This is a genomic window from Lacinutrix sp. C3R15, from assembly GCF_018860825.1.
GTDB lineage: Bacteria > Bacteroidota > Bacteroidia > Flavobacteriales > Flavobacteriaceae > Oceanihabitans.
The window spans coordinates 57,672-115,342 of the sequence record NZ_JAHKPZ010000012.1 but is presented as its reverse complement, the minus strand read 5'-3'; the positions used below and the strand labels follow the sequence as shown (position 1 = coordinate 115,342).

The following is a 57,671-nucleotide window of genomic DNA, read 5'->3' as shown; positions in this document are numbered from 1 at the left end:
TGTAAGAGGCCAGTTTCTTTTAAAAAAACCATTAGAGCAAGGAAACAATACCTTAGATATATCTAGATTAAGTACAGGATTATATATTGCAGCAATAAAAACAGAGGATACTACAGTTACCAAAAAATTAATAATACAATAAAGCTACTCTTTAAGTAATACTTTTATTCTATTGTCTAATTTCGTACCAGAAATTTTGTCACTTGCAATTCTTCCTTGTTTATCTATCAATATTTTGTATGGTATAGATGCTACACCATACCTAAAAGCTATAGATTTATTTTTGTCTAAAATATGCGTATTCCAACTTAAATTATCTGTTTCAATTGCGCTTAACCATTCTGGTTCTGCTTTATCTTCGCTAATACTTAAAATAACAAATTCCTCATTTTTATATTGCTTATACAATTGTACTAAATTAGGATTTGTAGCTCTACAAGGTGCACACCAACTTGCCCAAAAGTCTATAAGTACAACTTTTCCTTTTAAGCTAGCTAATGTTATGGTTTGTCCGTTAGTATTTGGTCCGCTTAAAGCATAAGCCATAGGTCTGTATTCTATTGGTTTTATACTTTGCTGCGCTTCTTTTTCTTCTAGATTAGCAATATCTTTATCAAGTAATTTAACAGCAGGTATTTTTTTTACGTTAGCGGTTAATGTATCGTGGAGTTTTCTTAAGCTTTTAGTAGAAAAACTATGGTAGTTTTCTTTAAATACAAAAGGAATAAAGTTTGAGTTGTTATTAGATTCAATAAACTGTTTTACAAAAGCAATTTTTTCAATCTGTAAATTTTCCAAATCTGTATTTAAAAGAGACGCTCTTTTGCTTGCTGTTTGTGGAGATTTATATTTTAAAAATAATTCACGCTCTTTATAATCAAAAGCATCCATTTTAGATTTATAATCAATGTACACTTTTTGTGTTTCAGAGTTTGATGAAGTAGAAGAAAGAAATAAATTACTATGTAAAAACATATTAATTTCTGATGCATCTACAAGAAATTTATACATTACATCACTTTCATCTATTTTAATAGCATAAAATACGGGGTTTTTAGCAACCCCTTTGTATGTAAAGGTTTTTTCTTTAATGTAAATAGTATCCAGTAAAGTAAGTGTATCGCTCTCTACTTTATAGATATATGCTGTATTTAAATTAGTATTAAAGGTGGTTCCGCGTACAATAAATTCATTCTCTACTAATGCCTCAGAGACTTTAGTGTTTTCATTAACTTTAATACTTTTTTCCTTTGTGCAGCTTGTTAAGCCAATTAAAATAAAAGAAAGAACTAGAAAGTGAGGGAATTTATTTCGCATTTTATAGATTATTGAACTATTAAAATACTAAATATTTTTTAGATATTTTTTTTCTACATAAAAAGTAGCAAAAGGTAATATAGAAGCAACAAGTACAATAGCCATTGTTTTTGTGTTCCATTTCTTCTCCATACCAACTATAATTGCTAAAGCTACATAAGCAACAAATAGTAATCCATGAGGCATACCTAATAGCTTTACAAAATAATCACTACCATTTGGTGCACGTTTATAGATAGCAGCAGCCATCAATAATAAGTAAGAAACCCCTTCTAATAATGCTACTAAACGGAAAATATTTTTTAAAGAAAACATATATTTTAATATTAAGATGCAAATATAATTATAGTTTTTAACGTATCTTTAAAAAACAAGTTATTAATCAAACCAATTACAAATGAAAGTTCCTTCACTAATTATAGTGCTTTTTGCACTTACTTACAATTCTTGTAAAAAAAAAACAGAACCAATTGTACAAGAAACCACAGAATTTAAAATAGATTATGAGAAATTTGTTTTAGATAATGGTTTAGAAGTTATTTTACATGAAGACCATAGCGATCCTATTGTTGCAGTAGCAACCATGATGCATGTTGGTTCTAACAGAGAAAAACCAGGTAAAACTGGATTTGCCCATTTTTTTGAACATATGAGTTTTAATGATTCTGAAAACGTACCTGTTGGTGCAAACCGAAAAATGATTCCAGAATGGGGAGGAAGCAGAAACGGAGGAACCTGGAGTGATGGTACAGTGTATTATGAAGTAGTACCTAAAGATGCCTTTGAAAAAATACTATGGATAGATTCTGATCGCTTTGGCTACATGATAAATACCGTTACCAAAGAAGCCTTAGAACGTGAAAAACAAGTAGTAAAAAACGAAAAAAGACAACGAGTAGATAACGCTGCTTATGGTTATACCGATGAGATTATTAGAAAATATTTATATCCAGAAGGACATCCTTATAGCTGGACAGTTATAGGAGCGCTTCCAGATTTACAAGCAGCAACCATTGAAGATGTTAAAGAGTTTTATAACCAATATTATGGAGCTAGCAATGCCTCTTTAGTAATTGCTGGTGATATACATATTGAAGAAACCAAAGCCTTAGTTGAAAAATGGTTTGGAGAAATACCAAGCGGACCAGAAGTAGAAAAGTTACAGGTAGATCCTGTGGTGCTTGATGAAACAAAGTCTTTATATTTTGAAGATAATTTTGCAAAACTACCTGAAATGAGAATGGTATTTCCAACTGTTGAAGAGTATCATCAAGATGTGTATGCACTAGAAATTTTAGGGCAACTTTTAAGCGGAAGTAAAAATGCTCCTTTATACAATGTAATTGTTCAAGAACAAAAATTAGCGCCAAATGTAAGTACATATCAATCAAGTAATGAATTAGCAGGAGAGTTTGTTTTTAGAATTCGTGCCAATGCAGGAATAGATTTAGATAGTGTAAAAATAGCTATTGAAAAAGGACTTACTAAGTTTGAAACCAATGGCGTAAATGAAAATGATTTAAAACGTATTAAAGCAGAATTAGAAACAGATTTATATCAAGGCGTTAGTACTGTTTTAAACAAAGCTTTTCAGTTAGTACAGGATAATGAATTTAATGGTGATCCTGGTTTTATTGTAAAAAGAGCAAAACTAACAGAGGCAGTAACTGCAGCAGATGTTATGCGTGTGTATAACCAATATCTTAAAGATAAAAATTACGTAATGACTAGCGTAGTACCAAAAGGGCAATTAAATTTAGCTGTTACAAACGCTATTCCTGCAACGGTTTGGCAAGAAAAAGTACGTTATAATGTAGCAAATGAAGAAGTAGGTCAAGGAGCAGAAGCTGTTTATGAAAAAACACCTGCTAAACACGATAGAAGTGAGCCTGCATTTGGCGAATTGCCTTTATTTAAAGCACCAGTGATATGGAAAGGAGAACTAGAGAACGGTTTACGTTTGTATGGTATAGAAAACAACGAAGTACCCTTAGTGCAATTTGATATTAGTATTCCTGGCGGACAATTACTTGATCCAATAGGAAAAGAAGGCGTTTCTAACTTATTAAGTAATTTAATGTTAGAGGGTACAGCAACTAAAACACCAGCAGAGTTAGAAGAAGCCTTAGGTTTATTAGGAGCCACTGTACGTATGTATAGTGATAAAGAAGATTTTCATATTACAGGTTCTTGTTTAACCAAAAATTTTGAAGGTACAATGGCTTTGGTAAAAGAAATAATATTAGAGCCTCGTTGGGATTTTAAAGAGTTTGAACGTTTAAAATTAGCCTTAAAAACTACTTTAAAAGACAGAGAGTCAAACCCTAATGCTATAGGTGCTAATGCATTTAATAAATTAATATATGGCGAAAATCATCGTTTTGGTACACCTGGCTCAGGTACGCTAGAAAGCATTAAAAACATAGCTATAAAAGATTTAAAATCGTATTACAATAACCTTTCTCCAAAAGAAGCTGATTTTCATATTGTTGGTGCAATTACTAAAGAACAAACAGAACATATCGTTGGTGTATTAAATATGTGGAATGGCTATAAAATTGCTGTTCCTCATTATAACTTACCTATTACTAATAGTAAAGAAAACCTATATTTTATTGATGTTCCAGATGCTAAACAATCCGTAATTTATATTGGTAAATTAGCGGTTTCTGCTAAAGATGAAAATGCTAATAAATTAGAATTTGCTAATGAAATTTTAGGAGGTGGCTCTAGTGGTAGATTGTTTCAAACCTTACGTATTGAAAAAGGATATACCTATGGTGCATATTCTGGATTTTCAAAAACTAATGAAGTAGCACCTTTTACTGTAAGAACAAGCGTTAGAGCAAATGCAACTCTAAAATCATTAGAAATCATTAAGCAAATGCTGGAAAATTACCAGTCTAGCTTTACAAATGCCGAAGTAAAATTAACAAAAAATAAAATTTTAAAAAGCAATACTAGGGCTTTTGAGAGTTTAGGAGCACAATTAAACGTATTAAAAAATATAAGTAAATATAATATGCCAGACACTTATATTGTTGATACACAAGATGCATTAGTAAAAATGACTTTAAACGATTATAAAACCACTATTAATAATTATTTAAATGAAGAGGAAATGATTTATGTAGTTGTTGGTGATAAAAAATTACTATTACCTGAACTTGAAAAATTAGGAAAGCCTATTGTAGAGCTTGATATTTATGGCAATGTAATAGAAACACCTTCTTTATATTAAATTTAAAATTTATAAAAAAACGCAACCTAATTATAAACTAGGTTGCGTTTTTATTTGTTATAATTAAAAGTTTTTAATTATCTGCAGACATTAAAGCAAAGAACTTGTCAATATTTGGTAAAATAATAATTCTAGTTCTTCTGTTTCTAGCTCTATCTTCACTAGTTTCATTACCTACTAAAGGTTGATAGCTACTACGCCCTGAAGCAATTAGTTTTTCTGGTGCTACATGGTATTGGTGTTGTAACTTTCTAACAACAGAAGTTGCACGTAATACACTTAAATCCCAGTTGTCTTGTATTTTATCTGTATTAATACTTCTTGCATCTGTATGCCCTTCAACCATTACATCAATACTAGATTCAGAGTTTATTACATCTGCTAATTTTTGTAAAATATGATCTGCTTTATTGCTTACTCTATAGCTTCCTGTGTTAAATAACATTTTGTCTGAAATAGAAATCATTACAACTGTTTCATCAATACTAACAGCAATATCATCATCTTCGTTAAAAGTAGAAGTATCCATTTTTTTCTTTAAATTATATGAAACTGCTAAGTCCATAGAATCTTTTAAAGTTTTTGCTTCACTAACTAAAGCAGGATCTACTTTAGCTAAAGTTTCACGCATCTTAGTTTTTGTATTGTTAGAAATTACTGCAACACCAGCAACATTTTCCATTTTGGTGTTATTTTCTTCGTTTAAAGAAGTATTTAAAGATGCTAATGTGTTAATTTTAGTATTGTATTGGTCTACACGTTCTTGAATTGCAGCAAATTTTCCTTCAAGATCTTCTTTTTCTACTCTAGTCTTTGTTAATTCACTTTTAATTTCTCCGTTTTCATTCTCTAAAGCAAGGTATTTCTTTTTAGATACACATGAGGTTAAAACAATAATAACAAGTAATAGTCCTGAAAATTTTTTCATAATAAATTTATAGTTTTTGTTTTCCTTATCTACGCACAAAATGCAATAATGGTTTTTCTTAATTGCGTTTTTTTAAAGCAAAAAAAAACGCAGTCTAAGTAAAAGACTGCGTTTCAAATGTTTGAAATCATAATTTATTTTGATAAAATTTCTAAATTTTCAATGGTTAAAACTTCAATTTGGTCATCCATTTCATCCATAATAGTTTCTGTAGAGTAGGTGATTTTAAATGTTTTTCCATTAAATCTTTCATTAGTTAAATCAAATTTCTTTGCTGCTTCATCAGCAATTGCATCAAAAACATGTGTGGTATCTGCTTCATCACTAAAATAATAAACTTCGTTTTCCATTCCATCAAAGGTTGCATAAATAGTTTCGGTGTCTTGAATACTAATAAAAGTACTTAGCGCAAAAAAGGCAATTAATAGCGTTTTCATATCTTATGTTTTAAAATTATTAATTAATATACGTTTTTTCACAATCTTTAGACTTATATAAAAATGGTAATTTTAAATTAAAATCTATTTCTAATTACAAGCTAACACTAGCAGCATATTTCATACTTTTGCAAAAATATTTTTATGCATTTTACAAGAACTTTTTCTACTATAAATACTAGGCAACGTATTGCTGTTAAACTAAACGCAAAAGGAGAGAGGTCTGTAATACAAAAACACCCTTGGGTTTTTTCAGATAGCATTATAAAAACAAATAAAGATCCACAAACAGGAGATCTGGCTATTGTTTTTGGAAAGAATAAAAACAAAATAATTGGTTTTGGTTTGTTTGATTTAGCTTCGCCTATTAGAATTAAAATGATTCATCATGGTGAGGCTATTGCCATTGATGCTAGTTTTTTTAATCAGAAAATTAAAGAAGCTTTTAATAAAAGAAGTTCTTTATTAAAAACAAATACTAATAGTTACCGATTGCTTTTTGGGGAAAACGATGGGTTTCCAGGTTTAATCGCAGACGTGTATGATACGGTTTTGGTAGTGAAATTGTATTCAGAAATTTGGCTACCTAACTTACAGAGTATTCTGGAATCTTTAATAAAAGTTAGTAATTGTAAAACAGTTGTTATACGCTTAAGCAGAAGTTTAGCACAAAGCAAGGCGCATGATTTAAAAGATGGAGAAGTAGTTTATGGTATTTTAAAAAACGAAGTAGTACAGTTTGTAGAACATGGTGTACACTTTTCTGCCAATGTAATTCATGGACATAAAACAGGCTATTTTTTAGACCATAGATTAAACCGTAAACAAGTAGGAAAGTGGAGTTCTGGTAAAACGGTTTTAGATGTGTTTAGTTACGCTGGAGGCTTTTCAGTACATGCATTAGCAAACCAAGCTAAAGAAGTTACTAGTTTAGATATAAGCAAGCAAGCTTTAGAAATAGCTGTTGCTAACGGGAAATTAAATTCCTATTCTGGTGTGCATAAAACTATTGCAGGTGATGCTTTTGCTGCTATGAAACAATTAATAAAGGATAAGGTTACTTTTGATGTGGTAGTTATTGATCCTCCTAGTTTTGCTAAGCAACAAAGTGAAATAGACTTAGCCAAGAAAAAATATGCACAATTAGCTACTTTAGGCTTGCAATTAACAGCAAAAAAGGGCTTATTAGTTTTAGCTTCCTGTTCTAGTAGAGTGCTTGCACAAACTTTTTTTGACATAAATGCACAAGTTTTAAGAGCTTCTAATAGAAACTATAATATTATTTTAAAAACACAACATGATACAGACCATCCTGTTGGTTTTCCTGAAGGTGCTTATTTAAAATGTGCTTATTATAGGTTAGACCAATAAATGTAAACGTTCAGAAACCTGAAACAGAATGAAAATGTGTATGAAATATAAGTTTCAAGTCTTATCTTTAAGATAAAAAATGAAAATTGTTTATTTGCTTTTTGTTATACTTATGATACACCAAGATAATAACGCTATAATTTACCATTTTAAAACAGAACAGAACACCAATAATTGGTATGTTCTTAATGATGGTGTTATGGGAGGACTTTCAGAAAGTACTATAGAAATTAATGCAGAAGGTAAAGCCTTATTTAAAGGTTACGTTACTACAGAAAACAATGGAGGTTTTGCTTCGGTTCGTTATGCTTTTAATACTAAAGAGGTATCTAAATTTACTCACGTAGTTTTAAAAATTAAAGGAGATGGTAAAGACTATCAATTTAGAATTAAAGAAAGTCAAGAGCAACGTCACTCTTATATTACAAGGTTTGCAACTTCTGGAAAATGGGAAACCATTAAAATAGCACTATCTGAGTTTTACCCTAGTTTTAGAGGAAGAATCTTAGATATGCCAAATTATTCAGCAAAGAAAATGGAAGAAATTGCATTTTTAATAGGCAATAAAACAAAAGAAGCTTTTCAATTAGAAATAGAAAGCATAGTACTAGAATAAAAAACAAATCTATTAGGTTAATATATCTATGTATAAATTAACTAGATAATCTATTATAAACAAAAACAATATATGGCATCATTTTCAGCATTAGGTTTACATAAAAACTATGTAAAGTCTTTAAAAGAATTAGGAATTAAAGTACCTACAGAAATTCAACAACAAGCAATTCCTCTTTTATTACAATCTAAAAAAGATTTAATTGGTTTAGCACAAACAGGAACAGGAAAAACAGCCGCTTACGGTTTACCTGTTTTACACAGAATTAATACGAATAAAGCAGAAATTCAAGCCTTAATTTTATCACCAACTCGTGAGCTTGTACAACAAATTAAAAAGCAGCTCTTTAAATTCACTAAATATAATGATGCTAAAATATTTTGTGAAGCGGTTTATGGTGGTGAAAAAATAGATATTCAAATAAAAAATCTAAAACGTACTACACATATTATTGTAGCAACTCCAGGACGTTTAGTAGATTTAATTAGTAGAGATGTAATAGATTTAAAAAATGTAGAAACCTTAGTTTTAGATGAAGCAGATGAAATGCTAAGTATGGGTTTTAAAGAAGATTTAACAACTATTTTAAAAACTACAAAAGCATCTAAAAATACTTGGCTTTTTTCGGCAACCATGCCAGAAGCTTTAAAAGATATTGTAAAACGCTATATAAAACCAAATGCTATTAAACTTGAAATAAACAGAAATAGTCTGGTAAATGCTAATATTTCGCATGCATTTGTAGAAACAACAATACAAAATAAAGTAAATGTATTAGTTGCTCTTTTAGAAGAAAGAGATACAGAACGAGGTATTATTTTTTGTAAAACAAAAGCAGGAACACAAGCATTAACACACCAACTGCAGCAAGAAGGTTTTAATGTAGGCGCTTTAGAAGGAGACATGCAACAAAGAGATCGTGAAAAAGTAATGCGTGCTTTTAAAAATACAAGTTTACAAATACTAATTTCTACAGATGTATCTGCAAGAGGTATAGATGTAAATAATCTAGGCTTTGTAATCCATTATCAGTTACCAGAACATTTAGAATACTATACACACAGATCTGGTAGAACTGCTAGAGCTGGAAAAAAAGGAGAATCTATAGCTTTAATACTATCTAATGAGGTTTCTAGAGTACAACAAATTGAAAAAGCACTAGGAATTAAAATAAATCAGAAAACAGTTTAAGTTATTTTTTATACTTTACACATTTTAAAATAAGTTTTTGGAAGAGCAGGGTTTTATAAATGATTTAAAAGCAGGAAAGCAATTTGCCTATGCAAAGCTAATAGACCTTTTTCAACAAAAGGTTTTTGCTACTTGTATCTCCTTTGTGCCAAATAAAGAAGATGCTGAAGACATAGCACAAGATGTTTTTGTTGAAGTTTTTAATTCTATTCATAAATTTAAAGGAAACTCTAAATTATCTACATGGATTTATAGAATTACCACCAATAAGTGTCTAGAGTTTATAAGAAAAAAGAATACCAAAAAACGATTTGCTTTTTTACAATCGCTTACAGGAAATGATTTTGAAATAGATAAAACAAATTATTTCACAGAAATAAACCATCCAGGTATTGTTTTAGAACAAAAAGAAACAAGTAAAACTTTATTTTTAGCTATTAACCAGTTGCCAGAAGCACAAAGATTAGTATTTACATTAAATAAAATTGATGATAAAAGTTACAAGGAAATAAGTGAAATTACAGAAAAAAGTATTAGTTCTATAGAATCCCTTTTATTTAGAGCTAAAAAGAATTTACAAAAATCACTAGAACACTTTTATAAAAATGAAAATTAAACGCAAGTTTTTAAAACTTTATGCATCTAAATATACATGAAAGCAAATAATAATATTCAAGAAAAAATAGAAAATACGTTTAAAGCTGCAGAAGCAATTAAACAAGTGCCTGTTTCTCCTTTTTTTAAAGATAAAACCATGCAACGTATGTTTTCTAAAAAAGAAGAAGAAAAAGTTGCTTGGTCATGGTTTACACCAAAGTTACAACTTGCTACTTTGGCTTGCGTTATTGTTTTAAATGTAGTAGCGTTTAAGCAACTTAATAAAACGAGTTATGATGAAAATATTAATCAACTTGCAGAGTCTTATGGGTTTTCTGCCAGTGATACTAATACTTTATTAAACTAATGTAAATGAAAAAGAACACAATTTTATACGTTTTTTTAGCTTTTTTAATTGTAGTAAATGGCTATTACCTCGTGAATTCTTTTAATAATCAAAATAATAAAAGAAATGAAGGTAAAAAACCTGTTAGTTTTATAAAACAACAATTAAATTTTACCGAATCACAATCTCAAAGTTTTGAAAAATTAAATAATAAACATCATGCAAACATGATGCAAATTAATGATGCTTTAAAAGAGTTAAAAGATGCTCTTTTTAATAATTTATCTAGTGATTCTGTAAATGAAAAAACCGTAGATTCTTTAACATCGTTAATAGGTAATAAGCAAAAAGTTATTGAAACAGAAATATTTTACCATTTTAAAAGTATTCAAGACTTATGTAATGATAAGCAAAAAGAAAAATTAAAGAACATATTAAAAGATGCCTTAAGAAGAGGAGAAAATGAAGATAGACCTCCTCATCCAAACGGACAACAAGGTCCTCCAGAAGGTGAAAATGGACATAGACCTCCACCTCCTAATGATTTTTAATACAAACAGCAAAAGCACTTTTTAATAAGGTGCTTTTTTTTTGGCTTTTATTTAACAAATTACGCCACAAGTAAAATCATTTACTAGCATCTAAAAGTACATAACAATAAAATATTTTAATTATGAAAAGTAACACATTTAAAACAATAGTATTCGTTTTTACATTAACAGTATGTATGACTAATTCAAGTTTTGCACAATCACAAGACAGACAACAAAAAACACCTCCAACATTTAGTGAAATGTTAGAAGAAATGGATGCCGATGAAGACGGTAAACTTTCTGAAGATGAAGTAAAAGGGCCTTTAAAAGATGAGTTTTCTACAATTGATACAGATGAAGATGGTTTTATTTCAGAAGAAGAATTAGAGGAAGCTCCTAAACCAAAGGGAAGAGGAAAAAGATAAAATAGTGTATAGTTTTTAGATAGTTAATTAAAGGCTTCATACGTAAATATGAAGCCTTTTTTACACCTATAACATAATTTAATAAGAGTTGTAAATATGAAAATTTTTAGAAAAATTAGACGTACCCTCTTGATCTCTGGTAAAGCAAAAAGTTACATGGTTTATGCCTTAGGTGAAATTGTACTAATCGTTATTGGTATTTTAATCGCATGGAAAATCAATAACTTAAATGAAATAAGAAAAAATAAAATTGTAGAAATTAAAATTTATCAATCTTTAAATGAAGAGTTAAATTCTAATTTAATGCTATTAGATTCCTCCATTTCAAGATATACAGAAGACTTAGAAATAATAAATACAACAATTAAGAGTATTGGATTAGATGAGGAGGATTTAACAGACAAAATAAAAGAAGGAATCATCAAGCTAAACTATAAACCAACCCAATTGCATAACGGAGCAATAAACTCTGTAAATAGTACCAATAAATTTGAATTTATAGAAAGTGTTATATTAAAAGACCTTATTGCTTCTTATCCTAACGAGTTAGATAGTTTTGAAAGTCAGGAAAATAAAATTGAAAATATTATTGTTAACCGTCTACAGCCTGCAATAGAACTGCATGTTTCTTTAATAGATCTTATTTCTAAACGCGGAATAGATTTTAAAAAAGCAAAATCTTTTACACAGCAATCTAATTATTTATCACTTTTAAATAGCAGAGAGTATCAAAATGCTTTGGTAGATAGGCTTTTGCAAACAGAAAAACAATTATTGAATAGTAAAGTTTTAAAAATTAAAACCGAAACTATAGCCTTTAAATTAAATAAAGAATTAAGTAATTTTTAAAAAAAAACGAATGGCATGCGCAAGTTTTTTTTTTATAGTTCATCTAAATATAAACACTTAAAAACGGAAATTATGAGAAAGATATTTTTAAAAAATTCATTATTAGCAATTGCATTAATACTTATAACAAGTACTATATCTTGTAGTAGTGATGACAGTAATAGTGTATCAGATTTAGAAGATGATACAAATACAGATAATGTAGTAGTTTCTGTAAATTCATCTTATTTTACAACAGCAGATGGATCTGTAACTATAACTACAGTGCCTTGTACATTATCAGATGGTACAACAACAGATTGCTACCAAGTAGTAACAAGTAGTGCTCCTTCAGATCACGAAATGGGTCCATGGTGTCCTGATAATATTGCAGATGATGCTTCAGCAGGAGGTATTTGGCTAGATGGAGGTGAGGTTTATGATGTAGATGGTGCTTTTATAGAAAACCTGGCTACTTTTTATAATGATAATAATTGGATGATGTATGATAGTAATGGTGATATTTATATTACCGAAACAGAAGACGATTGTATTAATGCCGCTAATCCAAATGTAAGTGAAGAATATGAGAATTTTTGTGTAGAATGTTTACCTTCTTATATCGCAAATTTAACGCAAACATGGCTAATTCCTATAAATCCAGTACTTCAAGATACAAATACTTTTTTTGCAACAGGAGTTGGAGGACCAGGTAATACAGCTCCTTCCACTCGTGGTATAGCTTTAAATGGTATAGAGTTTTCTGCACCTGCTCCTGTAGATAATATTCTTGGTGCATATACTATTGCTCCTTTTGATGATGCAGGTGGACATATTAATGTAAATCAAGGGTATCATTATCATGCTGCAACTGGTTTTAGTACTAAAATAGAACAAACAGATGGGCATGCAGCTTTAATTGGTTACGCTTTAGATGGAAATGGTATTTATGAATTAGAAGATGAAGATGGGAATTCTCCAACAGATTTAGATGTGCTAAGAGGTCATACAGATGATACTCGTGGTTATCATTATCATGTTGACCAAGCTGGTAACAACAATTTTATTAATGGTTTAAAAGGGGCTTACGCCATAAACTAAAAACCATATTGTTTCATCTTTTTTAAAATCTTTAATTATGTTTAATAAAATAATAGTATTTGTTTTTTTATTTATAAATATTTCTGCTTTTGCACATCAGCCAGAAACATCTACAACCATGTTGGTTGAAAAAGAAAATAATACATGGATACTTCAAATTAGTGCATCATTAACAGCTTTTCAACAAGAAATTAAAACACTTTTTCCAGAGTATAATACACCAGAAGAGTTTAAGCAAATGGTTATAGAACACGTTAAAAATAATATAGAAATTATAATTAATAACAATCAAAATATAGAGTTAAGCTCTGGAATTGTAAAATTAGGTCATGAAACAAAAGTTGTTTTTGAAGTGTTAGGAGTGCCTTCAGAAATTAAAAACGTATCTGTTAAAAACAGTACTTTTAAAGATGTTTTTAACAATAAAAGTGCATTGGTATTATTAAAAAATGGTTTTAAAAAAGAACATTTTGTTCTAAATAATAAAAATAATCACACTTTAAAACTAGTAGCAAATCAAAATAATTTTGTTGTTAAAACAATAAAAGAGGCTAACTTCTTTTCAACTAAAAGGCTATTTGTTTTGTTGGGTATATTAAGTGTTGCTTTGTTATTTAAACTGTTAATTTTTAGAAAATTATAATTATGAGTTCAAAAAAAATAATATGGTGTGCTACTATGCTGTTATCTGTTTTTAGTTATACAGGTTGCACTAGTGAAGATGATGGTATAAATAGTTATGATGTAGACTTGTCAGATGATATTATACAAGAATCGTATTTTAATTCTACATCATTAGTCTCTTTTGAAAAAATAGACTGCACCTTAGAAGACGGGTCTGCAGGAGATTGTTACCAACTAGTCTTTACTAGTAACCCTGTAGATAACGGACCATATTGCCCAACAACCATTAATGATGTTGGTGGATTAGGTATTTATGATGGTGCTACAAATCCGGGTTTTCAAGTAATGAAAGCTAGTCTGTTCAATGCTATGGAAGCAGATGGATATGACATTGTAGATGATGCTGGTAACATTTATATTGATGATTTTAATTCAGGGCCTGTAAATCAAGATTATTCGTATTGCCTAGAAGCTGCTCCTGATAATAATTTACTGTTAGTATTTTTAATTCCAGCAACGCCAGTATTTGCTTCTAGTAATAATACTATAGATTCTGTAGAGTTAATTGGTGTTTCTGTAGATGGTGTACCAATTAATGGAGATCCTCCTTCTGTTGCTAATCCAGGTAATGAAGTTGCAGGAAATATTCCTTCTTTAGACCCTTGTGGTGGGCATCATGATCCAGCAGGATATTATCACTGGCATTTTGTTGCAGAAACAATGAATCAGGTTTTAGAAGCTAACGGCATAAATGATGTAACATGTACATTAGTAAATCAAGTTTCTGGAAGTAAACTAATAGGTTTTGCCAAAGATGGTTTTCCTATATATGCGTATCAAGAAGAACCTGCTAATGTAGATGAATGTGGTGGTATTACAGCAAGTACAACAGAGTTTCCTGATGGCATTTATCACTATGTTGCTAGTAATACAGAAGCACCAAATGTTCCAAAATGCTTAAAAGGTGTTGCAGCAACAAATAACTTTAGATTTCAATAAAAATGAAGAAATTAATAATTGTTCTTTTGGTTGTGTTTGCGTCTATGCAAACTATACTTGCACACAACCCTTTGTCTGCAATGTATTACTTAGAAGTTAAAGAAAATGTTAGTATTCTAAACATTAGTTTAGCTCAAAATGGATTAGACGAAGCTTTAAAAAAACATTATTCTAATATAGATTTTGAAACACTACCTACGGTAGAGTACAAGCAATTAGCTGTAAAATATTTAAAAGAAAACTTTAATTTACATATTAATAGTAAATCTGTAGCGCTTTTAGAAGGAGGAATAAAATTAGGAAATCACCAAACAGATGCAAAGTTTATACTTTCAGAACTCCCTAAAAATTTTAAAAGTCTAAACGTAGAGGTAAAAGCATTTATAGAAAATAATCACCATCAAACTATTTTTTCGTTATTATTCAATGAAAATACTAGTAAAGTAATTTTAAATGAAACCAATAACTATAAATCCGCATTGATTTTTAAAAATAATAAAATGATTAAAGCAACTAAGCCATTTAATAAAAACTATTTATGGTCTATTTTCATAATACCTATATTTCTATTTGGAAAAAAAATAACTAAAAAATTAAAAGATGAAAGCTAACAACTTAAAAATAACATTTACCCTTTTTACAGTACTACTTACCATAGGTGTTTTTGCTCAAGGTCCTCCAGGTGGTGGTCAAGGAGGAGGAAGAGGACAAGAAGAAAAAGGTAAACCAGATGCATCCGAAATTCTGTCTAAACTAGATACTAACAAAGATGATCTTATAGATATTGACGAAGCTGCAGCAGATAAACGTGGTAAAATAGCAGAACACTTTGATGAAATAGATACAAATAGTGACACATTTATTGATTTAGAAGAATTGAAAGATGCTTTAAACGATAGAAAAAAGCCTAAAAAAATAGATCCTGAAAAACTAATCCAACAGATTGATGATGATGGAAATGGCAAACTAAACGAATTGGAAGTTGCAGCAAAAGGAAAAAAAGAATTATCTAACAACTTTACTGAAATAGACACTAATGAAGATGCAGAATTAGATGTAGATGAATTAAAATTTTTCTTTGAAAATAATATGACCGAGGAAAAGGACAGAAAATCTAAGCGTAAAGAAAGAGATTAATTGAATTAGTATTTTAAAAATGAAAAACCTAAAAATAATAACAGGCATCATTTTAATGAGTGTTTTTATTGGTTGTAAAAATTATAATAATAATAATAGCTCGCATACTCATGACGGACTAGAATATCACACTCATGATAATAACAATCATAATCACGATTCTAAAACGATTAAGGTTTCAGATTATTTTGGGGATTATGAAATAGAAGACAGTGCATATGGTACAAAAACAAAAGTTACTATTATTGGCAATCAACGTGTAATGATAACCAATTCATTACCTAATCATAAAACCGGTCAGTTTCCAAATCCAGGTAATCCAAATACCATTTCAGAACAAAATAAAACGTATAGTTTTCCCGTAAATCCTAAATATACAGGTAAATCACAATGGATGCGTGAACCAGGAATTGCCTTAAACGGCGTGAAATTTGAACCTCAAACCGCAGAGGTTGTTGTATGTGAAACAGGAGAAAATTACAGAGTAGAAGCAATACAAAATGTAATAGACTTAGGTTTAGATCTTAATCATGCACATGTACAACCAACAGGTGAGTATCATTATCATGGTACACCAACTTCAATGATTGAAACATTTGATACAGGAAATGATTTAGTACATATTGGTTTTGCTCATGATGGTTTTCCTATGTATTATTCAAAAAGTGGAAAATACAAACCAAGTTTTAAACTTTTAGAAGGAGATAGAGAAGGTGAAGATTGTACTTATACAACACACATAACCATTGATATAGAAGTAAAAGGCCATCATGATGGTACTTATGGTTCTGATTATGAATATATAGAAGGCTATGGGGATTTAGACGAATGCAACGGAATAGAAATAGATGGTAATTATATGTATTTAGTAACTAACGAATTTCCATATGTTGGTCGCTGTGTAATGGGTGAAGTAGAGCAAGACCAACAAGGGCCTCCACCATCAAACGGTCAAGGAGGTCCAAGAGGAAATCAATCTGACGGAAAACCTAACGCTTCACAAGTGATGCAAAAAATGGACACCAATAAAGACGGAAAACTAACAGCTGCAGAAATAAAAGGACCGTTAAAACAGGATTTTGATAAAATAGATACAAACAACGATAATTATATATCTAAAGAAGAATTAGAAAACCTATCCAGAGAAAAAAAGCAAAGACCATAAGGAGAGAAACACAAAAAAGAAGGAATTAATAAAGTTTCGCAAGTTATTTTTAATTTATGCATCTAAAAATAAAACACTAAAATTTACAATATGAAAAACCTATTTAAAATTACACTTCTAGCGTCCTTTTTAACAACAGGATTTATTGCCTGTTCAAGTGATGATAATAACACTAGTGAAGAAGAGGCAACAGAAGAATTTACTTGGTATCAAGATTTAGATGGCGATGGTTTTGGTAATCCAGACGTTTCTGTTTCTTCTGCAACACAACCAGATGGTTATGTGAGTAATAATTCAGATTCTGATGATACTGATGCCAATTCAGAATCAGGAGTAACAGCAACTTTACACGCTGCATATGGTGCTTTTAATACAGAAGCAACAGATATTTACCTATCTAATGATGGTGCATCTGTTGTTATTGAAACTACAGGTTTACCAGATCATGAAACGGTATATTGGGGAGTTGGTCATGAATTATATAGAGAAGAACCAGATGTAGATTTAACACCTTCTGTTATGTCAAGTAACAACAATGCAGTAACAATTACTGTAGATGCAACTCCAGATTTAACAGGTAATACTGTTAGTACAAATTTTGATACCATTGGTATTGCTGTAAGTGGTGCTTCTATATTTAATGATCAAGAAGGTGGTGGTGCATTAGATGCTGCTGCTGCTAGTTTAGATTGGACAGGTGCTCATATTGGTCCTGGTGTATATCACTATCACTTAGAACCTGTTGCATTTTCAGATGACGATGATAACTTAGTTGGTGTATTGTTAGATGGCGTTTTTCTTTACGGAAGAAAATGTATTTCAACAGGAACATATCCTACAGATTTAGATGCTTCAGGAGGACATACAAGTGCTACGCAATACACCGATGGCGAAGAAGAATACCACTACCATATTATTAATGAATTATACTCTAATACAGGTTCGTATATAGCATTTGCAGGACCTTACCAAGGTTACTAGATGAAAATTATTAAACTATTTTTATGTATAAGTTTTCTGCTTTGTATTGGTTGTAATTCTAAAACGAAAACAAAAAAGGAGAGTGCTGTTTCTATAAATACCATAGAAATAGAGGCTAATATTGTACATAAAGATAGTTTGGTTTTAAATGGAAATAAGGGTATTTGGTATTATAATAAAAAACCGTTTAATGGTTATGCTGTTAAATATCATAACAACAATACCCTAAAAGAGAAAACAGGTTTTTATAACGGAAAAAAAGAAGGAGTATATCGTGTTTGGTATGAAACAGGTGTGCTTAAATTACAATCATTCTACAACCAAAATGTATTACAAGGAAGTTATAAAGCGTATTGGAATAATGGTAATTTAGCGTCAGAGTCTAATTATGTAAACGGAAAAAAACAAGGTGTAGAACGCAAGTGGTTTTATAGTGGAAAACTTTCTAAAAAAAGAAACTTGTTAAATGATAAAGAAGATGGCTTGCAACAAGCTTGGTTAGAAAACGGAAAACTTTACGTAAACTACGAAGCTAAAAATGGTCGTATCTTTGGTATGCGACGAGCAAACTCTTGCTACCAATTAAAAGATGAAGTGGTAATTAGAAAAAAGAAATAATATGATGAAATACCTATCTATTCTTTTAGTGCTGGTTTTTTTTAGCTGTAATAAAGAAGTTAAAAAAGAAAATATAAAAGTAGAAGAAAACAGTAGAGTAGCGTACCTACCATATTATAACGACGAATCTTTTACGCCAAAATGGATAACGCCTAATACAGCAGAAGAAAAAGCATTTCATAAAATTCCAGACTTTTCATTAACCAATCAATTAGGAGAAAAGGTTACGCAAAAAACCTTTGAAAATAAGATTTATATTACAGATTTCTTTTTTACTAGCTGCCCAGGAATATGCCCAAAAATGACAGGAAACATGGCTAAGGTACAAGAGGTATTTAAAGAAGATGATGACGTATTGTTACTATCGCATTCGGTAATGCCAACCACAGATTCTGTGTCGGTTTTAAAAACATATGCTAAAAACCATAAGGTTATAGACCACAAATGGCATTTGGTTACAGGTGATAAAAATGAAATTTATAGCTTAGGTAGAGAACAGTATTTTGTAGAAAATGATTTGGGAGAACCAAAAAATATAGATGATTTTCTGCATACCGAAAACTTTTTATTAATAGATAAGAATAAACATATTCGAGGTATCTATAATGGCTTAAACAGAGCTTCTGTGGCACAATTAATTACAGATATTAAATCGCTAAAAACCGAATAAAAGCTAATTAATCTGTAATTACATTTTTAAAAGCCGACTAATTTTTATCTTAGAGAATTAAATTTTATAGATAAATGGTTAAAAAATCCCCTTATATATTCCTCCTTTTTTTGTTTATTAGTTCTTGTGCTACTTTTAAACCTCAATATGATACTACAATAACAAAAACTACTTTTCCAGATAAAGAAATTGCGCATTCTTTTTATTTAATTGGTGATGGTGGTAACTCTCCCTTAGGAGAATCTTCTAAAACACTTCAAGTATTTAAAGACGAGTTATCTAAAGCTTCAAAGAATAGTACTGCCATTTTTCTTGGAGACAATATTTACCCAAAAGGGTTACCAGATAAAGGCCATAAAGACCGAGAGTTTGCAGAGCATCAATTAGATGTTCAAACAGAAACAACATCAAATTTTAAAGGGAATACGCTTTTTATTCCAGGTAATCACGATTGGTATAGTGATGGTCTTAAAGGATTAAAACGTCAAGAAAAGTTTATTGAAAAAGCTTTAGGTAAAAATACTTTTTTACCAGAAAACGGTTGTCCTATTGAAAAAGTACATATATCAGACGATGTAGAATTAATTGTAATAGACACGCAATGGTTTGTAACCAATTGGAATAAGCATCCTACCATAAATGATGATTGTGAGATAAAAACCAGAGAACTTTTTTTTAACGAATACAGTAGCTTGATAAAAAAAGCAAGAGGTAAAACTACTATTGTAGCATTACATCATCCTTTATATACTAATGGTTTGCATGGTGGACAATACGATTTTAAAAGCCATATGAAACCTATTCCTGTTTTAGGTACTCTTAAAAACCTTTTACGTATTACTACAGGTGTTTCTAATGCAGATATACAAAACAAAAGATATAACGAACTAAGAAAAAGACTTATAACTATTTCGCAAGAAAACAGAAAAGTTATTTTTGTTTCTGGTCATGAGCATAACTTGCAGTATCTAGAGCAGGATAATATGCGTCAAATTGTTAGTGGTTCTGGCTCTAAGGTAACACCAACCAGAAATGTTGGAGGCGGACAATTCTCTTACGGAACTCCTGGTTATGCAAGACTTGATGTGTTTAAAGATGGTTCTTCGTATGTGCGTTTTTATTCGGTTGCAGACAATAAAATAGTATTTAAAACCCAAGTACTAGAGTCTGATGTTAATACTATAGATACAACCTACCCAGAAACTTTTCCGAAAGAAAAAACAGCTTCTATTTATACCGCAGAAGAAACCACTAAATCTGGTATTACTAAGTTTCTTTGGGGAAAACGATATAGAGATACTTATAGTACCAATGTTGCTGCTCCAACAGTAAATTTAGATACGCTTTTTGGAGGTGTAACTGTTGGTAGGCGTGGAGGTGGAACACAGTCTAAATCCCTTCGTTTAATTACAAAAGATGGTAAAAAACAATACGTAATGCGTGCTGTACGAAAACAAGGTACACAGTATTTACAAGCCGCTTTTTTTAAAGACCAGTATTTAGATGGAAATTTTGATGATACTGCTGCCGAAGATTTAATTCTAGATGTATTTACAGGATCACATCCTTATGCACTTCTTACGGTTGGTGATTTGTCGGATGCTATTGGTGTGTATCATTTAAACCCCAAATTATATTATGTGCCAAAACAAAATGCTTTAGGAGATTTTAATACACATTTTGGTGATGAACTATATATGATTGAAGAGCATGCGTCTGATGGTCATGGAGATCAAGCTAGTTTTGGGTTTTCTAATACGGTTTTAAGTACTTCAGATGTTATGGATAAACTGCACAAAGATGAAGACTTAGTAATGGATGAAGCAGCTTATATTAAAGCGCGATTATTTGATATGCTAATTGGAGATTGGGATAGACACCAAGACCAATGGCGTTGGTTAGAGTTTAAAGAAAATGATAAAAAAGTGTACAGACCGTTGCCTAGAGATAGAGATCAGGTTTTTTCTATCATGTCAGACGGAGCAATGCTTACTTCTGCAGTTGCCATAATGCCAATGGCTAGATTATTAAGAAAATATGATGACGATTTGGTAGATGTAAAAGGGGTTAACGTTGAGCCTTATCCTTTAGATATGGAATTTATTATGCAGTCTGATAAAGAGGTATGGAATGCACAAGTAAAAACCATTCAAGAAGGAATTACAGATGAAGTGATTGATAAAGCATTTTTAAATTTTCCAGAAGAAGTTAGAGGCGAAGTAACCAATAAAATTAAAGAAACCTTAAAAGCACGTCGTGCTAACCTTCAAAAAATAGCAGATAGATATTACAATTTAGTAAATAAATATGCAGTTATAAAAGGAACCAATAAAGACGATTGGTTTGATGTAGAACGTTTACCTGATGGAAAAACAAAAGTTACAGCCTATAGAATTAAAGGAGGTGAAAAGGCAGACATTTTTCATGAGCGTACGTATAACAGCGAGACAACTAAAGAAATTTGGGTTTATGGTTTAGATGATGAGGATACGTTTCATGTATTTGGAAAAGATGCTAAAAACCAAATGCGAGTACGATTCATTGGTGGGCAAAACAATGATGTTTACCATATAGAACAAGGAAAGAAAGTTACTTTTTACGATTATAAGTCTAAAAAGAATACGATACTAACTAAAAATGGGCATCAAAAATTTACAGATGATTATGAAACCAATGTATATAATTACAAAAAATTAAAAAATAATGTAAATGAACTTTTGCCAACTATTGGTTCTAATCCAGATGATGGATTAAAATTAGGAGTTTCAAACACCTACACTGTTTATGGTTTTGAACGAAACCCGTTTACTTCACAGCATACCATTTCTGCAGCGTATTATTTTGCTACCAATGGTTTTGAATTAAATTACAAAGGAGAATTCGCTAACGTTTTTAAAGGATTAAACTTTGGTTTAGATGTACATTTTAATAGCCCAAATTATGCAATCAACTTTTTTGATTATGGTAATTCTACTCCTAATTTTGAAGCAGATGATCTAGTTAGTATGGATTATAATCGTGTTAAAATAAGATCCTTTGGTGTAAACCCTTCTTTAATATGGCGCGGACAATTAGGTGGTTATTTTAAAGCTGGTATTCTGTATGAATCTAATGAAGTAGAACGAACTAACGGAAGGTTTATAAATCAATTTATAGGTGAAGGAAACGAAGTTAGTGATGCGTTTTATGGAGCAGATGCTACATATTCTTTTCAAAATAAAGATAATGAAGCATTTCCTACTTTAGGTATGCAATTTGGATTACAAATAGGTTTTAAAAATAATGTAGACTCTGGTAAAGGCTTTGGTTATATTATACCAGAACTAGGTTTTGATTATAAATTAATACCAAGTGGTAAATTAGTTTTAGCCACTAATTTTTCTGGACATTTTAATTTAGGAGATAACTTTGAGTTTTATCAAGCAGCTACTTTAGGAGCAAATACAGGTTTACGTGGGTATAGAAATGAACGTTTCACTGGTAAAAGTGCATTGGTGCAAAGTACCGATTTACGACTTAAATTTTTAAATCTAAAAACAAATTTAATTCCTATAGGAATTGGAGTTTATGGAGGTGCAGATTATGGACGTATTTGGGTAGATGATGCTTTAGTTGCAAATTCTGCTTATAATAGTGATAGCTGGAACACCTCTTTTGGAGGTGGTGTTTTTGTAACTATGATAGATATGTTTACCGCAAATGTTTCTGCTTTTAATAGTGATGATGGTTTGCGATTGGCTTTTAAACTTGGCTTTGGGTTTTAATACTTAGGAAACAAAAGAATATAACTAGAAGTGTAGTGCTTTTAATTAACAGTACATTTGCAATAGCTACAAGTATTTCTTTTGTTTCCTAAGGATATAATTTTACACTATTAAAGGGGTCTAATAAAACCACATTGTTAGTTCTAAAAACGACACCAACTTTGGTTTTGTATCGTGTCCTAAATATGTAGTTTTCTGGTTTTAGAAATCTTCATTAGTCTATAGTCTTTTCTTTAGGTACCCAACATAAGGCAACAGGTGCTTTTATCATTACTTTATCTTTACCAGAATCTAGATGAAATATTCCTTGATAATAAAGATATTTTATTGCTCTATATCCATTGCTATCTACATTTCTAATAGAAACATCATGCGATCCATTTGGTTTATATAAAGGAGCGCAAGGAGAATAATTTTTAAAATATAATTCATCATTATCTTCTGTTTCTTGCGTAATTGGAAAAATTTGAACCGCTCGCGTATTACTACCAAATTGGTAATTTACTTTAAGAACCCAATTGCCATAATAGTTATCATAAACATACGGATAAGCTGGGTATTCTTCTGCAATTTCTTCTTCAGTAATATATAAACGATTATCATAATTAGAATTAGAAACCATCACGTAATCTCTATTTTCTATATGTTTAATAACCTTAAGATAGGTTTTTGCCAAATCATTACCTAAATCGGCAGCTTCTTGAAACAAGCGTTTAGCTTTATAGGTGTCTTGAGATAAACCACCTACACCAAAGTAATAAAACTCGCCTAAGTTTCGCATGGAAAAAGCACTACCTTGCGCTGCTGCTTTTTTATAGTAATAAACAGCTTTCTCCCAATTGGTTTCTGTTCCGTAACCTCCATCATAACACAATCCTAAATTAGACATACTTGTCACGTCATTTAGATCTGCACCAAGTTTATAATATTCATAAGCTTTTTGTCTATTAAAGTTATTAAAATAATAATTTCCAATATCGCCATATAAAGATGTTTTATAAGCTAATCCCATTTCATAATAGGAGAGTCCCAATGTTATATCTTGTTCTATTTCTTCTCCTTTAATATACATACTACCTAATTTCACCATGGCTTCTGGGCTTCCATTTTCTAGCGCTTTTTCATACCAATAAATACAAGTTTCTATATTTTTTGTAACTCCTTCGCCAGCTCTATATTTAGAGCCTAAATTAGTCATGGAGTTAACATGTCCCAGTTCTGCTGCTTTTCTATAGTATTTTACAGCTTCGATTATATCTTTTGATATTCCATTACCTTCTTCATATAATACTCCTAAATTACCAATAGCAGTAAGACTACCACTAACAGCTGCATGTTTATACCACATTACGGCAATTTCTTCATCTTTTTGTACACCTCCATATCCTTCAGAATACATATAACCAATAGCATAGGCATGAAAAGGTGTTTTGTATTTACTGTATTGATCTTTAAACCATTTTATTTGATATTCTTTTTGAAACAAGCGATTTGCTTCAGTTTTATTTTTAGTAACACCTGTTCCGTTTGCTAAATACTTACCTAGCTGATAGGTTGCAGGAATAGAACCTAAATCGTAGCCTTCTTTTGCATAGGTATATGCTTTTTTATAGTCTACTTTTACAGATAATCCTGTATAATAGATATGTGATAAATAATAATACGCATCTTTATAGCCTAATGATTTCGCTTTATCAAAAAACTGTAAGGCTTTACTAAAATCATGGTTTTCAAATGATTTTTCACCTTTTCTATACAAATCAAATGCAATGTCTTCGTTTTCTTCTTCTACCGTTTTTACATTGGTAATACCTTTTGCTTTGTTCCATCCGTTTTCTATAGCTATTAACCTATCTTTCTTAGCAGGATGCGTACTTGTAGCTTTTTCGTATTTTATCGTCATAATAGCACTTTGTGCTTCTTCTTTAGAGGCACCCATTTTAGCTAAAGCTAGTCCGCTAAAATAATCGGCTTCTAATTCAAACTTATGATTAGAACCTTCATTATTTAAAGAATGCCCATTTAAATGATGCCCAATTTCATGTGCTAAAACACTTATTGCTGCCCAACGATTGTTTGCTTTTTCTTCAATTCTGTCAAAAAAGTTTGCATCGTATAAGATATAACGTTCTTTCTGACCTGGAGATATTTCAATGTTTTTAGCTACTGCGTTATTAATATTAGGGCATTCTTGAATGGTGAAATTTCGAAATAAACCGATTTCATCTAAAATGCGATCTACAGCAATTTCTGCATCTTCATCACTATTAAAACCTAGTTGAGAACAAGCATCGTTTACTTCTTCAATAGTTTGGTAATTTTGTGAATAAGCAATGCTAGTACTAGATAGGATACTGATAAAAAGAAATAGTTTTAATTGATGCGTAACATTCATATTATTGTTGATTTTGCAAATTTATTATGCGTTTTATGTTTTTTTGATCTCCAATTGTTTTATACACGTTTAATGTGGTGTTTAATACTTCTATATTACTGCTATCAACAGCAATATAGCGCTCTAAATACACTGTTGCCTCTTTATATAGCGCTATGCGCTTTACTGTTAATTTGTCATAACGTTTGTTTTCGGCAGGAGTAGTACCTAGGTTATTCATTTCTTCAACAATTGGCAATTCTTGAGATAAAATAGCGGCAGAAATATTTAATAGGGAGTTTTTGTGTTCTGGGTTAATTTTTAGTGCCTTTTTATAATATGTAATGGCATCGTTTATGTTCTTTTTTTCCATAGACAGTACACCAAGATTATATATAACATTTATATTTTCAGGAGTGATACGTTCTATTTTTTTTAGCTCCTTTTCAAAGGTTACAAGGTCACCAGAATTATAATATACATTAGCTTTATTTTGAAGAATAATAACATCATTTGGATTTTTTCGCAATACAAAATCAAAGAATTTTAATGCTTCATCATTACGATTTTGAATACTATAAATTAAACCTATATTTTTATATACTAAATTTTGTTTTTCAGCATCTAATGTTTCTATTCCAGTTCTTAAAATAGTTAAATAGTACTTAAGTGCTTGATCGTAATTTTTTTCAGAAACATATGCCGAAGCTGCATAATATAAGTATATTGTTTCTTTACCATTACTATATTGAAATGCTTTTACAAAGTGTTCTGCAGCACTAATATATTGGCTTAAATTATATAAATCTAAACCTTTTTTGAGATTTTTTTCTTGTAAATCTTTGTTTAAATCAAAAACAATAATGTTATCGTTTTCTTTAGTATTAACTACAACCTTTTTTATATGGTTTGCTTTTTTCCAACCATTTTCAATGGCAATTAAACGATCTTTTTTAGCAGGATGTGTACGTGTTGCTTTTTCATATCTTAAGGTTGCAATGGCACTTTGCGCTTCTATTAAACTTGCACCCATTTTTGCTAGAGCAGAGCCACTAAAGTAATCTGCTTCTAATTCAAATTTATGATTAGAGCCTTCATTGTTTAAAGAGTGACCGTTTAAGTGATGCCCAATTTCGTGCGCTAAAATACTAATGGAAGCCCAATCTGTTTTGGCTGTATTATCAATTTTGTTGAAAAAGCCATTATCATATAAAATGTAGCGTTCTTTATATCCTTCAGATATTTCAATAACTTTCGCTACTGCATTATTAATATCGGGACATTCTTGAATGATAAAATTTCTAAACAATCCAACAGCATCTAATATTTTATCGACTGTTATTTCTGCTTCCTCATTACTGCTAAAGCCAAGTTGTGCACAAGCATCGTCTATTTCTTCGATGGTTTGGTAGTTTTGGGAAATAGTAATTTGTGTACAAAGAAGCAGAAAAAAAAATAATTTTAGTTTCATATTTCTAATTATTGAACTATAAATGCGATGGGTAAAGAAAAAGGAACACTAACGTTTTTACCTTTTAGTTTTCCTGGAATCATCTTTGGTAATAAATTAATAATTCGCTCTGCTTCATTTTGCAATTCTGTATGTGGAGCTCTTGCTCCAATAAATACAACGTCGCCATTTTTAGAAACCTTAAACATACTATGAATTTTTATGGGTTGATATTTAGTACATTTTTCGGTATATTCATTGGTGGTTTCATTGTATTTTTTTTCTTTTTTAATGCATCTAGATGTTAAACCAATTTCATTTGCTATACCTGCGTTGAAATTACTAACTAAATGATTTCTAAGGCTTAAATTAAAGCATTTTTTTAATTCAGAATTGGTTCCTGTACATCCTGGATATACAGGGAAATCTTCAATTATATTTTTAGAAACCACTTCTTCTTCTTCCTCTTGATTTTCAATATCATTTGCAAAGCTCCAACCTTTTTCTATTTGTAATAATCGGTCTTTTTTAGCAGGATGTGTTCGTGTAGCTTTTTCGTATTTTAAAGTGTTAATTGCACTTTGAGCCTGTTCTAAAGTAGCTCCCATTTTGGCAAGAGATAAACCGCTAAAATAATCTGCTTCTAACTCGTATTTATGGTTACTACCTTTATTGTTAAGTGAATGTCCGTTTAAGTGATGTCCAATTTCATGTGCTAAAATACTTATTGCTGCCCAATCGTTAGCTGCTTTGTCATTGATACGGTTAAAAAAATCATTATCATATAAAATGTAGCGCATAACATCACCCGTTGATGTTTTAATGTTTTTAGCTACTGCATTATTTATATCAGGACATTGTTGTAGAACGAAGTTTCTAAACAAACCAATTTGCTCTAAAATTCTATCAACAGCAATTTCAGCTTCTTCATCTGCCATAAATCCTAATTGTGCACAAGCATTGTCTATTTCTTCTGTGGTTTGGTAGTTTTGTGAAAACGCAATACTGGTAAAAAATAAGCCTATTAGTGTTAATTTTTTAATCATCTATTTTAAATTTTGAAGTATTTATTGTTGGGTTTATTTGTATCTCGCTAAATAGAGTAGTGGCCTTAGACTTAAAAGTTTGCTTATCTGTTTTTGTTTCCATTTCTAGTTCTTGTCTAAGCGAAAAAAGAATACCATCAACTTCTTTATAATCTTTGTATGTTGTTTTTGATATTGTTTCGGTTGTAAAAGATGCATTTTTCATTAACACAATCTGGTCTTCAAATAGCAATAAGCCGCTTTCTGTATTAAAATATTTGGTAGAAATCATTTCCATATTTGTTGCTAATTCTATTTTATCGAATTTTACGACATGACATTTAATATTGTTAATTTCTTTAATTCCCAGATATGTTGCTTTAGCATTATTTATTAGTTGCGAATATTCTATGACATAACTTGTACTATTTTTTGTAAAAGTAGATTGGCTATCCTTTTGATAAACCCAATCTTTATTTAAATTCATTTTAATGTAAGTTTTGCCATCAACAATTAAAATCTCAAATGCAGATTCATTTTCTTTTGTTTTGGTTGTCATTTCTTGGTACAATTGTGAAGGTTTTAAAAAGTGTAGTTTGCTCGTTAATTCAGATTTCATTTCTTCACCATTTATCTTCATATTTGAAATAATTTTGCGTTCTTGATAAAAGGTTTTTATTTGAGATACCTTTTCTTGACCTCCAATAGCTTCAATATAACGACCAAGTATTGCTTGTATTAATTCTTCTTCGGTGTTAGCAATGATTTCTTCTACTTCCTTTTCATCATTAATTTCTATATCATTTTCAACTTCTTTAATGTTTTCAATTTCTTTTTTAACATCTTCTATTTTTCTAGTAGGAATTGTTTTTCCGTTACCACGATACCAACCTTTTTTTATAGCATGTAATCTATCTGCTTTAGCTGGATGTGTCGCAGAACCTTCATCTGGTAACAATTTACTTACAGCACTTTGTGCATCTTCTAGTGAGCATTGCATTCTTGCTAATACAAAACCAGAAAATTCATCTGCTTGTAGCTCTATTTTATGATTACTACCACCACTTTTTAAGGTATGGCCATTTAAATGATGGCCAACTTCATGAGCAAGAATACTTGTGTTTCCCCAATCTGTTCCTGTAGAAGCAGAAACTTTACTAAAAAAGTCTTGATCATATAATATGTAACGCTCCAAGTCTCCGCCTTCAAGAGGCATTGTAACAGCTAAGGCATTATTAATATCATCACATTGTTCTATTAAAAAGTTTCTAAATAAGCCTACTTTGTCAAGAATGTTATCTACTACTAATGTGGCACTTTCTGTGCTTGTACTAGATGTAGTAGCTCCTTGTAATTCACAGGCAGACGCTACTTCTTCTACAGTTTGGTAGCCTTGATAGCCACACATTTTTATTTCTTGAGCTTGTAGGTAGAAGGAGCTTAATAAAAGTACAATAAAAAAACATTTAAAAAATTTTACCTTTACATTCATGTTTAAGATTTGTTATACAATAGAAAAAACGATAATAAAAAATATAGGTTAAATATACTATTTTCTATTACAATTGAAATACAGCAAATTATAAATAAGAAATTTATTTAATTGTTTTAAAATCAGTTATTAGTCATTAAAGGTTTCCTTTATAATAATGATGAAAAATTAGAAGCACAATGGTGAATTTTATTTCTTAATTTTATTTTTATAAAAAAAGCTAAATTACTTGTGTATAAATAAGTAATTCAATTTCTTGCACGATTAAATTTTTATTAAAATGGATAATCTAATTACCTTTTCAATCACAGTGTTTACAGCCTTTTTTGCTATAACAAACCCTATATCAAATATGACGGTTTTTGTGTCTTTAACAGAAGGAGCAGATGTAAAAACAAAAAGAGATATAAATAAACGATCTAATTTAATAGCTTTTGCTATTGTTACTATTTTTGTTCTCTTAGGAAAATATATTTTTGAATTATTTAACATCAGTATTCCGGCCTTTAAGATTACTGGAGGAATACTTATTTTTTATATTGGTTTTGAGATGCTACAATCTAAAAAATCGAACGTAAAAAACATTAAGAATGTTCATATTGATGAAAACATTGCTGTTTCCCCTTTAGCTATTCCAATCTTGGCAGGACCAGGAACAATTGTTACTGCTATGAACTTTGTGTCTAACGCAGAAGCTATACACATAATTTTAGTTATCCTTATATTTGGCTCCATGAGTTTGCTAACCTTTTTTACTTTTAGATTAAGTGACTTAATTGTTAATATAGTTGGGCATAACGTGATTTCTGTAATAGGAAAAATTATGGGTTTAATCATTGCTATAATTGGAACAGGTATGGTTATTCAAGGAATTAAACTATCTTTTAACTTAATAACAGCGTAGTGTATTTACAATTATTGAGTTTAGTATTTCTCAATAGTGTGTTTTTTAACTAATTAAACCAAACCATTTTAGAAAGGGTTATTAATAAAGTATGCTAAAATTAAAAGCAGAAGCTTTATAAAAAGAAATAACAGACCTTGAATGAATTAAAAACAACTAAAAAATTAGATACTTATAAGGTAATTTTTCTGAAACATTTTGTCATAAATATCTTTGCTAAACATATATAGCTGAGCAGGCTTTTTAGAGACACCTACTTGCTTTTCGTCTAATGCGATAATATATTTTTTGTTTATTAATTTTCTTCTAAAATTTCTATTATCTATTTCTATACCTAAAATAGATTGATATAAATCTTGTACATCATTAATAGTAAACTTGTCTGGAAGTAATTTAAATATAATAGGTTTAGATAGGCATTTTACTTTTAAATCTTCATAAGCTTCAAGTATTATTTGCTCATGATCAAATCCTACTTCTGGTAGATTATTAACAGGAAACCATTTTGCCTTATTTTTATTGTTTTTTAAATCTACATCTTCAGTTTTTAATAAAAAATAATAAGCTATAGTGGTAGTTCTTAAATTGAAAGCTTCGTTTTTTATCCAAATAATATCTTTAGGATTCATTAATCGATCTGGATTACCAAAAGCTTTAAACTGTTTTTTGTATTGATTTGTTAATCCTGTTAGTTCTTTTAAAACTCTAGTTGCAGTTTCATCTAAAGTTTCATTTTTGTATACGTGATATCCTGTTAAAACATAATCATTAACCAAAACTTCTTTTTTATCCTCAGATTCTAAAAAGCGATTTATTAATAAAACATTTAAAGATTTGGTATTTATATCGTATCCAAAAACTACACAATCAACAGATATATTTAATATTTTTTCCGGTTCCATAAGTTTAATTGATTACAAAAATAACTATTTGTTTTATTTGTTACTAATATATATAAAATTTAATAAACGTCATTAATACATTATAAAAATAGATGCTCTTAATTGTAAAATAAACAATTATATTGTCAATATAGTATATATAAAAGTTAAAATAACATATTTTTTTAAAGAAAAATTAGGATTTATGCATTTAATTGTAATACATTTGAAAAACAAACGTAAAAATGACGTTTGTAAATAAGTTAAAATAATAATAATATAGACCATGAAAAGATTTGTAAAAATTATTGTAAACAATAACTTGAATGGACAGTGTAATAGAGAAACAAAAAATATTTTAATATTGGCAAGTATTGTAATGTTTTTTACTTGCAGTATTGTATCAGCTCAAGAAAATGATGTTGTTGCTGAACAAGTTTTAGATACATACAAGCCCTTTAGTATTGGTGCTCATTTAAAAAACATGCATACATGGCACGGATTTGTTGTGCATCCTGGAGCTGTGATTGCTTCAAATATTGAGTATAACTCTAAAAATGAAAAATTTACTTTTGGATTTTGGGGAGGTGCTAGTTTTTCTTCTGTGGATGTAAAAAATATAAATACTGCAGAAAATGAAAGTGCGTATTATAAAGAAGTATCTATATATACTAAATATCGTTTTTCAGATAAATTCTTTATAGAAGCAGTTTCACATAATAATTATACAGGAGTAGAAGAAAGAGGAGATAAATTAGAATATTGGAGCTATGATAAAACACAGGGATACAATTTTGTAGATCTAAATTTTGGTTATAATGTAACACCTAATACCTTATTATATTTTGCTACTATTATTGGTGGTGGTTCTGGAGATTATGAAGTACAAGACAATGGTGATTTAAAGAACTCTTGGACCCATTATTTTGAAGTTTCAAGTAAAGTTTGGCAAAATAAAAATTCTAGTTTATCCCTATTTACAGGTGGTGCCTGGTCTTTTATTACAGATAAAACGTTTTATACAGAAGGAGCTGGAAATATTATTAATGTAGGAGCTACTTACAATAAACAATTTACAGTTTTAAAACACACAATACCTGTAGATGTAACACTTATGTGGAATCCAGAACAAGAAAAAACAGTAATACAATTAGACGTTGCTTTATTTTAATTTATAAACATAAACCCTTAACTTTAAATGTGTTAAGATTGTAAATGATACTAATTATGAAAACAAAAACTACTAAAGTAAATATGATAAGATTGGTGTTTCCTATGCTTGCGCTATTATTGTTTTTAACGGGTTGTGCAGAACAACTTAATAATTCGGAAAAAACAGATAATTCCGCAGAAAACATAGGTGATATTATTGATAGTAAAATAGATCTTACTGGTAAAAAAATAGGGTATTGTTCCCCTTCGCTAAATGCTCCTTATTATCAAGCATTGTGGCAAAGTATAAAATCTACAACAGAAAAAAATGGAATGCAGTTTTTATCTGCTGATGGTCAAGATGATATTACCAAACAAATTGCTGCTGTTGAAGATCTTATTACAAAAGGTGTAGATGCTTTACTTTTAAATCCTAAAGATCCAGATGCTTTAGTTGGTGTAACTAAAGTAGCTAAAGCTGCAGGAATACCTGTTTTTATAATTGATAGTTCTATAAATCCTTCAGCAGACTTTGTTACAACTATTCAATCTAACAACTTAGCTAATGGAGAGTTAGCAGGTGAGTGGTTAGCTAAAAAATTTGGAAGCAAACAAATGAATATTGCACTACTAAGTGGTAATGCAGGAAACCCTGTAGGTAGAACTCGTAAACAAGGTTTATTACAAGGTATTACAGAAGAACAATTACGTACGCTTGGTAAAATTAACTTAAATGTAAAAACACAAGCGTATACAGAATGGTCTTATGCTGGCGGACTTAAAGCTATGGAAGATATTTTAGTAGCACATCCAGATATTAATGTAGTGATTACAGAGTCTGATGTTTGTGTACTTGGCGCTATTAAAGCCATTGCACAAGCGGGTAAAACAGATGATATTTTAATTGTTGCTGGTGCTGACGGACAAAAAGAAGCTATTAAATATATCATGGAAACCGATTTTTATGGTTGTACTGCAATGAACAGCCCTGTGCAAATTGGTAAAAATGCTGTACAGTATGCTGTAGAATATATGAATGGTAGAAAAGATTTTGATAAAAAATCATACACTGCTCCTTTGTTGATTACCAAAGATAACGCTGCCAAATATTACAACCCAAATGCTATTTTTTAATATTTAAATATTTGGTATGAAAAATTCAGAAAATGAATATCGTCTAGAAATGACAGGAATATCAAAAAGTTTTGGTGTTGTTTCGGTACTTAAAAATGTAAACCTTAAAGTAAAACCAGCAGAAATTCATGCCTTGTTAGGCGAGAATGGAGCAGGGAAATCTACGTTAATTAAAATACTTAGTGGTGTACATCAAAAAGATGCAGGAACGGTTGTTTTAGATGGACAAGAAGTTAATCCTAAAAACACCCATGAAGGTCAAATTTTAGGCATAAACGTGGTATATCAGGAACTATCTTTAGTCAATGATTTATCGGTTGCAGAAAATATTTATTTGCACAAACTAGGTGCTAATAAAACCTGGATGAATTGGAAAGGCTTAATTCAAGATGCACAAGAATTATTAGACTCTTTAGGTTTTAAAATAGATGCTTCTGCCAAAGTTAAAAACTTAAGTATTGTACAAAAACAAGTGGTAGAAATTGCAAAAGCAATATCTGAAGATACCAAAGTATTAGTATTAGATGAGCCAACTACTGTTTTTGATCCTAAAGACGTAAAAAAACTTTTTAATATTCTTTTTAAGCTTAAAGAAAAAGGTATATCTATTATATACATATCCCATCATTTAGATGAGATTTTTAGTATTGCAGACTCGGTTACTGTACTTAGAGATGGTGTAGATACAGGTAGTATGGCTATTGCAGATACAGATAAAGATGGAGTAATCCATTTAATGATTGGTAGAGAGCTAAAAGACTTATATCCAGCCAGAAACATTAAAATTGGAGAGGTTCCTATTTTTGAAGTCAAAAATTTAACAGCTAAAGATACCATGGTTCATAATGTGTCTTTTCATGTAAAACCAGGTGAAGTTTTAGGTATTGCTGGTTTGGGTGGAAGCGGAAGAACAGAAACGGCAAAACTTATTTTTGGTGCAGATAAAAAGAAATCGGGTACCTTAATCTTAGAAGGCAAAGAAATTAAAACAAACTCTCCTGTTGATGCTGCTGGTTATCAAATTGGTTTTGTTTCTGAAGATAGAAAAGAAGAAGGTGTCTTTTTACCATTATCTATTAGACGTAATATTAGTGTGACAAGTTTTGATGCTATTTCTAGTAAACTAGGATTTATTAATGTTGAAAATGAATATAAAAAAGTATTAGGTCTCATTGAAAAATTAAACATTAAAACACCAAGTTCTGAGGTTAATGTAAAAAATCTTAGTGGTGGAAATCAGCAAAAAGTAGCTTTAGCTAAATGGTTAAGTATTGATAGTAAAGTTATTTTTATTGATGAACCAACACGTGGCGTAGATGTAGGTGCAAAAATTGAAATTTATAACCTTATTAATGAAGTCGCTAAAAAAGGGGTTGGAGTAGTTGTAATATCATCAGATATGCCAGAAATTATGGGTATTTCAGACCGTATTCTTGTAATGCACGAAGGTACTTTTTATGGCGAGTTACAAAAAGAACAATTTTCAGAAGAAAACATTTTGCGTTACTCTATAGGAGAACCATTAAAACAATATAATTAAACTAATTAAACATTCATATTATGGCTTTAACAATAAAAGAACAACTTAGTAGCCCTGGAGGTATACTTAAGTTTTTAGTAAAGTATAATACTATATTCATTTTTATATTATTAGTGATTTTTTCAGCACTAATATCCGATGTGTTTTTTACATCTGTTAATCTTTCAAACTTATTAAAACAAGTTTCAGGTATTGGTATTATTAGTATTGGTATGCTCATTGTAATTCTAACTGGTGGTATTGATTTATCTGTAGGTTCCATGGTAGCATTATTGGCTGTTACTTTTGCTATTTTAGTCAATATTTTTGCTTTACCATTGGCTATTTTAATGACTATTGTTATAGGTTTTGGATTAGGAAGTGTTTCTGGCTACCTCGTTGCTTATCAAAAAATGGCTCCCTTTGTAGCTACTTTGGCATTAATGACTATTGCTAGAGGACTTAGTTTTATCTATTCTAAAGGTTCTCCTGTTACCTTTACAACGGTTGGAGGACAGTACATGTCTAACTTTGCAAATAACGCTACTTTAGGTATTCCAAACATTGCTATTGTGTTTTTTATCATCGTAATCTGTACCATGGTAATGCTACGTTACAACGTTTTTGGACGATTAATTATCGCTATTGGTAGTAATGAAGAAGCGTCTCGTTTATCGGGAATAAAAGTCAATAAATACAAGTTTTTAGTATATGCTATTTCTGGTGCCTTAGCAGCAACTGCTGCAATTATTGTTGCTTCTAGAACCAATTTAGGGTCTCCAAATATGGGAATGGCTTGGGAGTTAGATGCTATTGCTGCAGTAGTAATTGGTGGCGCAAGTTTAAATGGAGGTAAAGGAACAGCAATAAATACATTAATGGGTGTTCTTATTTTAGGGCTAATAGGAAACATTTTAAACTTACTAAATGTTCCTTCTTATCCGCAACAAGTAGTTAAAGGTGCAATTATCATTTTTGCAGTTTTGTTACAAAGATTTGAAAGTAAATAAACATATATTCTGTAATGGAAAATTTAAAATTAAATAATAAAAATCTTTCTGCTATTTCAGAAAGAGTTGCAACACCTAAGTATGATAGAGCAACTATTAAAACAGGTATTGTACATGTAGGTATTGGTGGTTTTCATAGAGCACACGAAGCCTTGTATACCGATGAGTTGTTACAGGATGAGTCTGTAAAAGATTGGGGAATTTGTGGTGTAGCTTTATTAGATTTTGACACCAAAATATACAACACACTAAAGGAGCAAGATGGCTTGTATACTTTAATTGTTAAAGAGTTAGATGGTACTCATACCAAGCGTGTTATTGGTTCTATAACCGAATGTTTATTTGCTCCAGAAAACCCTACAAAGGTCATCGATAAAATGGCTAGCCCAGAAGTTAAAATCATCACTTTAACTATTACAGAAGGAGGTTATAATTATAACGAAGCAACTAAAAAATTCGATTTTACAAATCCGTTAATTATCCACGATTTAGAAAATCCTAACACACCAAAAACCATATTTGGTTATATAACACAAGCTTTAAAATTGCGACAAGAACGTGGTTTAAAAGGAATTACAATACAGTCCTGTGATAACATTCAAGGTAATGGTCACATGACACAAAATATGTTATTGACTTATGTGGCTAAAGCAGCACCAGGTTTAGTAGATTGGATTCATGAGAATGTCTCTTTTCCAAACGCTATGGTAGATAGAATTACACCTGTTACAGCCGCAGAAGATATAACACATTTAAAAACAACTTCTGGCATTGATGATGCATGGCCTGTAGTTTGCGAGCCTTTTAAACAATGGGTTATTGAAGATAATTTTATAGCAGGAAGACCAGCCTGGGAAACGGTTGGAGCACAATTTGTTGAAGATGTTGTGCCTTACGAAAAAATGAAACTAAGTTTACTAAATGCAGGACATTCTGTATTAGGATTACTTGGTGCTTTAATGGGATATAACACTATTGACCAAGCTGTAAATAATCCAAATATCAGAACCTTTTTAACCCACTATATGGATGTCGAAGTCACTCCAACCTTAGGCGAATTAGAAGGCATTAATCTAAACGATTATAAGCAGTCGTTATTAGAACGCTTCGGAAACATCAATATTAAAGATCAAATTGATCGTATTTGTTCAGAAACTTCAGCAAAATTTCCAATTTTTATTTTACCAACAGTGTATTCGCAATTAAAAAATAATGGTTCCATACAGTTAGCTGCGTTTGTAACTGCTGCTTGGGCTATTTACAGTTTAGGAACTAATGAAAATGGGGAAACTTTAAATATAAAAGATGCCTTAAAAGTTCAGTTAAACGAAAAAGCAATAGAAGCAAAACAGAATCCTACAGCCTTTTTAGAAATAGATACTGTTTTTGGAAAATTACAACAGAATAAACAGTTTTCTGAGGCATATGTAAACGCCTATAAAAACATTACAAATAATAACATAGAAGCAAATTTAATCGTCATAAATAATACATTAAAAAACACATACTAATGAAACTAGGAATTCACGCATACGCTTGGTGCTCAGAATGGAGCAACGACACATTAGACTTAATTGATAGAGTTAAAAACTTAGGTTTAGATTTTATTGAGTAGCCATTAATGGCTTTAGAATCTTTTGACACGAAAGCAGTTTCTAAAAGATTGCAGGAAGTAGGAATTGAAGCTTGTACTTCAACAGTATTGTTAAACGATACAGATATTACTAGCGACGATCCAGAAATTAGACGTAAAGGTATAGACTATTTAAAAGCTTGTGTAAAAGCAACTAGCGATATTGGAGCTACCAATTTCTCGGGTGTTATTTATTCAAAACACGTAAAAAGTTTACCGCACAGACCAACAGAAAAAGATTGGAACTATAGTGCAGAAGCATTAAGAGAAGTTGGTGAATATGCAGCTACACTTAATATAAATGTAGGTATTGAGCCTGTAAATAGATATGAAACCTATTTAATTAACACAGGAGCACAAGCCCTTAAATTGAAAGAAATGATAGGTTTAGATAACATCAAAGTGCATCTAGACACATATCACATGAATATTGAAGAGAAAGATTTTTACACTGCAACCGTAAATGCAGGAGACGATTTAATACACTTCCACCTTTGTGAAAATGATAGAGGAATTCCTGGTACAGGAACTGTAGATTGGGATGGTGTTTTTAAAGGCTTAAGTGAAATAAACTATAAAGGTTATGCCGCTTTAGAAAGTTTTGTAGATGCTACAGATAATATGAACACTTGGGTTTGGAGACAATTAGCTCCAGATGGAGATACGCTGGTTAGAGAAGGAATTACGTTTATTAAAGGTAAAATGAAAGCCTACGGTTTAGGAGAATAACATCAAATTAAAAGTTAAAAAAATGTATTTAGAAAAATATAATTTAGAAGGAAAAAATGCAGCTATAACTGGTGGAGGACAATCTATTGGGTACGCTTGCGCAGAAGCTTTAGCAGAAGCTGGAGCTGCTATTTATATATTAGATTATAATGTAAAAGTAGGAGAAGAAGCGGTTGTTAAATTGAAAGAAAAAGGATACGAAGCACATTTTGTAGAAGTAAACGTCACCGATTTTGATCGTGTAGATGCTGTGGCAAAAGAGTTAAACGAAAAAACGCACATTGATATTTTAGTTTGTTCTGCAGGTATTGATAGATCTGGAACTGCAGCTGAGGATGTTAGTGAAGAATTGTTTAAAAGTGTAATGGATGTAAACGTAAATGGGCTTTTTGCTTGTAACAAATCTTTTGCAAAATACATGATTGCGCGTGGTGAAGGTAATATTGTTAACATAGGTTCTATGTCTGGTTTTATTGTGAATAAACCACAATTTCAAAGTTATTACAACGCTTCTAAAGCAGCTGTGCATCACCTAACAAAATCGTTAGCAGCAGAATGGGCTAAAAAAGGAGTTCGTGTTAATGCTTTGGCTCCAACATATATTGAAACACCAATGATACAGTATATAAAAGAAGATACAGAAATGTACGACCAATGGATGGATGGCACACCAATGGGAAGAATGGGTTTTCCTGAAGAAGTTGCAAGTGCATCCTTGTTTTTAGCAAGTCCTGCTTCTAGTCTTATGACTGGTTCTGTTGTATTGATTGATGGTGGGTTTACTTGTTATTAAAGAGTAATTGTTATGAAAAATATAGTTTGTTTCGGAGAAGTACTATGGGATGTTTTTCCTTCGCATAAAAAAATAGGAGGAGCGCCTTTAAATGTTGCTTTACGTTTACAATTGTTAAACAATAATGTATCTATTATTAGTAGCATTGGAGACGATGAAGATGGTGAAAAAATTAAAGATTATATAGTAGAACAAGGTATACATGTAGAAAACCTGCAAGTAGATAAAAAACTTAAAACAGGTATAGTACAAGTAATATTAAATCAAAAAGGTTCTGCTTCGTATAATATAAAACTTCCTCGTGCTTGGGATAATATTAAATTAAGTGAAAGCAACAAAAAAGTAACAGAAAATGCCGATGCTTTTATTTACGGAAGTTTAGCTGCTAGAAATAGTATTACAAGAAATACACTATATACCCTTTTAAAAATAGCAAAATATAAAATTTTTGATGTAAACCTAAGAGAACCTTATTATACTATAGATGTTTTAAATAGTTTAATGCAAGAAGCAGATTTTATAAAATTTAATGATGATGAAATTTTTGAAATTTGCCAAAGTTTAAACTTTCATTCCAAGGTAATTGAAGAAAATATATCCTATATAGCAGAGCAAACAAATACAAAATCTATTTGTGTAACCAAAGGTAGTAAAGGTGCTGTTTTATATTATAATGGTACATTTTATAGTAATACTGGTTATACTATTAAAGTTATAGATACTGTTGGAGCTGGAGATTCTTTTTTAGCAACATTAATTAGTAAATTACTTAATAAAGATAATCCGCAAGAAGCTATTGATTATGCATGTGCAGTTGGTGCATTAGTTGCTGGTAGTGAAGGAGCAAACCCAATAATTAAAGAAGAAGACATTAACCATTTTATTTCCTAATTTAAATAGATTTTGATTAATAGCAGTTTAAAGCTTTATGAATTTTTCATAGAGCTTTTTACATTTTTAGTGGTTTTATTAAAGAATATTGTTATTTTAATAAACTTAATATGTTTTAACTTTATTCTTGTCTATATTTAAAGTCAAAAACAAACACCAAACAATTAATAAATAAAACACATGAGAGTTATAGATTCCCTTTTAACTGAATATGCAGAAAGTCACCAAACAAAACTTAATATTGCCATACACTATATTTGTGTACCTCTAATTTTCTTTAGCTTAATTGGTTTATTGGCTAGTATATCTATGCCAGAAATAATAACAAATACAGTACCAATGAGTGTATTACCTTATGCGCATTTAGGAACTTTAGTGATACTTTTGGGGTTAATTTATTATTTAAGACTTTCTTTAATACTTTTTATTGGTATGCTTTTATTTTCGGTAATAGTATTGTTTGGTATTCATCAAATAGCACAATTAAATGTAGCTCCACTTTGGCTAATCATGACTATTATTTTTGTTTTAGCTTGGATTGGGCAATTTATTGGTCATAATCATGAAGGTAAAAAACCTTCGTTTTTAAAAGACTTACAATTTTTAATGATAGGTCCTGCTTGGACCATGAGCCATTTGTTTGAAGCGTTAAGCATAAAATATTAAACCTTTAATAGTAATTTTAATTAACAAAAGAAACAGTACAGCAGTGCTGTTTCTTTGTTTTAAAACCAAGCTAATTAATTACCAATACCAGCAAAACTCTTTTATCTTTGCACAAAATAAAATTTATGTCACAAACCTTTTCTAGTTTAGGTATTCACGCAGATTTGCAACGTAGTTTAACAGACTTAAACATTACTGTACCTACAGATATTCAAAAAAAAGTAATACCTGTAATACTTAATAAAAAAGAAGATGTTGTTGCAATAGCAAAAACAGGAACTGGAAAAACAGCGGCTTTCGGGTTACCTTTACTACAACTTATAGATATTGAAAGCAATAAAATTCAGGTTGTAATACTGGCTCCAACTAGAGAACTAGGACAACAAATTTTTAATAATTTAGAATCCTTTAATACCAAAGCTTCGCAAGTTTCTATTGCTGGTGTTTTTGGAGGAATTCCTATAAAATCTCAAATTGAAAGGCTAAAAGAAACCACACATATTGTCGTTGCCACACCAGGACGTTTGGTTGATTTAATGGAAAGAAACGCTATTAACGTTAAGCACATCACTTATTTTGTTTTAGATGAAGCCGACGAGATGATAAGCGCTCACAAAGAAGGAGTAGATGCTGTAATTAAAATGTTGCCAAAAAATAGAAGAACGCTTTTGTTTACCGCAACAATGCCAGGCACAATAAAGCAGTTGGTACAAAATAGCTTGTCTAAAAAAGTAATAACTATAGAGGCTGATATGCAAACGGTGGGTCACCAAGCTATAGACCATCAATATGTGGTTGTTGCACCTATAGAAAAATTAAATGTATTAATGCATTTTTTAAATACTAAGGAAGGACAAAGAGGAATTATTTTCTGTAAAACCAAAGCAGCAGTAAACAAATTAGCAAAAAACCTAGCTATCAATAAATTTTCTTCTGGTGCCATTCATGGTAGTTTATCACAAGGAATTCGTGATCGTATCATGGGCCAATTTCGTGAAGGACATATAAATATTTTAGTAGCTACAGATTTAGCAGCTAGAGGTATAGATGTTAAAGATCTGGCTTTTGTAGTTAATTACCATTTACCAGATACTTATGATGCTTATGTACATAGGTCTGGTCGTACTGCTAGAGCAGGAGCAACAGGTTTAGCATTAAGCATAATACAGGAAGACGAAGTACAAGATATTCCTGAATTTGAAGATGAATTAGGTATTGTTTTTAAGGAACACCAAAAAGCAGATGCACAAAGTATAGAAGAAAATAACGGATTACTTTGGGCAAGAAAGATATTTAAAACAAAGGTCAATCGTGATATACCTGAAGATTTTAAAGCAAAAGTAAAAACTATCTTTCACCATTTAACAAAAGAAGAATTAGTAGATAAAATTTTATCTAATTATATAGCAGAAAATAAAACCATTGTTGAAAAACAAGAAGTTGTCAAAAAGAAAAAGAAAAAATAACAATGGGAAATTATTTAAAAGTACAACAAGATATTTTAGATAAGTTAAAAATAAAGGCGCTAAATGCTATGCAGGAAGAAGCCTTATTGTCTATTACAAGTACTGCAAATACAGTACTACTATCGCCAACAGGAACAGGTAAAACAGTTGCATTTTTATTGCCTACTATAGCAGATTTAAATACAAATTGCCAAAACGTACAGTTGCTAATTTTAGTGCCATCTAGAGAGTTGGCTATTCAAATTGAGCAAGTAATACGCACTATGGGATCTGGTTTTAAAGCCAATGCTATTTATGGAGGAAGACCATTTAGTAAAGATAAAATAGATTTAGCACACACACCTGCAATAATAGTTGGTACTCCTGGGCGTGTTGCAGATCACTTACGCAGGGAAACCTTTTTAGTAGAAGACATTAAAACATTGGTTTTAGATGAGTTTGATAAATCTTTAGAAGTAGGTTTTGAAAAAGAAATGAAAGAGATTATAAGTAGTCTTCCAAATATAAAAAACCGCATTTTAACCTCTGCTACCCAAGACATGCAAATTCCTCGTTTTGTAGGATTAAAAAACGAATTGGTTATCGATTATTTAGGTACTCAAGAATCTAATCTAGAAATAAAAAAAGTACTTTCTCCAGATAAAAATAAGCTGCAAACTTTAGTAGATTTGTTACATGATATTGGTAATAAACCAGGAATTATTTTCTGTAATTTTAAAGATACTATTCAATATGTAAGTACCTTTTTAAACGAAAATAATATTGCACATGGCTGTTTTCAAGGCGGAATGGAACAAATAGACAGAGAACGTGCTTTAATAAAATTTAGAAACGGAACCCATCAAATTATTATTGCTACAGATTTGGCTGCTCGTGGATTAGATATTCCAGAACTAAACTATATTATTCATTATCAATTACCACTAAAAGCAGAAGAATTTACACACAGAAATGGTAGAACCGCTCGTATGAATGCTGAAGGAACCGCGTACGTACTACAATGGGAAAAAGAAAAAACACCAGATTTTATTGATACCACAGAGGTAATTACACCAAACGGAAAAGTGGTGCAAATGCAAACCAAATGGAGCACTTTATTTATTTCAGGAGGAAGAAAAGATAAAATCTCAAAAGGAGATATTGCAGGTTTGCTTTTTAAACAATGTAATCTAGAAAAGTCTGAAATTGGCGTTATAGAACTTAAACAAGATTGTGCTTTTGTTGCTATACCTAAAGCAAAAGTCCAGCAAATAATAGACAAGACAAACAATATTAAAATTAAAAAGAGAAAAGTACGTACCTATACTATTTAAATTTTTTTAAAAGGAATATTGTATTACAATATAAAAGACTAAGTAGTGATGCTTGGTCTTTTTTGTTATAACTATAACAGAAATTTATTTCTTTTGTAAAAAAAGGAAAACCATAAGTTCTTAATTAAGGACTTATGTATATTTATATTCTAAAAAAATACACTTGCTATAAAACACCTTTAAAAAGCAGTAAAAATGTAGCATAAGTATATCATTTACTATTGCGTAAAAATGAAGTCAATGAAAAACGAAACACAAATAAAATGTCCAAACTGTGGTACCTCAATAGATGTACAAGACATTTTATCGCATCAATTAGAAGAAGAAATAAAACAAAAATACCAGTCGCAAATTGCAGATGAAAAAAGAAAATATGAAAGTCAGCAAGAACGATTAAAACAAGAAAAACTGGATTTTGAACAAAAGAAAAAGAAAGAAAATGAACTCTTTCAAATACGTTTAGAAAACCAGCTTAAAGCTGACAAAAAAGAGATTGAAGCCAAACTAAAGCTTAAATTAAAAGAAGAACAGTCTGATCAGTTTGAAGCATTACAAAAAGAGCTAAACGAAAAATCTGCACAAGTAAAAGAATTAAATCGCTCAAAAGCCGAAATAGAAAAGCTTAAAAGAGAAAAAAGTGAATTAAAAGAAGCAGCAGAGGCGGAAGCACAGAAAAAGCTAAATGAAATTTTAATTGCCGAAAAAGAAAAAATTAAAAAATTAGAGGAAGATAAAAACGAACTCCGTTTTAAAGAAATGCAAAAGCAGTTAGAAGATCAAAAAAAGCTTACCGAAGAAATGAAGCGTAAGCAGGAGCAAGGTTCTATGCAATTGCAAGGTGAAGTTCAGGAATTAGCAATAGAAGAGTGGCTAGCTACGCAGTTTCCGTTAGATACTATTCAAGAAATTAAAAAAGGAGCAAGAGGAGGAGATTGTATTCAAATTGTACATTCAAGAACAGAGCAAAATTGTGGTACCATTTATTACGAAAGTAAAAGAACTAAAGATTTTCAACCTACGTGGATTGAAAAATTTAAGGCAGATATAAGAGATAAAGGAGCAAATATTGGTGTTCTAGTAACAGAAGTCATGCCTTCTGATATGGATAGAATGGGCTTAAGAGATGGTATTTGGATTTGTAATTACGAAGAGTTTAAAGGACTTTGCGCTGTGTTAAGGGAAGGAATTTTACAAGTAAATAATGCAATAGTAAGCCAAGAAAATAAAGGTGATAAAATGGATTTATTGTATGATTACCTTACTAGTAATACCTTTAGAATGCAAATAGAAGCTATTGTTGAAGGATTTACACAAATGAAATCAGATTTAGAAAGCGAAAAACGTTCTATGCAAAGAATCTGGAAACAAAGAGAAAAACAAATTGAAAAAGTAGTTACTAATACCATTGATATGTATGGTTCTATAAAAGGAATAGCAGGAAATGCCATACAATCTGTAAAAGCACTAGAGTTACCAGGCTATGACGAGGATTTAGATTAAAGATAATGAGGTGTTTGTAAATTTATTTTCACTAAAATTAAAATAAAAACCAAAAAAAAAATTGAACTTCTAATTAATGGCACTATACTTGCATATTATTAAGTATAAATATAATAAATTACATTACAATGAGTAAAGGAACAGTAAAATTTTTCAACGACACAAAAGGATTTGGTTTTATAACTGAAGAAGGAGTAGACAAAGATCATTTTGTACACATTTCTGGACTAATCGATGAGATTAGAGAAGGTGATGATGTTGAATTTGATTTACAAGACGGAAAAAAAGGATTAAACGCAGTAAACGTAAAAGTTATCTAAGATATATATTCAAACATTTTCAAAAAGCCTATCTCTCGAGATGGGCTTTTTTATTTTATAATGCTATGTATTATTAAAAGCTAAAGGAGGTAGCTCTATTTTAAAAACATAAAGGTGAATTTTAAACCACCTTAATAAAGCAACATAAAAAATGTAATTGGTATTTTGTTCACTTAGTTTTATGCAATATATATTAAATGAACACTATAGAAATAAAAGACAGTCTCCAAATAAAGATTTTTCTTTCGATTTGAAAAATAAAGGAACCTTTTTAGCCTTCCTTTTATCAAAACTACAATAATTTAAAGAATTATTAAATAATGTAATAAAAGTTTAATTAATGGTTAAATGTTTGATTAAAAGCAATTATTTTTAATAAAATCTTTATATTTTAGTGAATATAATTTCACATTTACTAAAATTTAGAATTTGAAAAAAACCAACACACTACCACTGTTTTCAACTTACGATTTAGATTCTAGGTTTTATGATGAACTTTTTGATGACAATAAAGAAATAAGAAGTATTTATAAAACCTTGATTGAAATTTTTGGTTCTTATTCTATTAATGAATTTGAACGTTTAAATAAACAGGCAAAAGACTCCTTTTTTAATTTAGGAATCACCTTTCAGGTTTACGGAGAAAAAGAAGTAAAAGAGCAAATTTTTCCCTTTGATCTCTTTCCTAGAATTATCAATAATAAAGAATGGTGTACTATTGAAAAAGGTGTTTTACAACGTAGTAAGGCATTAAATCTTTTTCTTTGGGATTTGTATCATGATCAAAAGATAATAAAACAAGGTATTGTTCCTATAGATTTAATTAAGTCGTCGGTTAATTTTTTACCACAAATGATAGGTTTAGATCCTCCAGGTGGTATTTATAACCATATTTCAGGAACAGATTTAATCAAGCATTCCGATGGTAACTATTATGTTTTAGAAGATAATATTAGATGTCCTTCAGGAGTTAGTTATGTAGTTGGTAATAGAAATGCAGTAAAACACGCATTATTTGGCGTTTTTAATCAATATAATACACATACTGTTGTAGATTATGGCGCAAGACTATTAGAAACAATGGAGTCTGTTAAACCCACTGGAGTAGATGCTCCTGTTTGCGTTATAATTACACCAGGTGTTTACAACTCTGCTTATTATGAGCATTCTTTTCTAGCTAAACAAATGGGTGTTGTTTTAGTAGAAGGAAGAGATTTGTTTGTAGAAAATGGTTTTGTGTATATGAGAACCATTTACGGACCAGAAAAAGTAGATGTTATTTACAGACGAGTAGATGATTTATTTATAGATCCCTTAGTATTTAAAAAAGATTCATTGCTAGGTGTACCTGGCTTGTTTTCTGTATATTTAAAAGGAAATGTAACCTTAGTAAATGCTCCAGGAACTGGTGTAGCAGATGATAAAGCAGTATATACCTACATGCCAGAAATTATTAAGTATTATTTAGATGAAGAACCTATTTTAAGCAACGTACATACCTACCACTGTAGTAGAAAAGAGGAATTAAAATATGTTGTTGAAAACATAGACAAACTGGTGATTAAACCAGTAGATGAATCTGGTGGTTATGGAATTTCTATTGGAAATAAACTTACAAAAGATGAAATAGAAACCGTTAAGAAAACCATTCTTGCAGAACCACGAAAATACATAGCTCAACCTATAATGTCACTTTCTACACACCCAACATATATAGATGAAAATGAATCTTTTGAATCTAGACATGTAGATTTAAGAACCTTTACATTACTAGGAAAAGATGTAGATTTTGTATTAAAAGGAGGCTTAACAAGAGTAGCTCTTAAAAAAGGAAATTTAGTAGTAAACTCATCTCAAGGTGGTGGATCAAAAGACACTTGGGTTTTAAAAAAATAAAGAATATATGTTAGCAAGAGTAGCCAATAACCTTTTTTGGATGGGACGATATATTGAGCGTTCAGAACACTTAGCAAGGTTTTTAAGCGTAAATTATTTTTCTTCTTTAGATGCACCAGATGAATTATCACAATCTAGACAGTTTGTTTTAAGATCTATCATGTATATGTCTGCAAACGAAATTATTGATGCAGATATTACATTAGAAGAGGAAACGGTTTTATTTAACGTTGGTTTAAATAAGGAAGAACCGTATTCTATATTAAGTACATTTATAAATGCACATGAAAATGCCAGAAGTTCTCGTGATTTAATTTCAACAGAATTGTTTGAATGTATCAATAGAATTAACCATACTATTAAAGCATATCCTATAGAACAATTTGTAAAAAGTGGTTTGTATGATTTTACAACTATAGTTACCCAATCTACCTCAGAAGCAAGAAGCAAAATAAAAAGCACCCTTTTACATGACGAAGTATATGCTATAATTATGCTAGGTGTGCATTTAGAAAGAGCAATACAAGTTTCTAGAATTATCAATTCTAAAATGAGTGATGTTGCAGCTTCAAAAGAAAAAACTGGAGATGCAGCAGCAGGAAGTTATCAATGGTCTACACTTTTAAAATGTGTTTCTACCTATGATATGATGCGTCGTTATTATAAAAAAACACCATCTAGAGAAACTACTTTAGAGTTTATAATATTAAATGAAAAATGCCCAAGATCTATAAAAAATTGTTTGTCGCAAATATATAAGTACATCTGCATAATTTCTAAAAATAAGGTAATAGCCAATGATTCTGCAGCATTTTTAATAGGTAAAATGAAAGCTGAATTTGAATACAAACTCATTTCAGATATTAATGATAATTTAGAAGAATTTATAGCAGATTTAATTGAAAAATTAGTTTTGATTGCTATAAAATTAGAGGATAATTATTTTAATATTAAAGATGCAACAACAGTGCTTAATGCAGAGGAAAAAGTGAAAGCGGATAAAAAAAAAGCTTCCAAAAAAAAGACTCAAAGTCAAACACAATAAATAATAGCAGCTAACTTTGTGATTGTGATTGTGATTGTGATTGCGATATACTGTTAAATGTATTAGGTAATTCTTGTGAAGCAGAAGGTCTTAAATCTACAGCAACACTCATTTTGTTTTTACCCATACTATAAATTACACCTTTTAAAGGAGGTACATCAAAATAATCTCTTCCGTGTGCAACAACAATGTGTTGGTTTTTAGGAATTTGGTTGTTTGTAGGGTCAAAATCTACCCAACCATACGTTGGTATGTAAACTGAAAACCATGCATGAGAAGCATCTGTTCCTATTAATTTTTCTTTACCTTCTGGCGCAATAGTTTCAATATAACCACTAACATATCTTGCTGGTAATCCCATACTGCGAACACAAGCAATTGCTATTTGAGCAAAATCTTGACAAACACCTTTTTTTTCTTTCATAACTTCATGAAGTGGTGTCGCAATATTTGTAAAGCCAGGAACAAAATCAAAATCAGTAAAAATACGTTGCATTAATTCATAAGTAGCTTCATATAAAGAACGGTTAGGTGTAAAAGAAAGTGCAGCGTATGCTTTAATTGCTTCACTACTATTAGATATAAGAGGTGATGCTAATATAAATTGACGCACATCAATAATTTCTGCATTTGTCTTTTTAAGATGCTTTAAACTTTCTTCAATAGTAACTTTTTTTCCTTCAGAAAATGTAGCTTCATCTATTTGTAAATTGTAATCTCTAGCCACTTTACTGCGTGCAATTACAACAAGTTCTTTATGATGTTGCTGAATAGAAAAACGGGTTACCGAATTTCCAAAAAAATCTAGTCTTTCGGTAACATCTGTTGGAGTAGGACTTATCTCTAAACGATACTCTAAAAGGGTTTGCCCTGGAAAATTTTTAGGTTTTAAAGTTGTTAGATTATGACAAAAGGATGCGCCATTTTCGTATGTGTATTTTGTTTTATGCCAAAGATCAAAAACCATATTAATTAGAGATGTTTCTATTTACCAACTGTTTTTGTGGTTGTGAATGATTAAAATAAGTATCTGAAATAGACAAAGAAGTAATATGTAATAATTTGCTTAAATCAGAAAGTATGTGATCTAGATTTTTTCGCATATTAGATACAGGATCTATATGTAACATTTCTTGTAAATTTAAACGTTCCATTTTAGTAATAACAGCTTCAATGTTTTCTTGACAAATCGTCATTTCTTTATTCTTATTGTTATTAGGTAATTTATTAATATCCTTTTTTAAACGTTGCATTTTATACGTTAAAGACCTAGAATATTCGGGATCTAAAATTAATAGGTTTACCACGTTTTCAATACTTAAATAAGATTTATAGCTATATCTGTAAATATTTAAGCTTTCATGACTGTTTAATAAAGATTCTAAAACTTCATAGGTTAGTTCTTCATTGTGATTTACAATAAGTAAGGCTCTAAATTTTTCAATAGACATAGCACTAATTTCTAATTCTAAACCAATAAAATAGAGTAGAAGTCCTTGTCTTACTAAAATGCTCTCTTCAGTAAGTGCCATAAAAGCAATAAGCCTAGTAATGATTTTATCGAAAAAAGTAGTTAGCGAATAAATAGAATGGTTTTCTTCTTTTTTTAATTTTTTAACATGTTTCTGTATACCATCAAAAACACGCCACATATCTTTAGACCATAAATTGCGTAATGAAAAATACGAATTATTAAAACTTTGCATAGATTGCGCAAAACTACCAATTCTGGTTTCATCTAAAATAAGGCTTTCTATTTCTTTTAACGGGTTTTTTAAAGCTTCCTCTTCATTTTCGCCAGTAAAACCTGGAAATGTAGAAGTAATTTTAGTAATAGATTTATAGAGAATTTTTAAGTTTTCAGAGTCAGATTTTCTATAATTATATTGTACTTGCGCCATTTGGTTTAACACCATGCGCAAATATCTGGCAGTAACTAAAGTTCTTCCTAAATAACGACCAGACCAAAATAGATTTTCGGCAGTATTACTTGGTACATCGTTGATATCTATAGATGGAGTAGCATTTGTTTTATTCCATGAATAATTTTGTAGATTAGGTTGCGGATTGTCATTAATAACCCAAAAATCTTTACTCGTTCCACCACGTTGATTAGAAACAAATAATTTTTCTCTTTCTGCAGCAACTCGCACTAATCCTCCAGGCATGACGCTATAGCCTTCATTTTTTGCGATAGAAAACGTACGACATAATATTTTACGAGGTTCTAATTTATGATTTACAAAATTAGGAGCTGTAGAAAAAGTAATTTTTTCTTGAGCAACAAATTTATATGGGTTTTCAATGATTTCTTTTTTAAGTGCTTCTAGTGCTTTTTTATCTAAAAACTCACAGAAGTATATATGCTCTCTATTTGACCTATCTATTCTTTTAACAACAAAAGAAGGTAAATCTGCCAGCACGTGTTCTCTTTCTTTTTCTTGTCCGCACCACCAAGAAGCAATTTGCGGCAAGATTAATTTTTCGTCTAAAAAATACTTGCAAATGTTTTCCATAAATGGAACTAATGCAGGATTTTCTAATACTCCACTTCCTATTGGGTTAACAATGGCAACATTTTGTAAGCGCACTACTTCTAGTAATCCTGCTACACCTAAATACGAATCTTCTCGTAACTCTAAAGGGTCAACAAAACTATCATCAATTCTTCTTAAAATAACATCTACTTGCTTTAATCCTTTTAAAGATTTTAACCAAACTTTGCTATTTCGTACTACTAAATCGTTTCCTTTTACAAGAGGAAATCCTAAAAAAGACGATAAATAAGAATGTTCAAAATACGTTTCGTTATGTGGTCCTGGTGTTAAAATAACCACCATAGGATTTTCTGTATTTGTAGGTGCTGCATTTATTAATAACTGGTTAAAATCATTAAAAAATTGCGAGGGTTGCTCTACATTTATATTAGTGTATAATTCTGGAATAACTTTACTTGTAGAAAATCTGTTTTCTAAAGCATAACCCATTCCTGAAGGAGCTTGTGTTCTATCGTTTACAACCCACATTTGCCCATCAGGACCTCTAGCTAAATCAGCAGCGTAAATTAAAAGTTGTTTGGAGTTTTTGTATTGAATTTGATCACAAGAACGTAAAAAACCACTATGTGCATAAATAACTTCTGGAGGTAATATGCCATTTTTAAAAAGTTCTCTTTTTCCGTATAAATCTTTTAAAATAAGGTTTAAAATCTCAGATCGTTGCTGTATTCCTTTTTCTACAAGATCCCATTCTTTTTGGTGAATGATATATGGAACAATATTTAAATCCCAAGGCCTATTTAACCCTTTAGGATCATTATAAACATTATAAGTAACACCGTTTTCTGCTAATAACCAATTAATTTCTTCCTGTTTTATAGTGAGGTTTTTAGCTCCAATTTTTGTTAAATTTTGCGACAATATTTTCCAATTATCATTAATGCTCTTTTTTGAAGAGAGCAATTCATCATAAGTGGGCGTTTCTGAAAAATATTTTTCAAATAATGTCTTTGTTTTTGTAATCATATAATAAACAATGGTACTTTTTATTTTTTACGTAAATCTAACGTGTAAGGAAATTCAAAATTAATAGGTAATTCCTTATAAGAGAATTTTTTCGAACTCCCTTTTTCTTCTACATTTCTCGTTATATCTTCTGTGTCTGGATGGATATTTTCTATAGAGTCAATTTCGCCTTGTGTATGGCCAAATTCCCAAAAACGATTAATTCTTCTAGATTCTGCTTCATAGCTATTAACAGGATATTCTTCATAAGAACGGCCTCCTGGATGCGCTACAAAATACGTGCAACCTCCAATAGAACGCTTATTCCAGGTATCTACAATATCAAAAACTAAAGGCGTATCTACAGGAATAGTTGGGTGTAAAGCAGAATATGGATCCCAAGCTTTATAACGAATTCCTGCAACATATTCGCCTTTTACTCCGGTACTTTGCAATTGTACTTTTACACCATTACAGGTTAATACAAATCTTTCTTCGGTAAAGTTAGCAACTTTTACTTGTAGTCTTTCTAATGAAGAATCAACATATCTTGCAGTTCCTCCGCCTGTCATTTCTTCTCCTAAAACATTCCAAGGTTCTATTCCTGCACGTAATTCTAAATGAATATTGTTAATTTCTACCATTCCGTGTAACGGAAATCTAAATTCAAAAAACGGATTAAACCAATCTTCTTCAAATTTATAACCAGCTCTATTTAATTGCGAAACAATATCTTTTATATCTTCTCTTACATAATGTTCTATTAAAAATTTATCATGTAATTCAGTTCCCCAACGTACTAAATTATGTTCGTATGGTTTTTTCCAGAACCAAGAAACTAAGGTTCTAACCAATAACATTTGTACCAAACTCATTTTAGGATGTGGTGGCATATCAAAACCACGAAGTTCTAAAATACCTAATCTTCCTGTTGAAGAATCTGGGGAATATAATTTATCAATACAAAATTCTGCTCTGTGTGTATTTCCTGTTAAATCGGTTAATAAATGCCTAAACAAACGGTCTGTTAACCAAAAAGGAACTTCGCCATCTTTTGGAATTTGACTAAAGGCAATTTCTAATTCATATAAATTATCTAAACGTGCTTCGTCTATTCTTGGAGCTTGACTTGTTGGGCCAACAAAAGAACCAGAAAACAAATAGGTTAATCCTGGATGGTGTTGCCAGAATGTTAGTAAACTTCGTAACAGGCTTGGTTTACGTAATAACGGACTATCTGCAGGACTTGTTCCTCCTAAAGTAACATGATTTCCTCCACCTGTTCCTGTATGTTTACCATCTAGCATAAATTTTTCTGTACCTAATCTAGATAGTTTTGCTTGCTCATAATAAGTAAAAGTATTGTTACATAGGTCTTTCCAGTTATTAACTGGTTGTACATTTACTTCTATAACTCCAGGATCTGGAGTGATTTTTAGAGATTCTAGTCTGTTATCTTTTGGAGGATCATAACCTTCCATAATAACAGGTACGTTAAGTTCTTTAGCGGTAAACTCGATGGCTGCAATTAAATCTAGAAAGTTTTCAGCAGCTTCTAAAGGAGGTAAAAACAAATACAATTTACCTTCTCTTATTTCTGCACATAAAGCCGTTCTAACAAAATAATTAGGTAGGTTAGTGTCTAATCCATGATCTAAAAATTCTTTATGTCTTTTCTTTACAATATTTCTAAAACTAGGAAAACGTTTCTTTTTAGAAAATAAATCTGGTTCATATACAGGAAAAACTTCATGTTCGGGTTTTTCCATTAAAGAATTAAGAGGTAATCTTAATCCCATAGGAGAATTTCCAGGAGTTAAGAATAAATGTTGTCTTCTAAACGTCCAAGCACTTGTAAACCATTTTCCTTGCGTAAAATTTAAAGGAAGCAAATGACCAACAGGAGTAGAGGTGCCATTTTCTAGTATTTCTTTTAGTTTGTTTTTTACTAAAGCATTGTCTTTATCTTTAGTAGGGTCTATGTCTATTGGTAAATTCCCTTGTTCCCATAAAAAATAGAACGCATCTTCAAAACCAGGTATAATATGTTGCGACGAAACCCCTAAATAGGTAGTTAAGGTTTCTAAAAATAGTTTATCTGTGTTTGGTGGTATTACATAATCTGCCGCAAAAGTTGCTAAATACTTTTTATTAAACCAGATTGGCCTACCGTCTTTACGCCAACAAATTTCTATTTGCCATCTTGGTAAAGGTTCTCCAGGATACCATTTACCTTGTGCATGATGTAAAACAGCACCATTACCAAACTTGTCATACAATCTTTTGGATAGGTCTTTAGCAAGCTTTTGTTTGTGTGGCCCATCGGCAGCAGTATTCCATTCTGGAGATTCTAAATCGTCAATAGAAATAAAAGTAGGTTCGCCACCCATGGTTAAGCGAACATCATTTTTTTGAAGTTGTTTTTCTACTTTATTTCCTAGTTTATCAATAGCTTTCCATTGTTCATCTGTATATGGTTTTGTAACTCTTGGCGATTCAAATATTCGTTTTACAGAGTTTTCAAAAAAGAATTCTGTTTCACATTTATCTGTCATACCAGAAACTGGTGCAGCACTTTCAAAGGAAGGAGTACATGCTAAAGGTATATGTCCTTCACCAGCCAATAAACCAGAAGTGGCATCAAAACCAATCCAACCAGCACCAGGAAGATACACTTCTGCCCAAGCGTGTAAATCTGTAAAATCTTCTTCAGGACCAGAAGGACCATCTAGTGATTTTTCGTCAGATTTTAATTGTACCAAATAACCGGAAACAAAACGAGCTCCAAATCCTAAGTGACGTAAGGTTTGTACAAATAGCCAGGCATAATCTCTGCAAGAACCACTTTTCTTGTTTAATGTTTCTTCACAGGTCTGTACACCAGGATCCATGCGAATATTATAATTTAAATATTCATAAATTTTCTGATTGATATCTATTAAAAAATAAATGGTTTTTCTAGGAGTATAATCTATTGTTTTTATAAAATCTGTTAGTAATTTTCCTTTATCTGTAATTTCTAAATAAGGTTGTAACTCTTTTTTAATAATATCAGAATAGGTAAAAGGATATTCTTCAGCGTACTCTTCAATAAAAAAATCAAATGGATTTATGGTTTTTAAATCTGCAATAATTTCTACATCTATAGAAAGTTCATCTGTTTTTTCAGGAAAAACTAAACGAGCAATATAGTTACCAAAAGGATCTTGTTGCCAATTAAAAAATTGGTTTTCTGGTGTTATTTTGATAGAATAAGATTCTATAGGAGTTCTAGAATGCGGTGCAGGCCTTAGTCTAAAAATATGAGGAGATAAAGATACTTTTCGATCATACTTATAGGTTGTCTTGTGGGAAATTACAATTTTTAAAGCCATAGGTTAATTTTAATAAATCAGTAGTTGTGTGAAAAATAAATTTACTGAAAATAAATGCAAATTTAAGTAATTTTATCTGCTAAAAATATATTATGTTAAATAAGGAGAGAAGTATTAAAAATATATAATTTGGTTTAATTTCTAAGGAATTAAAAATTTATATGCCTTTATAGAATAGAATTACCATTTTTTGAAGGATAATAACTAGTAACATGATTTTTTTTAGAGAATTTCTTCCTTTTGAAAAGGGATTAAAAACCATTGTGTATGGTAATTAACTCTAATTTAAAGCCATAAACATAAAAAAGGTTACCCAAATAGGACAACCTTTTTATGTTTTGTATATAGAAAATATTACTTTAAACTTTCTAATAGTTTTTGAGCTACTAACTCTGATGATGCAGGGTTTTGTCCTGTAATTAAATTACCATCTTGAATTGCATAAGCTGCCCAATCTTCTTTTTTAGAATATACACCACCATTTTCATTTAACATATCTTCTACTAAAAACGGAACAACGTTTGTTAAACCAACAGCAGCTTCTTCAGAATTAGTAAACCCTGTTACTTTTTTCCCTTTTACTAAAGGTTCTCCATCAGTTCCTTTAACACCCTTTAAAGCTGCAGGAGCATGGCATACAAAAGCTACCAGCTTATTTTGCATATTAAATTTTTCGATTAAAGCAATAGATGTTTCATCGTTTGCTAAATCCCATAAAGGACCATGACCACCAGGATAAAATACAGCATCAAAATCGTCTACATTTATATTAGATAATGTATGTGTATTAGCAATTAATGCTTTCGTTTCTTTATCTTTATTAAAACGCTCTGTAGCTTCTGTTGCAGCATCTGGAGCATCACTACTAGGGTCTATTGGTGCTGCACCTCCTTTTGGTGTTGCTATTGTTATTTCTGCTCCTTTATCTAATAAGGTGTAATATGGGCTTGCAAATTCTTCTACCCAAAAACCTGTTTTTTTTCCTGTATCTCCTAATGTATCGTGAGAGGTTAATACAAATAATATTTTCATACTTTTTTTATTTTTTAATGCTATTTTTTTTTTGAAACGTTTTCAAAAACTGATTGACTTTTACAATACTTACAGGCAAAAGCTGTAAGGATTGTAAGAAATAAGGCTAGCTTTATTTCTTTATTAATAGGCCATTTTTACAATTTTCTCTACTTTATCTGGTGATAAGTTTTGGTGTTCTCCTAAACCTAACCAACCACGATCGGTAAAGCGTTTAGATATTTTTTCTGCAGTACCTTCATAATCTTTAGTATAGTCTGATAGTTTAGTATCAATACCTAGCTCATGAAAAAAGACTACTGTTTTTTCAATAGCAGCATAAGCTTTATCGTCTGTAGTACCTTCTGTAATATTCCACACACGTTCCCCATATTGTGCTAGTTTTTCCTTTTTAGTTTCAAAATTATACTTGTAATGACTAGGAGCAATTACAGCTAAAGTTCTAGCGTGATCAATACCAAATAAAGCAGTTAACTCATGCCCAATTGCATGAACAGCCCAGTCTGTTGGTACTCCTTTTTGTATTAAACCATTTAAAGCCATGGTACAACTCCACATAAAATTAGAAGCAGCATTATAATCTGTTGGATCTTTTAAAACTTTAGGAGCAATTTCAATTAATGTTTGTAAAATGCTTTCGGCAAAACGATCTTGCAATAAAGCACCAATTGGGTAGGTCATGTATTGTTCTAAAACATGCGTAAAGGCATCTGTTAACCCATTTGCTAATTGACGTCTTGGTATAGATGTAATTACTTGAGGGTCTAAAATTGAAAATTGCGGAAATAATCCTGGTCCACCCATAGCTAATTTCTCTTTGGTTTCTGCTCTTGTAATTACAGCACCAGAATTCATTTCAGATCCTGTTGCTGGTAAGGTTAAAACAGTACCAAAAGGCATCCCTTTTTCTGTTCTAATATTTTGGGTTAATATATCCCAAGGAGTATCACCAGCATATACTGCAGCTGCAGATAAGAATTTAGTACCATCAATTACAGAGCCACCACCAACAGCTAATAAATATGTAATATTTTGTTTTTTAATTACTTGTAACGCATCCATTAAAGTTGCGTATTCTGGATTTGCAGGAATACCACCAAACTCTACAACATCAACTTTAGATAATGCTGTTTTTACTTGATCATATATTCCGTTTTTTTTAATGCTTCCGCCACCATAAAGAAGTAATACTTTTGCTTCTTTAGGAATTTCATTTTCTAATTTTTCTATTGTATCCTTACCAAAAATTATTTTTGTAGGATTTTTAAATTCAAAATTGTTCATCTTCTTTTTCTTTTTTTAATTAAATTTTTACAATCATTTTTCCTTTGTTTTTACCTTCAAATAAATCGATAAAAGCATTTGGAATGTTATCAAAACCTTCAACAATGGTTTCGGTGTATTTTAGTTTTCCTTTGGCTAACCAAGCAGCTATATGTTGCATGGCTTCTGGATATTTTTCGGCATAGTTAGAAACAATAAACCCTTGCATTAAGGCACTATTTTTCACTAAGAATGGTTGTACACTTAAACTTGTTGGCAATTCTGTTTTGTTATAAACAGAAATAGCTCCACAAATAATTATTCTAGCAAAACGGTTAATATTAAATAACACAGCATCAGAAATTGGTCCGCCAACATTATCAAAATAAATATCTACACCATTTGGAGCCAGCTTTT

At 30.6% G+C, this 57,671-nt stretch carries 51 protein-coding genes (2 of these 51 cut by a window edge); 36 read left to right on the top strand and 15 right to left on the bottom strand.

What is annotated here, in order from left to right:
* Nucleotides 1-142, top strand: partial view of a T9SS type A sorting domain-containing protein gene (locus KO494_RS16090; protein WP_215966200.1) — the 3' portion only. Its footprint begins 1,154 nt before the window's first position; only the last 142 of its 1,296 coding nucleotides appear in the window; the start codon falls outside the window, past its left edge; it ends in the stop codon at nt 140-142.
* A 2-nt stretch (nt 143-144) separates the two neighbouring features.
* On the opposite strand, the gene KO494_RS03430 is transcribed toward KO494_RS16090, so the two are convergent.
* Nucleotides 145-1,317, bottom strand: a complete 1,173-nt coding sequence (locus KO494_RS03430; protein WP_215966199.1) for a TlpA disulfide reductase family protein — start codon at nt 1,315-1,317, stop codon at nt 145-147.
* Nucleotides 1,318-1,344: 27 nt separating this feature from the next.
* Nucleotides 1,345-1,632 (bottom strand): DUF3817 domain-containing protein, encoded by a 288-nt coding sequence (locus KO494_RS03425; RefSeq protein WP_215966198.1) that lies wholly within the window; start codon nt 1,630-1,632, stop codon nt 1,345-1,347.
* An 82-nt stretch (nt 1,633-1,714) separates the two neighbouring features.
* Between KO494_RS03425 and KO494_RS03420 the strand changes: the two genes are divergently transcribed.
* Nucleotides 1,715-4,558 (top strand): pitrilysin family protein, encoded by a 2,844-nt coding sequence (locus KO494_RS03420; RefSeq protein WP_215966197.1) that lies wholly within the window; start codon nt 1,715-1,717, stop codon nt 4,556-4,558.
* A gap of 73 nt (nt 4,559-4,631) precedes the next feature.
* Here the strand turns inward: KO494_RS03420 and KO494_RS03415 are convergent, their stop codons facing one another.
* A complete protein-coding gene (locus KO494_RS03415; RefSeq protein WP_215966196.1) occupies nt 4,632-5,486 on the bottom strand; it encodes an OmpA family protein in 855 nt (284 codons plus the stop codon).
* Nucleotides 5,487-5,620: 134 nt separating this feature from the next.
* The gene (locus KO494_RS03410; RefSeq protein WP_215966195.1) at nt 5,621-5,923 is read right to left on the bottom strand and encodes a hypothetical protein; all 303 of its coding nucleotides are present in this window, start codon (nt 5,921-5,923) and stop codon (nt 5,621-5,623) included.
* Nucleotides 5,924-6,067: 144 nt separating this feature from the next.
* Here KO494_RS03410 and KO494_RS03405 point away from each other — a divergent pair, with 144 nt between their 5' ends.
* From KO494_RS03405 to KO494_RS03320, 18 genes are all read left to right on the top strand, one after another.
* On the top strand, nt 6,068-7,294 hold the full coding sequence (locus KO494_RS03405) for a class I SAM-dependent rRNA methyltransferase (protein ID WP_215966194.1): 1,227 nt from the start codon (nt 6,068-6,070) through the stop codon (nt 7,292-7,294).
* A 79-nt stretch (nt 7,295-7,373) separates the two neighbouring features.
* Nucleotides 7,374-7,910 (top strand): CIA30 family protein, encoded by a 537-nt coding sequence (locus KO494_RS03400; protein ID WP_252730295.1) that lies wholly within the window; start codon nt 7,374-7,376, stop codon nt 7,908-7,910.
* A gap of 72 nt (nt 7,911-7,982) precedes the next feature.
* Entirely contained in the window at nt 7,983-9,101 is a 1,119-nt protein-coding gene (locus tag KO494_RS03395) for a DEAD/DEAH box helicase (RefSeq protein WP_215966193.1), read from the top strand.
* Nucleotides 9,102-9,138: 37 nt separating this feature from the next.
* Nucleotides 9,139-9,717 (top strand): RNA polymerase sigma factor, encoded by a 579-nt coding sequence (locus KO494_RS03390; protein WP_215966192.1) that lies wholly within the window; start codon nt 9,139-9,141, stop codon nt 9,715-9,717.
* Nucleotides 9,718-9,753: 36 nt separating this feature from the next.
* Nucleotides 9,754-10,065, top strand: a complete 312-nt coding sequence (locus tag KO494_RS03385) for a hypothetical protein (RefSeq protein WP_215966191.1) — start codon at nt 9,754-9,756, stop codon at nt 10,063-10,065.
* 5 nt (nt 10,066-10,070) lie between these two features.
* A complete protein-coding gene (locus KO494_RS03380; RefSeq protein WP_215966190.1) occupies nt 10,071-10,595 on the top strand; it encodes a Spy/CpxP family protein refolding chaperone in 525 nt (174 codons plus the stop codon).
* A gap of 122 nt (nt 10,596-10,717) precedes the next feature.
* Nucleotides 10,718-11,002 (top strand): EF-hand domain-containing protein, encoded by a 285-nt coding sequence (locus KO494_RS03375; protein ID WP_215966189.1) that lies wholly within the window; start codon nt 10,718-10,720, stop codon nt 11,000-11,002.
* Between the two features lie 96 nt (nt 11,003-11,098).
* Nucleotides 11,099-11,851, top strand: coding sequence for a DUF6090 family protein (locus KO494_RS03370; protein WP_215966188.1), 753 nt, complete (start codon nt 11,099-11,101; stop codon nt 11,849-11,851).
* 72 nt (nt 11,852-11,923) lie between these two features.
* Nucleotides 11,924-12,931: a YHYH protein gene (locus tag KO494_RS03365; protein WP_215966187.1), complete on the top strand. Its 1,008-nt coding sequence runs from the start codon at nt 11,924-11,926 to the stop codon at nt 12,929-12,931.
* A gap of 37 nt (nt 12,932-12,968) precedes the next feature.
* Nucleotides 12,969-13,574, top strand: a complete 606-nt coding sequence (locus KO494_RS03360; protein WP_215966186.1) for a hypothetical protein — start codon at nt 12,969-12,971, stop codon at nt 13,572-13,574.
* A 2-nt stretch (nt 13,575-13,576) separates the two neighbouring features.
* Nucleotides 13,577-14,554 carry a YHYH protein gene (locus tag KO494_RS03355; RefSeq protein ID WP_215966185.1) on the top strand — a complete coding sequence of 326 codons (978 nt, stop codon included), beginning with the start codon at nt 13,577-13,579 and terminating at the stop codon, nt 14,552-14,554.
* A 2-nt stretch (nt 14,555-14,556) separates the two neighbouring features.
* On the top strand, nt 14,557-15,165 hold the full coding sequence (locus KO494_RS03350; RefSeq protein WP_215966184.1) for a hypothetical protein: 609 nt from the start codon (nt 14,557-14,559) through the stop codon (nt 15,163-15,165).
* Entirely contained in the window at nt 15,155-15,691 is a 537-nt protein-coding gene (locus KO494_RS03345) for an EF-hand domain-containing protein (RefSeq protein WP_215966183.1), read from the top strand. Before KO494_RS03350 ends, KO494_RS03345 begins: the two co-directional genes overlap by 11 nt.
* Nucleotides 15,692-15,710: 19 nt before the next feature.
* Nucleotides 15,711-16,856, top strand: a complete 1,146-nt coding sequence (locus tag KO494_RS03340; RefSeq protein ID WP_215966182.1) for a YHYH protein — start codon at nt 15,711-15,713, stop codon at nt 16,854-16,856.
* A gap of 90 nt (nt 16,857-16,946) precedes the next feature.
* Nucleotides 16,947-17,837 carry a YHYH protein gene (locus KO494_RS03335; protein WP_252730288.1) on the top strand — a complete coding sequence of 297 codons (891 nt, stop codon included), beginning with the start codon at nt 16,947-16,949 and terminating at the stop codon, nt 17,835-17,837.
* Nucleotides 17,838-18,455, top strand: coding sequence for a toxin-antitoxin system YwqK family antitoxin (locus tag KO494_RS03330; RefSeq protein WP_215966181.1), 618 nt, complete (start codon nt 17,838-17,840; stop codon nt 18,453-18,455).
* Nucleotide 18,456: 1 nt separating this feature from the next.
* Complete coding sequence (locus KO494_RS03325; RefSeq protein WP_252730282.1) at nt 18,457-19,125, top strand: SCO family protein; 669 nt, start codon at nt 18,457-18,459, stop codon at nt 19,123-19,125.
* Nucleotides 19,126-19,199: 74 nt separating this feature from the next.
* On the top strand, nt 19,200-22,889 hold the full coding sequence (locus KO494_RS03320; protein ID WP_215966180.1) for a metallophosphoesterase: 3,690 nt from the start codon (nt 19,200-19,202) through the stop codon (nt 22,887-22,889).
* Between the two features lie 214 nt (nt 22,890-23,103).
* On the opposite strand, the gene KO494_RS03315 is transcribed toward KO494_RS03320, so the two are convergent.
* The 4 genes from KO494_RS03315 to KO494_RS03300 are packed head-to-tail and all read right to left on the bottom strand — an operon-like array spanning nt 23,104 to nt 29,146.
* A complete protein-coding gene (locus KO494_RS03315) occupies nt 23,104-25,284 on the bottom strand; it encodes an SEL1-like repeat protein (protein WP_215966179.1) in 2,181 nt (726 codons plus the stop codon).
* Between the two features lies 1 nt (nt 25,285).
* Nucleotides 25,286-26,734, bottom strand: coding sequence for a tetratricopeptide repeat protein (locus tag KO494_RS03310; RefSeq protein WP_215966178.1), 1,449 nt, complete (start codon nt 26,732-26,734; stop codon nt 25,286-25,288).
* 8 nt (nt 26,735-26,742) lie between these two features.
* Nucleotides 26,743-27,759: a hypothetical protein gene (locus KO494_RS03305; protein WP_215966177.1), complete on the bottom strand. Its 1,017-nt coding sequence runs from the start codon at nt 27,757-27,759 to the stop codon at nt 26,743-26,745.
* A complete protein-coding gene (locus KO494_RS03300) occupies nt 27,752-29,146 on the bottom strand; it encodes a hypothetical protein (RefSeq protein ID WP_215966176.1) in 1,395 nt (464 codons plus the stop codon). The genes KO494_RS03305 and KO494_RS03300 overlap by 8 nt, the downstream gene beginning before the upstream one ends.
* Nucleotides 29,147-29,510: 364 nt before the next feature.
* On the opposite strand from KO494_RS03300, the gene KO494_RS03295 reads away from it, so the two are divergent.
* The gene (locus tag KO494_RS03295; protein WP_215966175.1) at nt 29,511-30,134 is read left to right on the top strand and encodes a MarC family protein; all 624 of its coding nucleotides are present in this window, start codon (nt 29,511-29,513) and stop codon (nt 30,132-30,134) included.
* Nucleotides 30,135-30,298: 164 nt separating this feature from the next.
* On the opposite strand, the gene KO494_RS03290 is transcribed toward KO494_RS03295, so the two are convergent.
* A complete protein-coding gene (locus KO494_RS03290; RefSeq protein WP_215966174.1) occupies nt 30,299-31,036 on the bottom strand; it encodes an NUDIX domain-containing protein in 738 nt (245 codons plus the stop codon).
* A gap of 265 nt (nt 31,037-31,301) precedes the next feature.
* Here KO494_RS03290 and KO494_RS03285 point away from each other — a divergent pair, with 265 nt between their 5' ends.
* The 15 genes from KO494_RS03285 (at nt 31,302) to KO494_RS03215 (ending at nt 48,082) form a co-directional block, all read left to right on the top strand.
* Nucleotides 31,302-32,186 (top strand): hypothetical protein, encoded by an 885-nt coding sequence (locus KO494_RS03285; protein ID WP_215966173.1) that lies wholly within the window; start codon nt 31,302-31,304, stop codon nt 32,184-32,186.
* 56 nt (nt 32,187-32,242) lie between these two features.
* The gene (locus KO494_RS03280; RefSeq protein WP_215966172.1) at nt 32,243-33,301 is read left to right on the top strand and encodes a substrate-binding domain-containing protein; all 1,059 of its coding nucleotides are present in this window, start codon (nt 32,243-32,245) and stop codon (nt 33,299-33,301) included.
* Between the two features lie 16 nt (nt 33,302-33,317).
* Nucleotides 33,318-34,841 carry a sugar ABC transporter ATP-binding protein gene (locus KO494_RS03275; RefSeq protein WP_215966171.1) on the top strand — a complete coding sequence of 508 codons (1,524 nt, stop codon included), beginning with the start codon at nt 33,318-33,320 and terminating at the stop codon, nt 34,839-34,841.
* A 20-nt stretch (nt 34,842-34,861) separates the two neighbouring features.
* Nucleotides 34,862-35,830 carry an ABC transporter permease gene (locus tag KO494_RS03270; protein WP_215966170.1) on the top strand — a complete coding sequence of 323 codons (969 nt, stop codon included), beginning with the start codon at nt 34,862-34,864 and terminating at the stop codon, nt 35,828-35,830.
* A 14-nt stretch (nt 35,831-35,844) separates the two neighbouring features.
* On the top strand, nt 35,845-37,341 hold the full coding sequence (locus KO494_RS03265; RefSeq protein ID WP_215966169.1) for a mannitol dehydrogenase family protein: 1,497 nt from the start codon (nt 35,845-35,847) through the stop codon (nt 37,339-37,341).
* Nucleotides 37,342-37,451: 110 nt separating this feature from the next.
* Nucleotides 37,452-38,192 carry a sugar phosphate isomerase/epimerase gene (locus KO494_RS03260; protein ID WP_215966168.1) on the top strand — a complete coding sequence of 247 codons (741 nt, stop codon included), beginning with the start codon at nt 37,452-37,454 and terminating at the stop codon, nt 38,190-38,192.
* A gap of 22 nt (nt 38,193-38,214) precedes the next feature.
* The gene (locus KO494_RS03255) at nt 38,215-38,985 is read left to right on the top strand and encodes an SDR family NAD(P)-dependent oxidoreductase (protein WP_215966167.1); all 771 of its coding nucleotides are present in this window, start codon (nt 38,215-38,217) and stop codon (nt 38,983-38,985) included.
* Between the two features lie 12 nt (nt 38,986-38,997).
* Entirely contained in the window at nt 38,998-39,876 is an 879-nt protein-coding gene (locus tag KO494_RS03250) for a carbohydrate kinase (RefSeq protein WP_215966166.1), read from the top strand.
* 180 nt (nt 39,877-40,056) lie between these two features.
* Nucleotides 40,057-40,542: a DUF962 domain-containing protein gene (locus tag KO494_RS03245; RefSeq protein ID WP_215966165.1), complete on the top strand. Its 486-nt coding sequence runs from the start codon at nt 40,057-40,059 to the stop codon at nt 40,540-40,542.
* Between the two features lie 125 nt (nt 40,543-40,667).
* Complete coding sequence (locus tag KO494_RS03240) at nt 40,668-42,008, top strand: DEAD/DEAH box helicase (RefSeq protein WP_215966164.1); 1,341 nt, start codon at nt 40,668-40,670, stop codon at nt 42,006-42,008.
* A gap of 2 nt (nt 42,009-42,010) precedes the next feature.
* On the top strand, nt 42,011-43,321 hold the full coding sequence (locus KO494_RS03235; RefSeq protein WP_215966163.1) for a DEAD/DEAH box helicase: 1,311 nt from the start codon (nt 42,011-42,013) through the stop codon (nt 43,319-43,321).
* 240 nt (nt 43,322-43,561) lie between these two features.
* Nucleotides 43,562-44,821: a DUF2130 domain-containing protein gene (locus KO494_RS03230; RefSeq protein ID WP_215966162.1), complete on the top strand. Its 1,260-nt coding sequence runs from the start codon at nt 43,562-43,564 to the stop codon at nt 44,819-44,821.
* Nucleotides 44,822-44,949: 128 nt separating this feature from the next.
* The gene (locus KO494_RS03225; RefSeq protein WP_215966161.1) at nt 44,950-45,141 is read left to right on the top strand and encodes a cold-shock protein; all 192 of its coding nucleotides are present in this window, start codon (nt 44,950-44,952) and stop codon (nt 45,139-45,141) included.
* A gap of 429 nt (nt 45,142-45,570) precedes the next feature.
* Nucleotides 45,571-47,037: a circularly permuted type 2 ATP-grasp protein gene (locus tag KO494_RS03220; RefSeq protein ID WP_215966160.1), complete on the top strand. Its 1,467-nt coding sequence runs from the start codon at nt 45,571-45,573 to the stop codon at nt 47,035-47,037.
* Nucleotides 47,038-47,044: 7 nt separating this feature from the next.
* Nucleotides 47,045-48,082, top strand: a complete 1,038-nt coding sequence (locus KO494_RS03215; RefSeq protein ID WP_215966159.1) for an alpha-E domain-containing protein — start codon at nt 47,045-47,047, stop codon at nt 48,080-48,082.
* A 10-nt stretch (nt 48,083-48,092) separates the two neighbouring features.
* Here the strand turns inward: KO494_RS03215 and KO494_RS03210 are convergent, their stop codons facing one another.
* The 6 genes from KO494_RS03210 to KO494_RS03185 form a co-directional block, all read right to left on the bottom strand.
* Nucleotides 48,093-49,049, bottom strand: a complete 957-nt coding sequence (locus KO494_RS03210; RefSeq protein ID WP_215966158.1) for a transglutaminase family protein — start codon at nt 49,047-49,049, stop codon at nt 48,093-48,095.
* Between the two features lies 1 nt (nt 49,050).
* Complete coding sequence (locus tag KO494_RS03205) at nt 49,051-51,606, bottom strand: circularly permuted type 2 ATP-grasp protein (RefSeq protein WP_215966157.1); 2,556 nt, start codon at nt 51,604-51,606, stop codon at nt 49,051-49,053.
* A 20-nt stretch (nt 51,607-51,626) separates the two neighbouring features.
* A complete protein-coding gene (locus tag KO494_RS03200; RefSeq protein WP_215966156.1) occupies nt 51,627-54,959 on the bottom strand; it encodes a DUF2126 domain-containing protein in 3,333 nt (1,110 codons plus the stop codon).
* A gap of 354 nt (nt 54,960-55,313) precedes the next feature.
* Nucleotides 55,314-55,991, bottom strand: coding sequence for a type 1 glutamine amidotransferase domain-containing protein (locus tag KO494_RS03195; RefSeq protein ID WP_215966155.1), 678 nt, complete (start codon nt 55,989-55,991; stop codon nt 55,314-55,316).
* Between the two features lie 123 nt (nt 55,992-56,114).
* Nucleotides 56,115-57,275: an iron-containing alcohol dehydrogenase gene (locus KO494_RS03190; protein WP_215966154.1), complete on the bottom strand. Its 1,161-nt coding sequence runs from the start codon at nt 57,273-57,275 to the stop codon at nt 56,115-56,117.
* A 19-nt stretch (nt 57,276-57,294) separates the two neighbouring features.
* On the bottom strand, nt 57,295-57,671 hold the final stretch of the coding sequence (locus tag KO494_RS03185) for an NADP-dependent oxidoreductase (RefSeq protein ID WP_215966153.1). The gene runs 622 nt beyond the window's last position; 377 of the gene's 999 nt are visible here — the last part of the coding sequence; the start codon falls outside the window, past its right edge; it ends in the stop codon at nt 57,295-57,297.

What these genes read in the sequence shown, in the direction of transcription:
- KO494_RS03290 (WP_215966174.1), bottom strand. Translation starts at nt 31,036, where the DNA reads ATGGAACCGGAAAAAATATTAAATATATCTGTTGATTGTGTAGTTTTT.
- KO494_RS03405 (WP_215966194.1), top strand. Translation starts at nt 6,068, where the DNA reads ATGCATTTTACAAGAACTTTTTCTACTATAAATACTAGGCAACGTATT.
- KO494_RS03370 (WP_215966188.1), top strand. Translation starts at nt 11,099, where the DNA reads ATGAAAATTTTTAGAAAAATTAGACGTACCCTCTTGATCTCTGGTAAA.
- KO494_RS03235 (WP_215966163.1), top strand. Translation starts at nt 42,011, where the DNA reads ATGGGAAATTATTTAAAAGTACAACAAGATATTTTAGATAAGTTAAAA.
- KO494_RS03365 (WP_215966187.1), top strand. Translation starts at nt 11,924, where the DNA reads ATGAGAAAGATATTTTTAAAAAATTCATTATTAGCAATTGCATTAATA.
- KO494_RS03300 (WP_215966176.1), bottom strand. Translation starts at nt 29,146, where the DNA reads ATGTGTGGCTATCAAGGCTACCAAACTGTAGAAGAAGTAGCGTCTGCC.
- KO494_RS03295 (WP_215966175.1), top strand. Translation starts at nt 29,511, where the DNA reads ATGGATAATCTAATTACCTTTTCAATCACAGTGTTTACAGCCTTTTTT.
- KO494_RS03410 (WP_215966195.1), bottom strand. Translation starts at nt 5,923, where the DNA reads ATGAAAACGCTATTAATTGCCTTTTTTGCGCTAAGTACTTTTATTAGT.
- KO494_RS03420 (WP_215966197.1), top strand. Translation starts at nt 1,715, where the DNA reads ATGAAAGTTCCTTCACTAATTATAGTGCTTTTTGCACTTACTTACAAT.
- KO494_RS03310 (WP_215966178.1), bottom strand. Translation starts at nt 26,734, where the DNA reads ATGAAACTAAAATTATTTTTTTTTCTGCTTCTTTGTACACAAATTACT.
- KO494_RS03260 (WP_215966168.1), top strand. Translation starts at nt 37,452, where the DNA reads ATGGCTTTAGAATCTTTTGACACGAAAGCAGTTTCTAAAAGATTGCAG.
- KO494_RS03270 (WP_215966170.1), top strand. Translation starts at nt 34,862, where the DNA reads ATGGCTTTAACAATAAAAGAACAACTTAGTAGCCCTGGAGGTATACTT.
- KO494_RS03400 (WP_252730295.1), top strand. Translation starts at nt 7,374, where the DNA reads ATGAAAATTGTTTATTTGCTTTTTGTTATACTTATGATACACCAAGAT.
- KO494_RS03190 (WP_215966154.1), bottom strand. Translation starts at nt 57,275, where the DNA reads ATGAACAATTTTGAATTTAAAAATCCTACAAAAATAATTTTTGGTAAG.
- KO494_RS03215 (WP_215966159.1), top strand. Translation starts at nt 47,045, where the DNA reads ATGTTAGCAAGAGTAGCCAATAACCTTTTTTGGATGGGACGATATATT.
- KO494_RS03355 (WP_215966185.1), top strand. Translation starts at nt 13,577, where the DNA reads ATGAGTTCAAAAAAAATAATATGGTGTGCTACTATGCTGTTATCTGTT.
- KO494_RS03210 (WP_215966158.1), bottom strand. Translation starts at nt 49,049, where the DNA reads ATGGTTTTTGATCTTTGGCATAAAACAAAATACACATACGAAAATGGC.
- KO494_RS03340 (WP_215966182.1), top strand. Translation starts at nt 15,711, where the DNA reads ATGAAAAACCTAAAAATAATAACAGGCATCATTTTAATGAGTGTTTTT.
- KO494_RS03315 (WP_215966179.1), bottom strand. Translation starts at nt 25,284, where the DNA reads ATGAATGTTACGCATCAATTAAAACTATTTCTTTTTATCAGTATCCTA.
- KO494_RS03395 (WP_215966193.1), top strand. Translation starts at nt 7,983, where the DNA reads ATGGCATCATTTTCAGCATTAGGTTTACATAAAAACTATGTAAAGTCT.
- KO494_RS03230 (WP_215966162.1), top strand. Translation starts at nt 43,562, where the DNA reads ATGAAAAACGAAACACAAATAAAATGTCCAAACTGTGGTACCTCAATA.
- KO494_RS03385 (WP_215966191.1), top strand. Translation starts at nt 9,754, where the DNA reads ATGAAAGCAAATAATAATATTCAAGAAAAAATAGAAAATACGTTTAAA.
- KO494_RS03200 (WP_215966156.1), bottom strand. Translation starts at nt 54,959, where the DNA reads ATGGCTTTAAAAATTGTAATTTCCCACAAGACAACCTATAAGTATGAT.
- KO494_RS03360 (WP_215966186.1), top strand. Translation starts at nt 12,969, where the DNA reads ATGTTTAATAAAATAATAGTATTTGTTTTTTTATTTATAAATATTTCT.
- KO494_RS03325 (WP_252730282.1), top strand. Translation starts at nt 18,457, where the DNA reads ATGATGAAATACCTATCTATTCTTTTAGTGCTGGTTTTTTTTAGCTGT.
- KO494_RS03195 (WP_215966155.1), bottom strand. Translation starts at nt 55,991, where the DNA reads ATGAAAATATTATTTGTATTAACCTCTCACGATACATTAGGAGATACA.
- KO494_RS03225 (WP_215966161.1), top strand. Translation starts at nt 44,950, where the DNA reads ATGAGTAAAGGAACAGTAAAATTTTTCAACGACACAAAAGGATTTGGT.
- KO494_RS03240 (WP_215966164.1), top strand. Translation starts at nt 40,668, where the DNA reads ATGTCACAAACCTTTTCTAGTTTAGGTATTCACGCAGATTTGCAACGT.
- KO494_RS03275 (WP_215966171.1), top strand. Translation starts at nt 33,318, where the DNA reads ATGAAAAATTCAGAAAATGAATATCGTCTAGAAATGACAGGAATATCA.
- KO494_RS03415 (WP_215966196.1), bottom strand. Translation starts at nt 5,486, where the DNA reads ATGAAAAAATTTTCAGGACTATTACTTGTTATTATTGTTTTAACCTCA.
- KO494_RS03425 (WP_215966198.1), bottom strand. Translation starts at nt 1,632, where the DNA reads ATGTTTTCTTTAAAAAATATTTTCCGTTTAGTAGCATTATTAGAAGGG.
- KO494_RS03350 (WP_215966184.1), top strand. Translation starts at nt 14,557, where the DNA reads ATGAAGAAATTAATAATTGTTCTTTTGGTTGTGTTTGCGTCTATGCAA.
- KO494_RS03245 (WP_215966165.1), top strand. Translation starts at nt 40,057, where the DNA reads ATGAGAGTTATAGATTCCCTTTTAACTGAATATGCAGAAAGTCACCAA.
- KO494_RS03265 (WP_215966169.1), top strand. Translation starts at nt 35,845, where the DNA reads ATGGAAAATTTAAAATTAAATAATAAAAATCTTTCTGCTATTTCAGAA.
- KO494_RS03255 (WP_215966167.1), top strand. Translation starts at nt 38,215, where the DNA reads ATGTATTTAGAAAAATATAATTTAGAAGGAAAAAATGCAGCTATAACT.
- KO494_RS03250 (WP_215966166.1), top strand. Translation starts at nt 38,998, where the DNA reads ATGAAAAATATAGTTTGTTTCGGAGAAGTACTATGGGATGTTTTTCCT.
- KO494_RS03305 (WP_215966177.1), bottom strand. Translation starts at nt 27,759, where the DNA reads ATGATTAAAAAATTAACACTAATAGGCTTATTTTTTACCAGTATTGCG.
- KO494_RS03345 (WP_215966183.1), top strand. Translation starts at nt 15,155, where the DNA reads ATGAAAGCTAACAACTTAAAAATAACATTTACCCTTTTTACAGTACTA.
- KO494_RS03320 (WP_215966180.1), top strand. Translation starts at nt 19,200, where the DNA reads ATGGTTAAAAAATCCCCTTATATATTCCTCCTTTTTTTGTTTATTAGT.
- KO494_RS03330 (WP_215966181.1), top strand. Translation starts at nt 17,838, where the DNA reads ATGAAAATTATTAAACTATTTTTATGTATAAGTTTTCTGCTTTGTATT.
- KO494_RS03335 (WP_252730288.1), top strand. Translation starts at nt 16,947, where the DNA reads ATGAAAAACCTATTTAAAATTACACTTCTAGCGTCCTTTTTAACAACA.
- KO494_RS03375 (WP_215966189.1), top strand. Translation starts at nt 10,718, where the DNA reads ATGAAAAGTAACACATTTAAAACAATAGTATTCGTTTTTACATTAACA.
- KO494_RS03430 (WP_215966199.1), bottom strand. Translation starts at nt 1,317, where the DNA reads ATGCGAAATAAATTCCCTCACTTTCTAGTTCTTTCTTTTATTTTAATT.
- KO494_RS03205 (WP_215966157.1), bottom strand. Translation starts at nt 51,606, where the DNA reads ATGATTACAAAAACAAAGACATTATTTGAAAAATATTTTTCAGAAACG.
- KO494_RS03380 (WP_215966190.1), top strand. Translation starts at nt 10,071, where the DNA reads ATGAAAAAGAACACAATTTTATACGTTTTTTTAGCTTTTTTAATTGTA.
- KO494_RS03280 (WP_215966172.1), top strand. Translation starts at nt 32,243, where the DNA reads ATGAAAACAAAAACTACTAAAGTAAATATGATAAGATTGGTGTTTCCT.
- KO494_RS03285 (WP_215966173.1), top strand. Translation starts at nt 31,302, where the DNA reads ATGAAAAGATTTGTAAAAATTATTGTAAACAATAACTTGAATGGACAG.